We start from the raw sequence: 56392 nt of genomic DNA on the forward strand, positions 1-56392 counted from the left end.
TTGGACAGTCTTTATTAAAAATGATGCTAAAAGATGAAAACGACGTTACGGTACTTGTTAGAGACCGCAATAAGCTAAAGATTAGTCATCCAAACCTACATATCTTACAAGGCGATGTCCTTGATCAAGAAAATATCAGCTTTGCCCTCAAGCACCAAGATATCGTAGTCAGCGCGTTAAATACAGATGGTGCAGAGACCATTTCAAAAAGTATTCCGCTTATTATAAACAGCATGAAGCATTACGGCGTTCATCGTATTCTTACTATCGGAACTGCAGGTATTTTACAGTCACGAACGGAACCGGAAAAGTATCGTTTTCAATCAAATGAATCAAAGCGTAAAACGACCAGAGCAGCAGAAGATCATTTAAAAGGATACTTATACTTGAAGGAAAGTGACCTAAACTGGACCGTTATATGCCCAACCTACTTGCCTGATGGTGAAGTAACAGGCACATACCGAGTGGAAAAAGATATTTTGCCAGCAGATGCCGTTAAAATTTCAACGAGAGATACCGCTCATTTTACCTACCATGAAATATGGGCTCAAAAATTCCCAAAATGCCGCGTTGGAATTGCTTATTGAAAAATCAGGAGAACTTTTCGTTTTCAAAACGAAAAGTTCTACATCCAAAAAATACCAATTATAGCTAATCCACCTAGAACAAAACCTCCTATTTGACCAACGAGAGCCGGTGTCAAAACAGGCTTTCCTTTTTCTTTCTCTAATGTGCTAATATCAAGCTTCATCTGATACATTTCTTCTTTTAAATCTTCAATCTGGCCGTGCAGCGCTTGAATCTGACGTTCTTGGTCACTCATCCACTATCTTCCCTTCCCTTTTTTATTTTTATCATATGCGTAAAAAAGTTAAAGCTTTACTTTTCAGCATCACTTTTTCTAAATGTTAAAAACTCCTTTCCCCGGCTTTAGGATAAAAAACACTTTCCTTCTCATAATAAAAAAGAATAGAGTCCTTAGTCATTGTTGAAAGGAGAACATGATGATAAAACTTGTGTTGATTAGGCATGGACAAAGCGTATGGAACCTTGAAAATAAATTTACAGGCTGGACGGATGTAGACCTTTCTAAAAATGGATTGCAAGAAGCGCGAGAAGCCGGAAAAGTGCTAAAGAAAAACGAATATGCTTTTGATATCGCCTATACTTCTGTTTTAAAACGATCCATTCGTACTCTATGGATTGTCTTACATCAAATGGACTTCGTGTGGATTCCTGTATATAAATCTTGGAGACTGAATGAACGACACTACGGGGCTCTTCAAGGTTTGAACAAAGAAGAAACCGCAAAAAAATTTGGAGAAGAGCAGGTGCATTTGTGGAGAAGGTCGATGGACGAACGCCCTCCTGCTTTAGAGACAACAGATATTCGCTATGAAGCTTCCAACCCTAAGTATAAGGAATTAGCCAAGGGACAATTTCCTGTAACGGAAAACTTAGCCGATACAGAAAAGCGGGTTCTAGAATATTGGAACAAAACTATTGCTCCTTCTATTAAAGCTGGCAAAAAGGTTATTATTTCCGCTCACGGTAATACGATTAGAGCTCTGATGCAGTATTTGGATAACATTTCACCTGATGGCATTGCGAACTTGAATATTCCCACAAGCGTACCGCTTGTGTATGAGCTTGATGATAATTTAAAGCCCATTAGACATTATTATTTAGGCATCGATGGAGAAATTCCGACACATATTCCTTCTTCATAAAAAACGTGCCTAGATTGTAGGCACGTTTTTTTATATATTTGAACGAAAGTATTTTCTATACGCCCAATGATTAGTAGGACCGTGTCCCGAACCAAGTTCAAGCGTATGCTTAATCGCATAGTGAACAAAATCCGAAGCGGTTTGAACTGCTTCAACTACGCTTTTGCCTTTCGCTAGTTCAGCCGTGACGCAAGCAGCAAACGTGCATCCCGTCCCGTGTGTATGCTTTGTATTCATCTTTTCATGCTTGATTTCAACATACGTATGACCATCATACACTAGATCAATCATATCTTGATGAGATTGGTCATGTCCGCCTTTAATTACAACGTGCTTTACACCTAGCTCATGCATCTGTTTTGCCGCTTCTTTTCTGTCTTCAATCGTGTAAATTTCTTTCCCCGTGATGACTTCCGCCTCCGGTATGTTCGGCGTAATGACTTCACAAAGGGGCAATAATTCTTTTAGAGCCTGTATAGCTTCTCTTTGAAGAAGAGATTGACCGCCTTTTGCAATCATAACGGGATCAACTACAACATTTTGCAGTCCGTGCTGTTTGATTTTACGAGCCACTGCGTAAATAATATCAGCACTGAACAACATACCTGTCTTCACTGCATTAGGAAATAAGTCAGTCGCAATTGAATCTAACTGCGTTTCAACTGCTTCTACTTCTAAAGGATAAACTCCTTGAACGCCAACTGTATTTTGTGCAGTCACAGCTGTAATAACAGACATGCCAAAAACATCACGCTCTTGAAATGTTTTTAAATCTGCTTGAATGCCTGCTCCTCCACCGCTGTCTGATCCAGCAATGGTTAATGCTTTTGGTACTGTCATGCTTGAAACCTCCATCTCTTTCTTACCCAATATACCGATGATAAAGTGACTTTGCTTCTACTATATCGTTTGTTCCATGGACAAAGACGCGCCCGTCTTGAAACATCACTAAACGGTAATCATCTACATAAAAAGAAAGCAGATACGGATTTTGTTCAATTTTATATCCTTTTTCTTTTAATCGTTCACCTAAAGACTGCAGCGGCTGCTTGGCTGATTTGCCCGGACGGATTTGTACCGTGTTTCTTCCGCATAGCACAGCTGTTTTCGTTTGATTTTCATATTGTAAAAAGGGATACGTTTGTTCACTGCCGCATGAGCGGCAAGCAGATTTGCGAAATACGTTCACATTGATGCTCGTATACTCATTTTTCCATACGTCAAACGAAACAAGTTCCCTCCTGAGCGCATTCCAGTCTCCAACTAATATTTTTAACACCTCTGTTACTTGATGAGCGACTACCATTTGTACAGCAGGACTAATAATCCCCACTGTATCACATGTTAACCCTCCAAGCGGTACAGATTCAAGCAAACAGGATAAACACGGTGTTTCACTTGGTATGATAGTATAACTAATTCCGTAACTTCCTACACATGCTCCGTAAATCCAAGGAATATCATATTTTTGTGATAAATCATTCATTACAAGGCGTGTGTCAAAATTATCGGTTGCATCAATCATAACATCTACCCCCTCAACAAGCTGTTCTAAAACTTGAGGGGTACCGTCCGCTACGTGGGCTTCTACTTTTACATCATGATTAATATCGTGAAGCCTTTTTTTAGCGGCAACTGCTTTTGGGATTCTTTTATCAGCATCTTTTTCACTATACAATTGCTGACGCTGAAGGTTGCTCCACTCTACATAATCGCGGTCAATGAGCGTTATTTTCTTTACTCCCGCTCGTGCAAGGGCCTCGGCGTTCCCTGTTCCAAGAGCACCTGCTCCTACAATCAGAACATGCTTTTCTTGAATTTGCTGCTGTCCGCCTTTTCCAATAGGTTGAAACAATTCTTGGCGGGAATAACGATTAATCAACCGATACTCATCCCTTCTGTTGGACTGCTTGCCGTTGCATATTGTTTCTTTTCAATACGTCCTGCTTCAAATGCTGCTCTTCCTGCCTCAATCGCTAGCTTCATAGCACGAGCCATTTTCACAGGATCTTTTGCTCCTGAAACAGCTGTATTTAATAACACACCATCTGCTCCTAGCTCCATAGCTTGAGCTGCGTCTGAAGCCGTTCCAATACCTGCATCTACAATTACTGGAACGGTTGATTGTTCAATGATAAAACGCATGTTCAACGGATTAATAATACCTTGACCTGAACCGATAGGCGACGCTCCTGGCATAATGGCATGTACGCCTAACTCCTCTAAACGACGCGCAAGTAAAACATCATCTGATGTGTAAGGTAAAACGGTAAAGCCCTCTTTTAACAGTTCTTCACTAGCTTTTAATGTTTCAACTGGATCAGGAAGCAGCGTCTTATCACATCCAATTACTTCTACTTTCACCATGTCACAAAGTCCAGAAGCCTTTGCTAATTTAGCAATACGTACGGCCTCTTCTGCATTTTTTGCTCCAGCAGTGTTAGGCAAAAGAGTGAAACGCTTCACATCAAGTGCTTCTAATAAATTAGGCTGATTTTGATCAAAAATATCCATTCGTCTAACAGCAAATGTTAAAATTTCTGTTTCCGACTCTTCTACCGCTTGACGCTGAGTCGTAAAGTCCGGAAATTTCCCTGTTCCTAATAATAAACGTGAATTAAATGTATATTGTCCAATTTTTAACATACTCTTCATCCTCCTCCAACAAATGAAACAACTTCTAATGTATCTCCATCTTTTAAGCATGCATCGCTATGTTCTTCTTTTTGCAAAATATTCTTGTTTAATTCAACAATTACAACTCGCTCATGCAGACTCTGAGCCTGCAGCAAGTGCTCGACCGTTTCAATTTCATCTCCGACAGTGACGGTCTTACCGTTAATAATTAGATTCAATGAACTCCCTCCATTGCTCTCGTTAGCTGAAATGATGTAAAGAATGAATGATTTGGCTTTTTCCCTAACAAAGCATCAGCCATAATTTTTCCAGTTGCAGCGCTTAATAAAATACCGTTTCGGTAGTGGCCAAAAGCCATGTGCAGATTCGCTATTTCAGGGTGCTCTCCTAAATAAGGCCAGCCATCATTCGTTTGTGGACGAAGACCAGCCCATGCTTTTTCAAATGTGGCTTCTTTAATGGCCGGCAGAAGCGCAGAAGCTTTATTCAGCAAAAATTGAATACCTTGTGCAGAAACGGTCTTAGTAAAATCATGCTGCAGCTTAGTTGCCCCGATTACGATTCTTCCACCAGTCTTAGGGACTAAGTAAAAACCTTCATCTAAAAAAATCGTTTTAGAAAGCAGGGGCTTATGACTTTGCAGAGCAATACACTCTCCTTTTACAGGAAACACCTCGCCTAAATGTTCAGAAGAAATAAAGCGTTTAGCCCATGAGCCTGCTGCAATCACTACTTTTTCTCCATAAAAAGAGCCTTTGGACGTCTGTACCCCTTTTACTGTTTCATTTTCCATAATAAGAGAGTGAACGTCACAGTATTCGAATACATCTGCTCCGTGATACAAGGCTCCATGAGCAAGAGCTTGTGTTAACTTAGCCGGAGCTAGCTGGCCGTCTCCCGGTATTGTAATGGCTCCGTATATGTCTGGAGAGAGCCCGGGTTCTAACAAACGCGCTTCTTTTACATCGATCCATCTTACATCTTTGTCCCACCGGTGGTGCTGAGCGGCTTTTTTCTTTAATACGTGTGCATCTTCTTCTGTTCCAGCGACTTTTAATAAGCCTTTTTGAATGAGCTCTACGTCGATAGCCGTTTTTTCTTTTAGTTCCTTCACCAGTTCAGGAAACATGCTTCTGCTCTTAATAGCAAGGTCTAAAAGAGGACCTTCTTCATCAATTTCAGCTTGAGCACCTAAAATACCAGCGGCTGCACTTGAAGCTTCACAACCAACTTGATTGCGTTCAAGAATAGCTACTGACGCTCCTTGTTTTGACAAATGATAAGCGATAGAAGAGCTGATTATACCTCCTCCGATTAACAGTACATCATAATGCTGCTTCATTTTCTCCACCTCCAGATGTCCATATATGAGAATATTGTTTAATCGCTTTGAGGGGATCTTGCGCAAGCATGACACCAGACATCACAGCTATACCATGTGCTCCTGTTTGAAGTACCTCTTTGGCATTTACAGGAGTAATTCCTCCAATGGCAATAACCGGTATCTGCACAGCGTCTACTACTTCTTTTAGTGCCGCTATCCCTCGACTTTTTAATCCTTTTTTTGAATGTGTTGAATAAATATGTCCGTATAGAATGTAGTGAGCACCATCTTTTTCAGCTTCTAAAGCCTCTTCCACAGAGTGAACTGACTTTCCGACAATAAGAGAAGGAAATGCGTCTATAACAAACGAAACGTCTAAACTATGATAGGCAAGCTGTACGCCCTTTGCTTTTAAAGCATGCGCTACATCAACTCGGTCATTCACAATAATTTTAGAGCGACAAAATGGCAGGCTTTCTAGTAAACATTGAATCTGCTTTGCCGTTTTCTCTTTTTCTCTAATATGAATGGCACCTGCAAAAGGCGCGATAGCCGTTAAAATTTTTTGAAGCTCTTCGATTGGCTGCTTATCTGTTGTAATGACATGAAATTTAGGAATATCCACATGATCGAAACCTTTCCATTCAGAATAAAGAGAAATTTCAATCACTTCATCTTGTGCAGAGGGCTTTATTACATACAAAAAACCACTCTACAACGTAGAGTGGTTAGCATGCATCGTTATGTAAACATGATCGCCACTTCCCTACGCTGGTCCAAACCAGATCAGGTTCAAAGGGTCCGAAATACATTCGTCTCAGCTTCAGAAAGCTCCCCTAGTGATTGCTATTTATTGATTTTGTTTTTGCACTTAAAATTATAACACAACTAGATGTAAATACAATATCTCTTTATGCTCTTACGGCTCTCTTCCTTTTATAGATGTATCTTTTAAGCTTCTTTACTAAGAGGCCCGGCGCACCGAATCATTCTGCTTTTTATATAGTTAGTAATCGGTATAGTCGTCAAATTCTTCTTTGTCTTTTTCCTTTTTCCGATCCCATATAAACAGCAGGAGTAACATAATAAAAGTTAGAATATAAAAACCGTAAAAAATAAATGCCGCCACAACATTTATAAATAAAAATAAAAAACCAATGATCTGACCTGCAACAGCTACAATCAACAAAATGTATTTCCAAACTTCTGCTTTTCTATCCATTCTCTACTTCTCCGTCTTTTTGTTTTTCCCTACTAGAAACGTTCTCTTTACTTATAATAAAAACGTTCCTGCCAGTAAACCGACTGTAAATAAACCAACTGTTCCAAATGCTGAAATCCCCACGTACGCCAACATTTTCCGATAAGATTTTTCCCGAATTAACTGTACGGTTTCCACACTAAACGTTGAAAAAGTGGTAAAGGCACCAAAAAACCCAATGCCAATCATTAAAAATATTGAATCATCATAAGCATGACTCGGAACCTTTCCATAATAACTACCGTAAAAAAGACCAAGCCCAAACGCACCGAGCAAGTTTACAAACAGCATTGAGACTGGAAAAGGAGGGTTTGAAACTGTTTTTGTAACTTTTAAACCCAAAAGATAACGGCATATTCCTCCAGCTGCCCCGCCAAGTGCCAAGCTCACTATGCTCATTTACTTCACCTCATGTACTTTCACTAAATTTTTCCCTGCCGCTTCACCGCATAGATAGCCTGCTAAAGCAAGAAGGATTCCACCTACTAAAGAGACAATGACATAAATGGCTCCCCAAAATAAATGGTGCTGAGTGAGAGAAATGACGTCTCCTGCAAAGGTTGAATACGTTGTAAAACCGCCGCACACGCCAACTCCTAGTCCAAGCTTTATCCATTCTTTTGGCTTTTTCCACGCAAAAAATCCTGTTAATAGGCCTAGTATGAAGCTTCCTAATAGGTTTTCAATTACCGTTCCTATTGGATAGCCCGTATATAATAAGGAAAGATTTAGCAAATAACGCGCATATGTACCAGCGATAGCACCAAAGGCAATTGAGATTAAGTTTATGGCTTTCATCATATCGCTCCGTTTCATAAATTCTTCTTTAAGTGTACCATAAGGAATTTATTTCTACCTTAACATTTAACTATATGTTTATTGCACCAAAAGTCATGAAAAAATGAAAGAGAAAATCGTCGCATGAAACTTCCTTTTTACTCCTCAAATATCCCTTAAAAATCCACTTAATCCAAATTTTAAAATCTTTCTGTATCCTTATGACAAACCGTGTATAGAAGGTATATTTCCCTTATTTTAAGTCACATTAATCGTATAAGTTTTTTTTGTTGACTTTTGCTGTGTTCTTGTTTAGTATCACAGAGTATCATTTCCTATCAGAATACTAGGGGGTTTAGAAAATGAAGAAATTTGCTGCACTTTTGTCGCTACTATTAGCTTTCACAGTTGTGCTTGCCGCATGCGGTTCTAGCTCAAAAAATGAAGCAAACAATGGAGACAATAAATCTTCACAAGAGGATTTATATAATAAAGTGAAAAAAGATGGCGTATTAACAATTGGAACTGAAGGTACATACCCTCCGTTCACTTTTCATGATGACAAACAAAAGCTAACTGGGTTTGATGTAGAATTGGCTCAAGAAGTAGCTAAACGTCTTGGCGTAAAAGCTGAGTTCAAAGAAACACAGTGGGATGGCATGTTTGCCGGATTAGATGCTAAACGCTTTGACATGATTGCTAATGAAGTGGGTATTCGTGAAGATCGTCAAAAGAAATACGATTTCTCTGACCCATACATCCAGTCAGGCGCCGTATTAATTGTTCGTAAAGACGAAAAAGATATCAAATCATTTAAAGATTTAAAAGGAAAAAAATCAGCACAGTCATTAACAAGTAACTACAAAGACATGGCTCAATCTTATGGTGCAAACATTACGAGTGCTGAAGGTTTTGCTCAAGCAGTAGAACTAATGAGCGCAAACCGTGTTGATGCTACAATCAACGATAAATTATCGTTCCTTGACTATAAGAAAAAGCACCCTAACGCACCTATCAAAATCGCGGATGAAAAATCCGATGGTGCTGCAAGCGGCTTTATGTTTAGAAAAGACAGCGGTAAGTTAGTGGATGAAGTAAACAAAGCATTGAAAGATATGAAAAAAGACGGAACATACGCAAAAATTTCTAAGAAATGGTTTGGCGAAGATGTTTCTCCTAAATAATATTTTTCCTGATGGAGAGCGATTGAATCAATTGATTTCAATCGCTCAATCATCTCTCTTACCAATGCTAAAGGGAGCTATTCAATATTCTATTCCACTAACATTAATCACGTTTGTACTCGGTATCATTTTAGCTGTCTTAACAGCCTTGGCTCGTTTATCATCTATAAAAGTTTTAAATATAATTGCGCGCATCTATGTATCGATTATTCGAGGTACACCGCTGCTTGTGCAATTATTTATTATTTTCTACGGCTTACCCAATTTAGATATAACAATTGACCCATTTATCTCTGCTATTATTGGATTTTCATTAAGTGTAGGTGCGTATGCATCTGAAATTATCCGAGCAGCGATTCAATCTATTCCTAAAGGACAGTGGGAAGCTGGCTACTCACTTGGTATGACCTATTCCCAAGCGTTAAGACGGATTATTTTACCGCAAGCAGCACGTGTATCGATTCCGCCATTATCTAACTCTTTTATTAGCCTTATTAAAGATACGTCACTTGCATCGCTTATTCTTGTTTCTGAGATGTTCCGTAAAGCTCAAGAAATTGCTTCGACTAACTATGAATTTTTACTTCTTTATAGTGAAGCAGCGCTCTTGTACTGGATTATGTGTACAATATTATCCATTATCCAAGGACGCATTGAAATAAGACTAGATCGTTACGTATCTAAATAACCGTTTCGAGTAGCTAAAGGAGTTTTTCATATGATTAATATCAAAAATTTGCATAAATCATTCGGTGATTTGCAAGTATTAAAAGGGATTGATTTAGAAGTTGAACAGGGCAAGGTAATTGTATTAATTGGTCCTTCTGGATCGGGTAAAACTACTTTTTTACGTTGCTTAAATCTTTTAGAAATCCCAACAGACGGCACGATTGAACTTGATAAAAAAAGCATAAATTTCACCAAACCTGTTCGTAAAAAAGACATTACTTCATTTCGAAGCCTAACAGGTATGGTCTTTCAAAACTATAACTTATTTCCTCATAAAAGTGCGCTTGAAAATGTTATGGAAGGTCCTGTAATTGTAAAAGGCGTTTCTACTCAAGAGGCAGAAAAAAGAGGTAAAGAATTGTTAACACGCGTTGGCTTAGGCGATAAGCTCGACTTTTACCCTTTCCAGCTGTCTGGCGGACAACAACAGCGTGTTGGCATCGCCAGAGCAATGGCGATGGACCCAAAAGTTATGCTATTTGATGAGCCTACTTCAGCTCTTGACCCTGAGCTTGTAGGAGACGTTCTTCAAGCGATGAAAGACCTGGCAAAAGAAGGAATGACGATGGTGGTGGTAACTCATGAAATGCGCTTTGCCCGTGAAGTAGCAGATGAAGTTATTTTTATGGATCAAGGTGTCATTATGGAAAGAGGTACACCGGATCAAATATTTTCAAATCCTCAACAAGAGCGGACACGTCAATTCTTGAATATGATTCATTAAAAAGGTTGCACATTTTCACGTGCAACCTTTTTCTTTATTTGGCTACTGCTTTTTTCATTAAATCTGTAATGTACGTAAAGAATGCTTCAGCTGTGACGTCATACACGACGTCTACAGGTCGTCCCTCTTCAGAAATTTCTGTTCTTCCTTGTCTTGGTGTTTCTGTATACACAATACTCGAAACGGTTTTTACCTTCACAAGTGTTGAATTCCCTGTAAATGCTGTTGTGAGTACGTCCCACAAATAATAAGTCGAATTGGTTTCAACATGCACAAGCGGCGGGCAAGCCGCGTAACACTGCCCTACAAAGTCTACTCCTTCATACCTGCGAAGTGAAGCCCACATTTGGCGAATAGCCGGCGTTAATGGAACTTGATTCGTGCTTTCTAAAGCAACCATCTCAATTTTAATGCTGCTTTCCCATACTCTTGCTACTGCTTCTGGATCCCAAAAAGCATTCCATTCCGCCGTTCCATCATGTTCAGGCTCCTGCACATTTCCTACTTCTTGAAATGTACCGCCCATCCACACTAACTTATCAATTTTCTCTTCTATTTCAGGCGCTTTTTCAAGTGCTCTTGCCAAATCAGTTAGCGGTCCTGTAAATAATAAAGTCGTTTTTCCGTCTGTGTGCTGCAATGTTTCAATTAAATGATCATGAGCAGGCAGCTGACTTATTTTTGTTTGCACTTTCCCTTTTTCATTTAAAATTGGCAGTGCATCTACATAAAACGTATGCATGCGCCATTCTTTTGGAAATGGGTTCATACCACGTGAAGTAGATTTGGCTACCTCGATATCATAACTTCCAAAACGATCAATAATTTTTTGGCTTGCGCTGATACCTGGCTCTAAGTATCCGTCAGCAGGAATGACAGATACCCCCGTTACCTTTACATCATCCATTTGCAGCAGTAAAAAAAGGGATACTAAATCATCAATCCCTGCATCATGGTTAAAATATATGTTTGTGCTCATGTCTCTTCTCCTCTTTTCTATGTATCGCTACGTAATAGCTGTACCGCTATTTTATAATGAAATGGCCTCTTTGGTAATCAAAGTATTATGAACTTCTTTTACTATTTTCTATAATGGGTATAGAAATAAGGTAATCTATGTATAGGCATATACATCTCAGTATAGAAAGGAGAAATAAAATGAAGCAATCATTTTCAGCATTAGTAGTAGATAAAACAGGTGAAGAACAAGTGGAGGCGTCTGTCCAAGAACTGACGCTAAACGATTTGCCAGAAGGCGATGTACTTATTCGCGTTCATTATTCAGGGGTGAATTATAAAGATAGCTTAGCCAGCATCGCAAACGGCAATATTGTGACAAGCTATCCGTTTGTTCCAGGTATTGACCTAGCAGGAATCGTTGTATCTTCTGACAGCCCTGATTTTAAAGAAGGTGATCGTGTCATCGCAACAAGCTATGACATTGGCGTATCACACTTTGGAGGCTACAGTGAGTATGCGCGCTTACGCAGCGAATGGATTGTCCCTCTTCCTGAAAATTTGACGTTAAAAGAAGCAATGATTATCGGAACAGCTGGCTTTACAGCTGCTTTATCTGTGCATCGCTTAGAGGAAAACCATACTAGTCCATCTAACGGCTCTGTGCTTGTAACAGGGGCTACGGGAGGTGTAGGAAGCTTTGCGGTTGCCATTCTTTCAAAATTAGGCTACACAGTGGAAGCAAGTACAGGAAAAAGCTCGGAAGCAGCTTATTTGAAAGAGCTTGGCGCTTCCTCTATTGTAGCGCGTGAAGACGTTTATAACGGCAAATTAAAAGCATTAGGCAAGCAAAAATGGGCCGCTGCAGTGGATCCTGTGGGTGGAGAGCCCCTAGCTTCTGTCCTCAGTCAAATTCAGTACGGAGGCTCTGTAGCGGTCAGCGGGCTAACAGCTGGAGGCAAAGTGCCAACAACGGTCTTTCCCTTCATTTTGAGAGGGATTAATTTACTCGGCATCGATTCTGTTTACTGTCCAATGCCTACTCGAAAAGAGATTTGGAATAGACTCGCTAATGACTTTAAACCTGAAAGCTTCGAACCTTTCATTCAGCAGGAAGTTTCTTTACAAGATCTCCCTCAGGTTCTTCCTACTTTATTAAAAGGACAAGCTCGAGGACGAACAATTGTGAAGCTATAAAAAAACGGAGAAACCTGGGTTTCTCCGTTTTTTTACGAACAGACGCATGTTATTATGCATCTATTTTTGCTATTAAATCCGTCACTAATTCTTTCATCGTCACATCGGCTAAGACTTGTTCCATGGCATCTTGAGAACGTTTTAAAATCAATTCAAGGACACTTTGAATATTGGCTCCTACAGGACACTCCACATTCGGATTTTCATGCATTTGAAACAATTCTCCTTCTTCCACAGCCGCTACCGCTCGATAAACGTCTAACAACGTTATCTCTTCTAAATCTTTCAATAGATAAGCTCCGCCAGCTCCGGCTTTTACGCCCACAAGTCCAGCTTTCTTTAACATCCCAATTACTCGTCTTATAACAACAGGATTTGTATTTACACTGCTAGCAATCCACTCTGAAGTACTAGGATGACTGCTATCTACTTTAATTAAAGACAGTATGTGAACGGCCACGGTGAATCGACTGCTAATTTTCATTACTCTCACTCCTATTTTGTTGTAATCATTATAGTTACAACATTTATGAAAGTCAAGCGTGCTTTTTTAGGAAAGAATGTCTTCTTCTACCGCCTCATAAAAACGCAGCGTTTTCTTGATTTCCATAGCTTCAGAAAATGCTTTCGTTTTCTTTTTATTCGCTTCTTTATGTTCATTCACATGTTCTTCTCTTGAAATCCAAGCTTGAAAGAACTGTTTTTCTTCCCACTTGGATACAAAGATATATTCGACTTTATCCGCGGAATCTTTTTTCCAGCATTCGAACGATAAATTTCCTTTGGCTTCCTCAATTTCTGTTTTGTTTTTCTTAGCTTTTTGCTTGAGCCGTTCTTCAAATTTCTTTTCCGTTTCAAAACTTGCGTTTACAACAAACATCTTATCTCCCTTTCTAAATGAAAATGATTCTCACCAAATTATTGCATAGTAATTTTATTTTTTCAATTTATATGGATAATAAAATTACAGAAGCACAAAAAGACCGCTATTTAAGCGGTCTCCTTTTTATAAATGTTTTCGATGCACTGTCTTCCCATCATACGTGAAGGCAATTGGCTTGCCTTCCATCATCGTTTCTAAATGAACCGGTCGGCCCCAAAGCTGATGAACGTACGGTACCACTTTTTCTAAGTATTTAACATCTAATTCAATTCCTTCATACCAGTGTTTTAAATAGAGCTCTCCATTTTTTAAATAGTCTCCATTGGTTACTGTGATGTAAGGAAATCCTCCGTTTACGCGCATATTAACAAGCTGATCTCTAACTTCTGTCCACTCTTTATCGACGATTTTATAGTCTTTTCCTTGTTTTTGGAATAAGTACATATCCTCCCGCATAACTAAATCTTTTGTTAAGTAATTGCGGATAAAGGAAATATCTGATTCAACCTCACGTACCTCAAACATCTTCTCTCTTCCTGACCCGGGCTCGACGCCCCGGCGAATCATATCTTCGGTTGGATTGTTGTAGCGTTCTTCAATGTCTTCAAAGATTTTTAATCCCAAATAATATGGATTGATTCCCGTCTTGGACGGCTGCACAACCCCTGCATTTAGCTTCGCGAATTCTATCGCTTCATCACTCGTTAAGTCCATTTCTCGAATAATGCGTTGATGCCAGAAAGAAGCCCATCCTTCATTCATAATTTTTGTTTCAAGCTGCGGCCAGAAATAAAGCATTTCTTCTCGCATCATCGTTAAAATATCCCGCTGCCAATCCTCTAAATAAGGACTGTATTCTTCAATAAATAATAAGATGTCTTTTTCAGGCTGAGGCGGAAATTTTTTAAAAGACTTTGGAGGTTTTGGTTTTTTCTTTTCTTTATAATCCAAATTCCATAAATCATCATAAGGAGAAGTGATTTCTTCTTCCGATGATTCTACATCATCTATGCTCCAAGAAAGCTTGGCACGCATAAGAGACGGATCAATATGTTCCTGAATCGATAAGACAGCATCCAAAAACTTTTCTACTTCACGCTTACCGTGCTTTACTTCGTATTCTTTAATTCGATCAGCGGTCGCTGCCATACTTTCTACCATATCCCGTTTAGTGTTGGCAAAACGGCTGTTATTTTTAAAGAAGTCACAGTGAGCTAACACGTGAGCTACAATTAATTTATTCTGAATAAGCGCATTGGAATCCAATAAAAATGCATAACAAGGATCTGAATTGATAACTAATTCATAAATTTTACTCAATCCAAGATCGTAGTGTAATTTCATTTTGTAAAATTGTTTTCCAAAGCTCCAATGTGAAAAACGAGTTGGCATCCCATATGCACCAAACGTATAAATAATATCTGCCGGGCAAATTTCATAGCGCATCGGATAAAAATCCAAACCGAAACCGCTAGCTATTTCCGTAATTTCATCAATCGCACGGTATAATTGCTTATAATCTGCTTCTTTCACGACAGCTCCCCCTTTCACTCCTTACTTCAATCTATGTACAAACATGTCAATTCATGTGTTTTCATCAAAAAGAAGCTTTATTTTTTCAAGAAAAGGGGATTTTTATTTAGTTGTCTTAAATAATGGATGTAATGTAACTGTTACGCTTCGTTATTCTTTGCCTTTCTTATCATTTATCCGGTGCTGTACGTTTATTCTTCTTACATAATTACTACAACCTCTTTTAATTATGCACTGGTCTTTTGCCCAACATTTACAGCGTAAGAATTCCCGCAAATATCATACACTAATTTCAACTCCTCAAAAGGAGGAACGTTATTAATGGATGTAATTGATTATGATCGAGCTTTATATTACACACACCGTTCACAATGGGATAACTTATTAATTTTAATGGTTCGAACAGACGACGATTTTCTTTCAAAAAAGATTGAACATTTTTTGCACGCCTACAATTTTGAACGAAACTACCGCATCATTCAAGAAGAGCTTTATTCTTTACTACGCTACATTGATCATGCAACGGAATATTCGGAGCACAACCCGGAGCTTCTGGAAGAATCATTGTACTAGTATTTTTGATACACACACTTGGACAAAGAAGGGATGAATTCCCTTCTTTATTTTTTTATGTTGCATTAAAAATATGCATATTTCATTTCAAAAAACATCAAATAATATATGTAAACATATTTATTTTTATCGTTGACATAAAAGTGAATTCGACGTACAATCTTCAGTACATACGCTAAGATATTTCAGTACATACTGGGAGGAACATATATGAATACTAAAAGGTTTCGCACATTAGATTTAACATTAGCCGGTATGTTTGCAGCTCTTATGGCTATTGGTGCAAACATTACTTCTTGGGCACCTTTTTTACAAGTAGGCGGCGTGCCTCTTTCGCTTCAGCCTTTTTTTGTTATATTAGCAGGACTTTTACTTGGGAGCCGAATGGGTTCTATTTCGATGATTGTATATGTATTAATTGGCATTGCCGGCGCTCCGGTATTTGCTCAATTTAAAGCAGGAATTGGTATTTTATTTGGAAGCACCGGCGGCTTTTTGCTTTCTTATATTGTCGCTGCATTTATCACAGGAAAAATTATGGAAATGCGCGGCAAGCCGACTTTTTCTATCTTTTTAATTTCATCGCTGGTTGGTATTGCCGTTATTTATTTAATTGGTACTACGTATATGTATATAGCGGTTAACTACTGGCTTGAAGCTCCTGCAATGACATATGCAGCTGCTTGGAAGATTATGTCGTGGTTTGCTGTAAAGGATCTTATTTTCACTGTTCTTGGGGCTATGCTTGCTCCGAGAATTTATAAAGCTCTACGATCTTCTTCATATTTGTCAAATACGCAATCAAATAAAGTATCATAAAAGAAGCCTGCTCAAGTTTGAGCAGGCTTTATTTTTATACCGTTTTCACTTTATCTAGTACACGCTCCACTTCACCCATTACAGCTGTTTGTACAGCTTCTAAATGGGCAATGCTCGTTGCTTCATCTTCTGACACAACGCCAAAATAGAACTTCACCTTTGGCTCTGTACCAGACGGACGAAGGCAGAACCAAGAACCGTCCTCTAAGATATATTTTAATACATTTGATTTTGGTAATGTAATCTCTTCTACTTTTCCTGCTTTAATATGCTGGCGCTCACTTAATGTATAATCCTCTACAACCGAAACATTTAACCCTGCAATGTCAGTAGGAGGCTCATTTCTAAATGTAGCCAAAATATGCTGAATTTGCTCAGATCCTTCTTTTCCTTTAAGCGTTAAAGATTTCAGACCTTCACGATAGAAACCATATTTGGTAAACACTTGCTGAAGCGCTTCATATAGCGTCATGCCCTGCTTTTTATAATAAGCACAAGCTTCTACCGCTAGAATGGCTGCTTGTACAGCGTCTTTGTCACGAGCAAAGTCACCAATTAAATAGCCGTAGCTTTCTTCATAACCGAATTGGAATGTATACTCGCCCGTTTGCTCATATTGCTTAATTTTTTCACCGATAAATTTAAAACCTGTTAGAGTGTCAACAACTTGCAATCCAAATGAACGAGCAATTTGTGCGCCGATTTCTGACGTTACAATCGTTTTTAACACAACGCCATTAGCAGGCAGCACGCCTTTTTCTTTCTTTTGAGAAAGCAAATAGTGAAGCAATAAAGCACCGGTTTGGTTTCCTGTTAATAACGCATATTCGCCGCTTGGATCTTTGACAGCAATTCCTAAACGGTCTGCATCTGGATCCGTTGCGATTAAGAGATCTGCATCAATTTCTTTTCCTTTACGAACAGCATATTCAAATGCAGCCGGCTCTTCAGGATTCGGAGATTTAACCGTCGAAAAATTCGGATCAGGAAGTTCTTGTTCTTCAATAACCGTAACATTTTCGTAACCGATGGATTGAAGCGCGTTGCGAACTGGCTTATTAGCTGTACCATGTAGAGGTGTAAAAACTACCTTTAAGTTTTTACCTGTTTCAGAAGCTAGCTCTGGGTTAATTAAAATCGTTTTTAGTTTCTCATTGTATGCTTCGTCAATCGCTGAACCAATCATTTCAATAAAACCTTTTTCTTTTAGCTCCGCTTCAGATTGAACAGCTAATGTAAGTTCATTTTCCACAGCATTTACAAAGCCAACTAGTTCATCAGCTTCTTTTGGCGGCAGCTGACCACCGTCTGGACCATATACTTTGTATCCATTATATTCAGGAGGATTGTGGCTCGCTGTAATAACAATACCTCCAAATGCGTTTAACTCACGCACTGCAAATGAAAGTTCAGGTGTTGGTCTTAGCTCTTCAAATACATACGTTTTAATTCCGTGACTTGCTAATGTTTTTGCTGCTTCCATCGCAAATTCAGGCGATTTGTGGCGAGAATCATATGCAATGACTACGCCTTGCTTGATAGCTTCTTCGCCAGCTTGTTTAATGTACTCAGCAAAGCCTTCAGAAGCTTTTCGGATTGTATACGTATTCATACGGTTTGTACCCGCTCCAATTTCTCCACGCATTCCGCCTGTTCCAAATTCCAATGTTTTGTAAAAACTATCTTCTAATTGTTTTTCATCACCTTTGATTGCATCCAAATTTTGACGTAATTCAGGATCTAAATTTGGGTGATTAATCCAAGATGTATACGTTTCTTTCCAACTCATAAAAAAAAAGCCCCCCTATATAAATGTAAATATGTATGAAAAGAGAAAAACGAGTAATCGTCTTTCTCTTTTTTTAACAGTCATATTATATTTCTTCGTCAAAATTTGACTTCCTGCTATTATATTATGGCTGTATTGACAAATTTTGAGGTACTTTTTTATTTTATCATGAAATACCTGTCATACGGTTAACTTTTTCATCTACTGGTACAACTGCGTCATGAAGGTGCTGTTCTAATTCATCGGTATAAGCTTTTGTTTGCTCAGGCGTCCACTTTAACTCTTCGGCCATATGAGCAATCACTTGTTTTTTCCAGCTTCTTACCCAGTTGATATCAAAGAATAAAGCGCCCGTACGTCGAATGAAGAAGTCCACTGGTTTTGAAACCATTTCTTCTTCTATGCCATATTGAATTTGCAAAAATACACTAGCTGGAAGGTCGCTGTTTTTTAGCTGATCCGGACGTTCAATCATGTAGCGGTATACTTTGTCTACGTTTGAGCCATAGCGTTTTACAAGCTTTTCAGCAGCGTCACGTGATAACCCTAGTTTGATGCCTTCTTTGACTTTTTGCTCTACAAACGTTGGGAACCCGCCTGAACCTCCTACATTACCTCCAGAAATCGGTAAATGTTTAGTTTGACAGCTTTCAAATTCGCGTCCTTCTGCTTTAAAATCTTCAGCTACGCGATTTACGACAATTTCAGCCATTTTACGGTACCCAGTTAATTTCCCTCCAGCGATTGTAATTAAACCTGATTCTGATGTCCAGATTTCATCTTTACGCGAAATTTCAGAAGGATCTTTTCCTTGTTCGTGAATAAGTGGACGAACACCCGCCCAGCTTGATTCTACGTCGTCTACTGTAATATCAACCGTTGGGAACATATAGTTAATCGCATCAATAACATATTGACGGTCTTTTACAGTCATACGCGGATGTCTAGCGTCTTCTTTATAGACCGTGTCTGTTGTGCCTACGTATGTTTTTCCATCACGCGGAATTGCAAATACCATACGTCCGTCAGGTGTATCAAAGTAAATGGCTTGTTTTAACGGAAAGCGCTCTTGATCAATAACTAAGTGAATTCCTTTTGTTAATTGAAGCTGCTTGCCTTTTTTTGAATTATCTTTTTCACGCAGCGTGTCCACCCATGGACCTGCAGCATTGACGATTTTTTTTGCATAGATATTATATTCTTTATTCGTAAGCTGATCGCGAACAACAGCCCCTACTACTTTTCCTTTATCGTAGATGAAGTTTTCCACTTTTGTGTAATTGACTAAATCTGCTCCTCTTGCGGCAGCTTCTTTAGCTACTTCAATCGTTAAACGTGCATCATCTGTTTTATATTCAACGTAGTAACCGCCGCCTTTTAACTCTTTAGATTTCACTAGTGGCTCGCGTCTAAGCGTTTCTTCTGCGCTAAACATTTTGCGGCGCTCTGCACGTTTTACTCCTGCTAAGAAATCATATACGCGCAGTCCAATTGAAGTTGAGAATTTCCCAAATGTTCCACCCGTATGGAAAGGTAACAGCATCCACTCCGGAGTCGTTACATGAGGGCCATTTTCATATACAATGGCACGTTCTTTACCAACTTCGGCTACCATTTTAACTTCAAACTGTTTTAAATAGCGTAGACCGCCGTGAACAAGCTTCGTTGAACGACTAGATGTTCCTGCTGCGAAATCCTGCATTTCAACTAATGCCGTTTTCATGCCTCGATGAGTCGCATCAAGTGCAATACCTGACCCAGTAATTCCCCCACCAATTACTAATAAATCATATTGATTTTGTGTCATGTCTACCAATTTATTCGAACGTGTTTGACTTGAAAACATACGTCATTCCCCTTTCATTTTTCAAAGATATCAAAATTTTCCAATATACAAAAAGAGAGACCACAAATCACATATATAGTATGCCTACATATGGATCTGTGGTCTCTCCGATTCTCCAACCAATTTATTAACTTGAATACATTATATCATACATGCGCTTTTAATTAAAGGATTTTCATCAAATAATTACTTAAAAGCCATTGTTGCATGTACGGCTTTTTTCCAGCCGCTATATAATTCTTCACGTTGTTCTTCTTCCATATTTGGTTCGAAAGATTTTTCCATATTCCACTGCTGCGCAATTTCATCACAATCTTTCCAGTAGCCGACCGCAAGACCCGCTAAATATGCTGCCCCAAGAGCGGTTGTTTCATTCACTTGAGGACGCTCAACAGGAACATCTAACACATCACTTTGGAACTGCATTAAGAAATTATTTTTAACTGCTCCTCCGTCTACACGCAATGTTTTTAATGTAATTCCAGAGTCTGCTTCCATCGCGCTTAATACGTCTCTTGTTTGATAAGCTAATGATTCAAGCGTTGCACGGATAAAGTGTTCTTTTTTTGTACCTCGAGTTAATCCAAACATCGCTCCACGTACATCGCTATCCCAATAAGGTGTTCCAAGTCCTACGAAAGCTGGCACAATATATACGCCGTCTGTAGACTCTACTCGTGTTGCATAGTTTTCAGTTTCAGCCGCATTTTTAAACATTCTCAAACCGTCGCGAAGCCACTGAATAGCAGATCCTGCTACAAAAATACTGCCTTCAAGCGCGTATTCTACTTTGCCGTTGATCCCCCATGCTAATGTAGTTAACAAACCGTGATCCGACTTAACTGCTTTTTCACCCGTATTCATTAACATGAAGCAACCTGTTCCATACGTGTTTTTCGCCATTCCTTTTTCATAGCACGCTTGTCCAAATAAAGCGGCTTGCTGATCCCCTGCTGCTCCAGCAATTGGAATGTTTTGACCAAAGAAATGATAATCTACGGTATGAGCGTATACTTCAGAAGAAGGCTTTACTTCCGGAAGCATAGATTTTGGTACTCCTAAAATATCTAGTAGTTCATCATCCCATTTTAAATCGTAGATATTGAACATAAGCGTGCGAGAGGCATTTGAGTAATCCGTTACATGCGCTTTTCCGCCTGATAACTTCCAAATTAACCATGTATCAATTGTTCCAAATAACAATTCACCGTTTTCTGCTTTTTCTCGTGCACCTTCTACGTTATCTAAAATCCACTTTACTTTCGTTCCAGAGAAGTATGCGTCAATTAATAACCCCGTTTTGTCGCGGAACGTATCGTTTAATCCTTTTGCCTTTAATTCTTCACAAATACCAGACGTTTGACGAGACTGCCATACGATAGCATTATACACGGGTTTTCCTGTTGCTTTTTCCCATACTACGGCTGTTTCACGCTGATTCGTAATCCCAATTGCTTCAATTTGGTCCGCGTGAACGCCTGACTCAGATAAACAAGATGCGATAACAGCAAGGATAGAACCCCAAATTTCACTTGCATTATGCTCTACCCAACCTGGTTTTGGAAAGTACTGCGTAAACTCTTTTTGAGCTACATGCACAACTTCACCTTTTTTATTAAATAACATTGCTCGTGAGCTCGTTGTTCCTTGGTCTAAAGATAAAATAAATTTTTCCATATCAATATCCCCTATTCTCTGTATAGTGTCGTTTCTTTATTGTACATAGTTAGATGGTAAAGCGCATTCATTTTTTCGGTACTACTGCTGATTGAATTTGCGCTGCTTTTTGTTTAGAAACCGCGTAGATAACCGCTAAAACAATCACTGCAATACTTAAGACAATCCATAAGCTGTTAGACATTTTATTTAAGAATGCTGCTTGATAAAAGACTGCGCCAATTGATCCCCCTAATAGAGGCCCCACTACTGGCACCCAAGCATATTTCCAGTTCGAGCTGCCTTTACCCGGTATCGGCAAGATAGCATGAGCAATACGAGGTCCTAAATCACGAGCAGGGTTGATAGCATACCCTGTTGTTCCTCCTAATGATAAACCAATACTTACGATTAAAAATCCTACTACTAAAGGATTTAATCCATCTGTAAATTTATTTGCTCCAATTGCTAAAATTCCTACTACTAATACAAATGTTCCAATCGCCTCACTTAAAACGTTTGCAAATGGGTTCGCAATTGCTGGCCCCGTTGCAAATACGCCTAGTTTTGTACCAGCATCTTTTGTTTCTTTCCAGTGTGGAAGATAGTGTAAATAAACAACTGTTGCACCAAGAATCGCTCCAATAAACTGAGCTAAAATGTACATCGGTACTTGCGACCATGGAAAATCACCTGTAATAGCAAGCGCTACTGTTAGCGCTGGGTTTAAGTGTGCTCCACTCATATTACCAACCGCATATGCTGCCATGGCTACTGCCATTCCCCACCCCATTGTGATAACAATCCATCCTGAATTAGCAGCAAACGATTTTTTTAAATTGACGCCCGCACATACACCAGCGCCAAGGATAATTAGTATCATTGTTCCAATTACTTCTCCTAAAAATGCTTGCATATAAATACCTCCCCTTTGTATAAACACGGTTAACATTACAAGAAAATAAGAAAATCCACCATACATCCCCCTAATAAAATCATTAAAAGGCTATACCGTGGATCTCCTATTCTCCCTCACAACTATTAACTTATCTAGAAGTTTACTAGATGATGAAAGCGTTGTCAAACAGTTTTTTTAAGTTGAAATACTCCACAGTTCTCTATTTGATGTTGTAACAGCAGAAGCCCCGGCTCCTAAAGCATTACGAACTTCTTCTTCGGTTCGTATTAAACCTCCGGCTAACACCGGAATGCCTGTTTCAGCTTTGACTTCTTGGATTAAAGTGGGCACAATTCCAGGAAGAAGCTCAATATAATCGGGTTTTACTTTCTTCATTAACTCGTAGCTTTTCTTCAAAGCCGTGCTGTCTAATAAAAAGACCCGTTGAATGGCATAGATTCCTCTTTGTTTAGCTTTTAAAATGACGTTTGTTCTTGTCGAAATAATCCCCGCAGGCTTAAACTCCTGACACAAAAAATCAACCGCATACTCATCGTGCTTTAAGCCATGAATTAAGTCTAAATGAATGATTAGCTTTTTTTCATGCTTATGAACCTCTCTCATAATTCCTTTTAGCATGCCCACTTGATTGTCTAAAAGAACTCCGTACTCGTAATTGCTTACTAAAAAATTTTCCAATTGCTTCATATCTCGAACAGCGGGTAATACCGATTGTCCATGAAAACTCATGTTTTCCCCTCTTTTCCATGGTTAGTCCACAAAATTCATTGTAATAGTTTTTATTATGGCAAAAGTTGAAATAAAAAACACCATGCATTTGCATGATGTTTTTAGAAACTGCGTTATTTTTTATATTTAATATTGTAAACGTCATGGCGTCGATCTTTTAATTGACGAACCGTTCCTGATTGACGCTGGCGACGAAGAATTTCTAAATCTACATCTCCAATAACCACCATTTCAATATTAGGGTTACATTCTCCTACAATACCGTCTCGTGCAAATTCAAAGTCAGACGGTGCAAAAATAGCAGACTGAGCGTACTGAATATCCATATTTTCTGTTTCAGGCAGGTTTCCAACCGTACCTGCGATAACCGTATAAATTTGGTTTTCGATCGCACGAGCCTGAGAGCAGTATCTTACGCGCAGATAGCCTTGACGATCTTCCGTACAGAATGGTGTAAAAATAATATTTGCACCTTTATCTGTAGCAATACGAGCAAGCTCCGGAAATTCAATGTCATAGCAAATTTGGATCGCAATTTTCCCGCAATCTGTATCAAACACTTCAACTTTATCTCCTGGGCTAATTCCCCACCATTTTCTTTCATTAGGTGTAATATGCACTTTGTACTGCTTTTCAATTGTTCCATCTCGGCGGAATAGATAGGCAATATTAAAGATATCTCCATTATCTTCTTCGACGAAGTGGGATCCTCCAATAATATTTACGTTATATTTAACCGCTAAGTTAGTAAACAACTCAATGTACTCTTCCGTATATTCTGCTACGCGCTGAACCGCTTTGCTTGGAATTTTTTCATTCAAGAAAGACATGAGCTGAGTTGTGAAAATTTCCGGGAATACGCAGAAGTCGGCTTTTGCATCATAAGCAACATCTGTATAATATTCTACCTGTGTTGCAAACTCTTCAAATGAATTGATCTGTTTCATCATATACTGAACAACACAAATACGCACTGGGAATGATGTTTTAAAATGGCGTTTTGAACGGCGAACATAATCTACGTTGTTCCATTCCATCAGCGTTGCATACTTATTAGAAGCTAGGTCATCAGGAAGATAACCAGGGTTTATACGCATAAGCGTAAATCCGTTCATTAGCTGAAAAGATAGTACTGGATCATAAATTTTATGATGAATAACTTGCTCTACATACTCTCTAGGCGACATTTCAGCTGAATGCTTATGGTAATTAGGAATTCTTCCTCCGATGATGATACTTTTAAGGTTCAATTCACGTGCTAAATCTTTACGCGCTTCATATAAGCGGCGTCCTATTTTCATGCCGCGATACTTTGGATGAACCATTACTTCAATTCCATACAGATTGTAGCCTTCTGGGTTATGATTTGTAATGTATCCTTCGTCTGTAATATCGTCCCACGTATGCTGATCATCGTACTCATCAAAGTTCACAATCAAGCTGGAACAAGATCCGATAATTTCCCCGTCGTACTCTGCACATATTTGTCCTTCTGGAAAAATGGCCAGATGACTTTCAAGCTGTTCTTTTTTCCACGGATCCATTCCGGGGAATGATAGCTTTTGAAGTGCTAAAATTTCATCTATATCGTCCGGTTTGATGTTACGAATAATCATTTTTTTCTCGAATTTTGATAAGTCTATTGTAGACATACGCTCAAACAACCCTTTCTCTCTCTTCATTAGGCAATTAGTTTCCCTGTTTTTTATTATAATAAACATTATTAAAAATTCAAAAAATGAGGGTGAGACATAACGAAATAAATCCAATCGAAAGACGCACAAATGGATTAGCTCGTATGGATAGCTTGTGACACCGCTGTTGACTTCCGTGCAAGACTTCGCTTTCCGCGGGCGGCCGCAGGAGTCTTCACCCTCCCATCAACTGCTAGAAGGAACGAAACAGATGAAATCTGCGTTCACCATAATAAAAAAAACGAACCAAGAATCAAAATTCTGATCAATGGTTCGTTTTTCACTTAGGCTAAAATACTTTTGTCCCAGCCTCATTTTCTATTTGCAAATATCTAATTTTATGGATGTCTTTTTATTAGGATAATTTTCAATAAATCCTGGTCCTAAAGAAACTTTAATGCCATTTATTTTATATACATTATAGCGTTCACCGCGATTTAACGTGCGAATCTTTACCCATTTTCCTTTTTCTTCTTTTAACAAAACCATCGGTGATTGAATCGTTACAAAACCAATTTGGCCTTTTGAGAGCTTTTTTGTTTTACAAAGATTCTGGGCGACTGAAGCACTGCTTACTTTGTATTTGTTTTTAACAGCGATTGAATCAAAACTTTGAGAATGAAATTGACCAATAACCACTTTTGTACCGGTTTGAACGCGGTCAAACAGCCAGCGTACCTCTTCATCATACATACGAATGCACCCTGAACTTGCGTAGGTCCCGATAGAACTTGGATTATTATTTCCATGAATAGCGTACGTCGTGCCATACGTTCCGCGCGCATTTAATCCTAGCCAGCGATCACCTAGTGGATTTCTAGGATCTCCTCCCCGAATGTTGTCTTTATAATAAGGCCGGTTTTTAATTTTATTCACAATGCTAAAGGTACCTTCTGGTGTATAACTCATCTGCCTCCCTGTCGCAACTTTGAACGTCTTTACCAATTTGCCTCCATCATAAAAAGCAAGTGTGTTAGTAGATTTGTTAATGATAACAAGTTGATTGGACGCCGCAGAAGCGTTGCCTGTCAGACCCATCCCCGCGAGTAAAAAAACAAGCCCAACAAAAAAAACAGCCACCTTTTTCATTTATCGACTCCCCCAATTTCTCTTATATCTATATAAGAAAAGTATAGGATGAAAGGCAAACCATCAGAACACTTTTTACCTTATAAGTCAAAATACATTAAAATCTTTCACGCACCCCTTTTTACTGACAAGAAGCAATAATGTACATAACAAAAAACGGCCCTTTAAAGGGCCGTTTCATTTGTATTTAAAGCTTCACTTCAACTTTTGCATTTTTCTTAAGTTCTTCAACTTTTTTCTCTAATGCTTCTTGTTTCTTTTGTTGTTCAAGCTGCTGCTTAATTTGAGGCTTTACGTCTTCAAGCTTTGGCATTTGAGATTGTTCTTTACCGCCGCTTGCTTGACTTTGGCTTTGTTTTGCAAATTGATCGTAATAATCTTGAATTTCTTTATCTGTTACTTCTGGTGTTTGGATGTCTTTATCTACGTACTGCTGATATTTAATGCTGTCAGCCAGCTCAGACTTTAATTGTGATTGAGTGATTCCTGCATCTTTTAAAGCCGCTTTGAACTGTTTATCTGTTTTGAACTGCTTTTTCGTTTCTTTTAACTTTTTATTTACTTCTTCATCAGTTGCTTTATAGCCTTTGTTTTCAGCTTCTTGCAATAGCAGCGTTTGACCTACTAAATTGTCAATTGTTTGCTGCTTTACTTGTTTAGCTGCTTCTTTAGAAGTTGGGTCTTGTCCCATTTGTTGGTACTGATTTTGTGATGTAGCCAGGGCTGCATTATATTCTTCACCCGAAACTTTTTTACCGTTTACAACTGCTACGGTTTTCTTTTCATCTACTTTTTGTTTATCTAATTTCTTCTGCATTTCTTTTGCTTGCTTTTCCTGCTTTTCCTGAGCCTCTTTTTGCTTCTCAGTTTGTGCAGTTTTTTGATCATCGTTCTTTGATTGCTTTGCATCATCGTTTGAACCACAAGCTGTTAAAGCTGCAGCAATTAACCCAATGAGCAATGTATACATCAGTTTTCTCATGATTAATCTCCTTTCATAATCCCAAACGATTATTAGCTATTCGAAAAAATCATCTAGGGGGCATTGTATATGATATAGGCGTAAAAAGAAACCATTTAGGCTAATTTTAAACATATGTAATAAGATTGAAACGTTTTGTAATCTTATGAAAGGTAAATGCTTTCGTTTATACGACCTGTCTAATCATAACATTATTTAGTATGATTTACATAATTTACAGTAAGCTATTCATCGTACATTCTTTTCTTTAAAGCTTTCTTTACATTAAAGATGACAGTATTTGATCACATAATCTCATCGTTTTTACATTGTCGCTCCCACTAGAAAGAGGTTCTTGGTCATTTGTACAACACTCAATAAAATGAGCCATCTCTCCAACAAAACCACGAAGGTAAAGATCTCGATAAGCTCCCGACATCGGTGAAGCAGAAGGTGTAAACACACGATCGTTTTCTTTTAATGATTTCCACGGTAATTCGTCAAAAGTCTGGGATTCGTGAATAGTTAATGAATTTATTTCGTCAACAAAAGCAAAGCCATCGTCAAATGTCACTAATAAGTTTTCACTTTCTCGAGACCATGCTGTCATGCCAGTAAAATACAGGCTCCCTACAGTGCCATTGTCAAACTTCAGCGAAATACTATCTGAAATATATTCACCATGATTATTTCTGAACCCTGTCACGTGAACGACTTCGCCGAACAAGTGACGGACGAGATCAACAATATGTATGGCAGCAAGCTTCATAAACTGCTCTTCATCTTTACAAAAAGGGGTACTGTCTACAGCAAATCTTGCTTGAAATGAACGGACACTTCCTAGGCTACCTTCTTCAATTAATTCTTTTAACTTCATATAACAAGGCGCATAGCGCTTCATAAAACCTACCATAACTTTTACGCCAGCTTGCTTAGCAGCATCTGAAATCTCTTTTGCTTCTCTTTCATTCATCCCCAAAGGCTTGTCCACATAAACATTTTGTCCTGCTCGAATGCAATCCAGCACCAAAGCAGGATGATCTTCAGGCTGTGCCACAACCACTACTCCATCGCACTTTTCTTGCTTTAGCATTTTCTTATAATCATCGTACGGCGTACCGCTGCTCCCAAATCGTTGAAGAGCAGTTTTTGATCTTTCGATACTGCGTGTGGAAATTGCTTTAATTTCTGCTCCCGCTTCAACAACAGAGGGGTAAATGTTCGTTGATGCGTGAAAGCCTGCACCGATAAAACATAGTTTTGCTTTTGTCATGTTTTCGCTCCTATTTATTTTTTGATGGATTTATACAAGTTTGACCATATCACAAGCTCTTTTTGAATGTCCAATAGAAGTCTGAAATATATGATTAAAAAGAGGCCGGTACAGAACTAAATGAATCCAACCTAAAGACGAACAAATAAGATACATGAACTGAACCGCTTATGACACCGCCGTTGATTTCCATGCAAGGCTTCGCTTTCCGCGGGCGGGCGCTGAGCCTCCTCGTCGCTTGCGCTCCTGCGGGGTCTCATCTGTCCCGCTTTTTCCGCAAGAGTCTTCGCCTTGCCCTTCAATCAACTGCTGGAAGGACGAAACAGATGAAGTTGTATTCACCATAAAAAAAAACGAACCACTCATCAAACTTGCTGATCAATAGTTCGTTTTTCACTTAGGCTAAAATACTTTTCTCCCAGCCTCTTTAATTTATGTATGAATTATAAAACGATTCATACGAATACGTAATCAAATTGTTTTCTTTTGCAAAACACTCAATGGAAACAGGAAATAAAAACCCGTATTTTTTTAAAATTGCAATATTTTTTTCGAATTGCTCGCAGTCGCTTTCTTCAATCGGCCGATGTTGAATCGCTTCAATTACGGCAATTATTGTCTGAAGGCTACTAATGACTTGCAATGCTTCATCGAGTAAGCCATTATATAAATGGTCTGTACAATAATCTGGATTTAATAATTCATCAGGATTAAGCTTATCTACAGATACATACCGAGGTAACAAGTCATAGCGAAGCTGTTCAGTCAACTCTTCTATGTAATTCTCCATTTCTGGCGGAGCTGCTTGGGCAATTTTCATGGTTACCCCCCCTTTTTTCTCTTAACTTATGTCTCTTTATTTAGCATAACATAAACATAAAACGAGAACTTCAGGTAGTTATTTCCTCCTAATTATTTACAAGTTCTTTTTAAAGATTAAAGGATATTTACTAGTATGTAAGGAAGGGATTAAATATGAGTATACACGGCCAATGGCTAGAAGATAAAATCGCAAAAAATGATGCAGGGCAAACAATTGAAGATTATTTAAAAACGAAATGGCGTATTCCTAAAAAAACGCTGCATCAGTTTCGGATGAATAAAAATGTGCTTATAAACGGTGAACCTTTACCATGGAGGAACACTCTTAAGGAAAATGATAGAGTGTCACTCCCTTTTTTTGAAGCAGAACCTGATGAAATAACACCTTACAATGTTAATATAGAGATTTTGTTTGAAGATGAACACGTGCTAATTGTAAACAAACCAATAAACCTAAATACTCATCCTTCATCAGAGCAGGACCAAAAAACTCTTTTAAATGCTGTAGCTGCTTATTTTCAAAAAATAGGCCTCAAAACAAAGCCTAGACACGTTCACCGTTTGGACAGCAATACATCAGGTGCTATCTTATTCACGAAGCATTTTGTAGCAAGCTCTGTGTTTGACCAGCTGCTGGCTGAACGTAAAATTAACCGGACTTATGTTGCTCTTGTCCAAGGACTCATGAAACAAGAGCAAGGAATCGTTAATGAACCTATTGGACGCGATCGCCATCACGCTACGAGAAGAAGAGTATCTAGAACGGGACAAGCTGCCAAAACATCTTATCGCGTGTTAAAGCGCAATATGGCAAAAAATGAAACGCTTATTGAACTTTCGCTCGAGACCGGACGCACTCACCAAATACGTGTTCATATGAGTCACGTCGGCCATCCATTACTTGGTGATACGCTTTATGGCGGAAAGAGATTAAAAGATCAGCAGCAAGCTTTACATGCCATTAAGCTTTCTTTTATACACCCGTTTACACATCAGCGCGTGTCAGCTGTTGCACCTCTAGATCAGCAGGTTTTTTTACCGTACAGCAACTTGTTTTCCTATTAAATAAAAAAGAGCGCCAATATGTTATTGGCGCTCTTTTTTATTTAATTTTAAATTGACGAATCAAGTTCGCCAATTCTTCACTAATCTCTTGCAAATGTTCAGCCGATTGAGAAACAGTAGAAATAGCTCTAATTTGTTCTTCTGTAGAAGCCGTAATTTCTTCCGTTCCTGCTGCTGATTGCTGTGCAATAGCTGCTATACTTTGAATGGCCGCTACCACGTCTTCCTTATGCTCATCAATGCTGTCCATGCTGCTTGTTACATGTTCGACAGCCGCTGCCACCTGCTCAATGGTAGTAGCAATTTCACGAAAAGCTTGTTCTGTGTCTCCTACCACAAAGTCTTGAGATTTTGAAAGTTCTTCTGTCCGGTTGCATTCTTCACGAGCAGCCGCGACTTCCCCTTGAATCGCTGCAATCGTGTGGCGAACTTGTTCAGTAGCCTGAGAGGACTGTTCAGCAAGTTTTCGTACCTCTTCAGCTACTACCGCAAATCCTTTGCCATGTTCTCCTGCACGAGCTGCTTCAATACTAGCATTTAGTGCAAGTAAATTTGTCTGATCTGAAATGCTATTAATTGTAAAAATAATAGATTCAATTTCTTTCATCTTACTTGTTAACTCTTCCATTACCGTTTGAACACCGTGAATCGTCTGAGATGATTCGGTAGTTTGGTTGCGAAGCAGCTGCATTTGTTTTAAGCCTTTTTCATTGATGGTTACAGCTTCAATCGTCATTTTATTAATCTGGGCGTTTTGTTCAATGACTTCTTCAATTTGTGAAGATAAACTCATCGTTTTGTGATTAGTAGAGTCAGCGTCAGAAGCCTGCTGCGTGGCGCCGCTGGCAATCTCATGGATAGCCCGGCCAATTTCTTCACTGGATGCAGTTGCTTCTTCAGATACAGCACTCAAGTCTTCAACAGACGTTTTTACTGTCTCAACAGACGTCTGAACCGTGCCAATCAATGTTTTCATTTTAGCTACCATATCGTTAAATAAATGAGTAAGTTCACCAATTTCATCTTTTGACTTCGTCTGAACCTGAACTGTTAAATCGCCAGCTGTTACTTTGGCTACTTCGTTTTTCAAGCGGCGAATCGGATTCGTAATGATTCTTGAGAAAAAGATGGTTAACACCACTGATAATAAGATGCCAATTAACGCAATCCAGACAATCACATTCAGTAAATGATGAGCGCTTGAGAGCATTTCATTATAAATAAAGGCGTTTCCTATCTTCCAATTTGTTCCTTCGAGAGTATCATATGCCATCACTCTCTCTTCACCTTGAAAGGTATACTTCATGAAATCTTTATTCCGGTCTGCTTCGTACATTTTTTTCATAAATGGCTGATTCATTAAATTTTTTCCAGCTTCTGTTGGATGAACGAGCGCTGTGCCATTTTGATCAAATAAAAATGCATATCCACCGTGATTTACTTCTGCTTTACCTACAATGTTTTTTAATGCATCTAAGTCTAAATCAGTAGCTATAACGCCCAGCACATTTTTAGTATCTGGATCTAAAATAGCCTTTGCAATCGTCACAACCGTCTTTTTCGTTGCTGCATCTTCATATGGATCCGTGTAAACAACCTCTTCAGGTGATTCTACTGCTTGTTTGTACCACACCCTGGAAGTCGGATCATAGTTTGAACCAAACTCTTGCTTGGGAACAGAATACATTCCCTTATTTTTAGTGCCTATGTATTCAAGTGCCAGGTTTGGATATTTTTCTTTAAACTGCGTAAACTCTTTTTGAACCGTATTCCATGTAAAATACGGATTTTTCTCTTGGTTTGTTTGATTTCCTTCCTGCTTAACAAAATTAACGATTACATCATTTTCACTATACGTCAGCAAAGAACGACTATACATGTCTAAGTACGTATGAATCGTTTCTTTTAACTCTTTCACTTGACTTTGAGACTGAATCTCTACATCTTTTTCTATTTGTGTTTTGGTAAATTGATAAACAGCCCCTGAAACAACTAATAATAAAATAGCTATAAAAATACTAAAAAATACTACGAGCTTTGCACTTAACCTCTTCATTCCCTCACCCTTCTACAAAAATCTTTATATTACTAATAACGGCTTTTCATTTTCATTTTTGAAGAAGTTTTTGTGATTTATTTCAAATTTCTCCAAAAATAAAACCAGCCCATCCTTTCATAACGAAAGAACGTGCTGGTTTTATTTTTGCTTTTCGTATGCATCAGGTTCAATATGAACAAGCGTATCTTTAATCTGATGCTCATCGTTCATCATATGTTCAATTTGATCAGCAATTTCATGGCTTTTAATAACATTTAAATGGGGATCTACTTTAACAGTTACATCAATCACGACTTGATTACCAAGCTTGCGCGCTTTCACATCTTCTACTTCTTTTACACCTTCTACAAGCCCAATGCTTTCTTTGTAGTGCCCTAACTTTTCTTCATCAAATCCGTCCGTTAAGGAGTGAGCCGCTTCTTTAAAAATCTCGATGGCTGTTTTACAAATAATAATTCCCACAGCAAAAGCAGCTACCACGTCCAGCCAGGGCAGGCCGAATTGTGAGCCGAAAATTCCCACAACAGCCCCTATACTCACAAGTGCATCAGACAAATTATCTTTAGCAACCGCATATAAAGACTGGCTATCAAGTTTTTTAGCAATCTTAATATTATACCGGTAGACACCCCCCATAACAGCAGCCGCTCCAAGACCTACCCAAGCAGCCAGTAAATTAGGCGCTTCAGATTTGTCCATAAATAATGACTGACCCGCGTCGACCAATACTTCTAGTCCGATGACCATCATGATAAAAGAAGCAATAAGTGAAGAGATATGTTCCGCTCTGGAATGTCCATAGGGATGATCATTATCGCGAGGTTTTTTAGAGATTTTTAAGCCGACTAAGACGGCAATTGATGCAATAATATCTGTAACATTATTAAGACCGTCGGCTTTTAAAGCAGAGGAAGCGGTGACACCCGCAATAATAAGTTTACATGCTGATAAAAAGATATATGATAAGATACTAACCCAAGCGCCTTTTTGGGCTTGCTCATAGTAGTTCTCCATCCCTTCCACTCCTTTATTCAAAATAAGCAAACTTAGTGTAACAAATGGATTTCGTGTGGGTCTATAGAAACATTATTGGCTGTTAACATACAAATAGAGAATGTTAAACTCTTTAGCTTTCTGCAAAACAAGTTGCCTTTACTCAACACTTTAAACGTTTAAGATCTTTCTAAATGTGGCACTTCATGTAGAAGAACCCTTTTTTAAATCGCCCTGTAAAATTGTTTACTATTTTTTTAAGGGTGTGATTTTTATCACAGCCGAGGGTATTTATTCTTGTTACACTAACATTGTGAAAAACATCACAAAATAAAATTCAAAGGATGATACAAATGAAAACACAATTTACACCAAAGACACGAAAAGTTGCCGTTATCGGAACTGGTTTTGTTGGCTCAAGCTACGCTTTTTCAATGGTCAATCAAGGTATTGCCAATGAATTAGTGTTAATCGATATGAACAAAGAAAAAGCAGAAGGCGAAGCACGCGATATCAATCATGGAATGCCATTTGCCACACCGATGAAAATCTGGGCTGGAGATTATAAAGACTGCGCTGATGCTGATTTAGTAGTTATTACAGCGGGCGCTAATCAAGCTCCAGGGGAAACGCGCTTAGATCTAGTTGAAAAAAACGTTAAAATTTTTGAATGCATTGTAAAAGATATTATGAACAGCGGATTTGACGGCATCATTTTAGTGGCAACAAATCCAGTTGATATTCTCGCACACGTTACACAAAAAGTATCAGGATTACCAAACGAACGAGTAATTGGTTCAGGAACGATTCTTGACACAGCTCGCTTCCGCTACTTGTTAAGCGACTATTTCGAAGTAGATTCTCGCAACGTCCACGCTTATATTATGGGGGAACATGGAGATACGGAATTTCCTGTTTGGAGCCACGCGCAAATTGGCGGTGTGAAGCTCGAACATTTTATCAATACTGCTGCTATTGAAAAAGAGCCGGATATGCAGCATCTATTCGAACAAACACGCGATGCGGCTTACCATATTATTAATCGAAAAGGAGCGACTTATTACGGAATTGCGATGGGACTTGTACGCATAACCAAGGCTATTTTAGATGATGAAAATTCTATTTTAACGGTATCTGCTTTATTAGAAGGACAATACGGTATTTCTGATGTGTATATCGGCGTGCCGGCTATCATTAATAAAAACGGCGTGCGCCAAATTATTGAATTGAATTTAACTCCTCACGAACAGCAGCAGCTCGAGCACTCTGCTAGCATTCTTAAGCAAACTCGCGACAGAGCTTTTGTGTAACATCAAAAGATTTTTGCGGGGGACTCCCCCGCTCCCTTGTTTTAAATATGTAGTAGAGGTGTATGAATATGACGTGGACTCAAGTATATAATCCGTTAAATAATATTTGGCTTTCTGCACTAATTGCACTCATCCCCATCATCTTTTTCTTTATTGCTTTAACTCTTTTGAAATTAAAAGGACACATTGCTGCTGGTATTACGGTACTTCTTTCTATGATTATTGCTATTTATTTTTATGATATGCCTGCCTCAATGGTCTTAGGAGCCACAGGCTATGGGTTTTTGTATGCACTTTGGCCCATCAGCTATATTATTATCGGCGCGGTGTTCTTATACAAGCTAACTGTCAAAAGCGGACAGTTTACTACCATTAGGCAATCTATTATTTCAATAACCGATGACCCCCGCTTGCAAATGCTGCTTGTTGCTTTTTCCTTTAATGCTTTTTTAGAAGGAGCAGCAGGATTTGGAGCTCCAATTGCCATTACAGCAGCGCTTCTAGTTGGACTTGGATTCAAACCGTTAAAAGCAGCGGCGCTATGCTTAATTGCTAATACAGCTTCAGGAGCTTTTGGCGCCATGGGGATTCCTGTCATTGTCGCAGGACAAGTATCTGGCATTGATCCAAAAGAAATTGCTCATTTTCTTGGCACGCAGCTTCCGATTATTTCTTTTCTTATCCCTTTTTTACTTGTCTTTATTATGGATGGGATAAAAGGATTAAAAGACGTATGGAAAGCAACGAGCATCACAGCCATTTCCTATGCACTGACGCAGTATTTAACTGTTACATACATCGGCCCTGAACTTCCAAATATCACATCTTCTATTGTGAGTTTGCTTGCTCTTGCTTTTTATATTAAAAGAACAAGCCCGGCAGCAGCTAAAAGCTTCAGCCTGTCACCAAAACAAATTTTAAAGGCTTGGTCTCCTTTTATTCTATTAACGATACTCGTTACGGCTTGGAGCATTTCTTTTGTCAAAACGGCGCTTGAACATCTGAACCTGCTTATTAACGTCCCATTTTTACACAATCACGTAATTAAAGCAGCGCCTTTAGTAAAAGATCCTACGCCTTACGCTGCTGTCTTAAAAATAGACTTATTTGCAGCAACAGGTACGGCAATTCTTATCGCTTGTATCCTTTCAGTTTTCTTGCTTAACGTATCGGCAAAAGTGGCATGGACCACTCTTTTGGAAACCGTAAAAGAACTATCAAGACCTATTATGACGATTATGATGGTCATTGCTTTTGCTTTTATTTCAAATTATTCAGGACAGTCCTCTACACTTGGATTGGCACTCGCTACATCAGCTGCTTATTTTCCATTTTTATCTCCATTTCTTGGCTGGATTGGCGTATTTCTAACGGGGTCTGTCGTATCGAATAATGCGCTGTTCGGCAACTTGCAGCTAACTACTGCTCAGCAAATTAATGTCTTGCCAATTATTCTCGTAGCGGCTAATACTGCCGGCGGCGTGATGGCTAAAATGCTTTCTCCTCAATCAATTGCTGTCGCTGCTGGAGCAGTAGGTTTAGCCGGAAAAGAGGGTGAACTGTTTAAATACACGCTCAAATACAGCATGGGATTTTTGATACTAGGAGGATTTGTTACCTTTTTATTGGCTTGGTGGTTATGATAAAAAACTGCTAAAAATCCTGTTATTACCTTGTTTCTTTCATTTAAACAAACGTTTGATTATATAAAAAAGTCCCCAGTTAGCGCCGGGGATTTTTTTATTCTGAAATAAGTAAACCTATATTGCCAAATTGTTTTCCTTTATCTAATCGTTCGCAAGCTGCAGCTGCCTCTGACAGCGGATAGAATCTATCGACGATTGGTTTAATTTGATGTTTCTCTATAAAATCCATCATGTCCACAAATTCTTCCTGACTTCCCATAGATGTGCCAAGTATATTGAATTGAGGATAAAAAATAGTTCTTAGAGGCAATTCAACTTCATTTCCAGAACTCGCACCAAAATTAACAATTCTTCCATTTGGCTTTAGTATTTCAAAATACGTCGGAAATAAAGCTGCCCCCACACTATCAAGTATGATATCTACTTTTCTATCGTTGATTTCTTCTTTTAGGTTACTTCCACTGTCTAATGCATAATCAGCTCCGTACTCTAGGGCTTGCTTTCTTTTTTCATCACTTCTAGAAGTAACCGTTACGTCAGCTCCGATAGCTTTTGCGAATAACAAGCCATAAGTCGCGACTCCGCTCCCTATACCAGGAATAAGTAGATGTTCTCCTTTTTTTAACTGCCCTTTTGTAAAGAGAGCTCTATACGCAGTTAAAGCTGATAATGAAAGAACTCCCGCTTGTTTCCAAGATAGATAAGGCGGCTTTTGCACAACATTATCCGCTTTTATGATTACATACTCTGCAAACGTTCCATTCGATGGACCACCTAAAATTTTAGGCGTAAACGGAATGTCCTCTATACGATCCCACTCCAGACTTGGATTAATGATCACTTCTATTCCAATTTTTAAACCTTTTACGCCTTCTCCCACTTCTTCTATAATACCTGCACCGTCTGAACCGGGAATAAACGGCTTATCTCCTTTGCCTCGATTATTCATAACAAATAAATCTCTCCGGTTTAAACCTGCTGTTTTTAACCTTACTTTTACTTCTCCTCTTTCAGGGGGCATCTCCTGAAGATCTCTGTAATTCATGCCTGCTATACCGCTTTTCTCACTATGTATAATGACTTTCATGATTTCGCCTCCTCTTAATCTACTCTACTAAAAAGCTCAAAACCGCAAAAGAAATATGCCCAAAAAAAGGAAAAAAACTTTTAAAATCGCTTTTTCACCGTTTTATCTTTATTTTTCTGTATCCTAAAAGTATTCAGCTTCTTTTATTACAGTTTTGTTACAAAAAAGATTATTTGTAACAAAACGAATATAAAATAGAAAAATCGGTTTAAAAATCCTAATAAATCAACATTTATCCGCAATTTATTTACTATATCTACTTCAGAAACTAGTAAAAATCTAAAAAAATTTAAGAAAAAAAGACAAAACACTTTCTTTTATTACAGATTTATTGTAATATAAATGTAACAAAAGAAATATAAAACACATAATCGTTACATAAATAAGGTTAATTAATTAGGAGTGAGTTAGAAATGAAAAAAATTGGACTAGTTTTATCATCAATCGCTATTTTCTTTACACTAAGCACTGGAGTTACAGCACAAACAACATCTTCAACACTAACGGATGCAAATGCTGTCAAAATTGCAGCTAGTGCCAGCAATCATTTCTGGAGTGCTCTGCACGGTTATAAAAACAAACCATGTACAGAACGTACATTTGAATATAAAGGAACTGAGTACGTGTACCTTTGCCCTGAATTTGATACAAAAGCTGAGCTATCAAGCTACTTATCTGAGACATTTACAAATAGTGCAGTAGAAAAAGGATTAACAAATTACGGCTATATCACATATAACGGCAAACTTGCACATCCAATCGGCGACGGATTCAGCATGTTAGAGTGGTCAAAAGCAAAAACAAAGCTTGTGTATCAAACAGCAACAGTTCGCTCTTATGAATTCACAGTTCCAACTGTAGATGGCGGCAGTGTAAAACGAACTGTCACATTCTATAAATCTAATTCTCAGTGGAAAGTAAATAAATTTGACGCTGTTCAATAATAAAAAAAGCAGGCCTGCTTGAGCAGACCTGCTTTTTTCTTTTTGATCGATAACATAAATAAAACTTCTACTTACAGCGCTCTAATAGCTGTAAATAGAAGTTGAGATCACAAGTTTAAGTAAATCAAATTTTGTCGAATCCTGTAGAAACATTGATAAGTTACGTTTTATATTACAGGCTAAATTGCTTGTTGTCAACATGATTTAACAAAAAGATACATCGACATATACTAAACATATCAAAGACTTTTTGATATCGCAGTTGGCAGACATTATTCTATACATATATCAATGCAAGCAAGAAAGAAGCGCTCTTCATTTCCCATTAAAAATAAAAACATTAGCTTGGATTTTGTTCATGTTCCTTTGGGTTATCATGTACAGGGTGCGCCCCTGGGAATAACCTTTGAGCTTTTTCATGAAGGTTTTTGTTTTCATAATTAAATGCGCTATACGTTCGCTGCCCTTCTTCCCATGAAGTAGATTTCCCCAGTTTTTGATTAACCGGAGAGCCGAAGGGACCGTCTGGAAATTCTTCAGCGGTTATATACTCGTGGCTTTTTTCTACTGTAGAGAAATCACGATACGAGGGCTGTTTGTCTTCTTTCAATGATTTCACCCCTTCTTTCTAGAAGATTTTCTACTAGTATGCACACTTCTTTGTAAAAAACCCTCTTAAATTAGTCTAAATCAGGGTATGATAACTATACATTTACTTTTTAAAGGAGTTGAACAGCTTGGAACCTAGACCTCAGAAAGGAACTTTTTTCCGAGAAAAAATCTTAAATAATAAATTTGTTGTATATACAATTATTATTTTTATTCTCAGCATGACTATTTTTTCATTATCAAAAATCGGATTTATTTTAATTCCTATCTCTATTTTTATTAAAACAATCGCACTGCCGATTATCTTAGCAGGAATTTGCTTTTATTTATTTAATCCGCTTGTTGACTTTTTAGAACGAAAAGGTGTAAAACGAATTATTTCCATTCTTGTTTTATACATAGTGATTATCGGCGCATTAGCCATTATTATTTCATCGGTTATCCCGCCTCTAAAAAATCAAGTTGACCGTCTTATTGATAATATCCCAGAGCTGACGCATGACGTTCAGCATGCGGTGACGAATCTTTCGAATAACCGATATGTCGAACAGGGTCTTCAGTCGGCTAACACGGACCTAGATAAGATTTCAAAAGATGCATCAAAACACTTGAGCAAATATGTTTCTGGATTTTCAAGCGGTATTGTGAACTTTGTCGGTACCATTACAGAAATTATATTATCGGTTGCCGTTTTACCCTTTATTCTTTTCTACTTATTAAAAGATGGGAAAAACTTACCTAATTACATTGTAAAACTGCTTCCAAACCGCTCTCGTTCTGAAGCTAAATTCATTTTAGCCGACATGAACCACGCATTAAGCGCATATATTCGCGGGCAAATTTTTGTTGCGATTTGTATAGGTGTACTGCTTTTCATTGGCTATCTGATTATTGGGTTAGATTATGCATTACTTCTAGCGATTATCGCCATGGTAACCAATGTTGTCCCTTACCTTGGTCCTATTATCGCCATTATTCCAGCCATTATTATTGCGTTTATTACGTCTCCTTTCATGCTTGTAAAACTGGCCATTGTCTGGGCAGTTGTTCAATTGCTTGAAGGCAAAGTAATCTCTCCGCAAATTATGGGAAGAAGCCTGGATATTCACCCGATTACGGTCATTTTTGTCATTCTAACCGCCGGAAACTTATTCGGAATCATCGGTATTATTTTAGCCGTTCCTGGATATGCCGTTTTAAAAGTTATTATTACGCATATTTACCAATTCATCCGTTTGAACTCTACTATGTATCCAGATAAAAAAGCATAATAAAAAGCCCATCGATTTTCGATGGGCTTAACTTTTTACTTTTGTTCTTCTTCATCTTCACGATCAAACCAAAGGAGCTCTTGATCATCTTCATCTCCATTATAGTTGATGAGAATTTCTTCTCCTGCTTGGATATCCGTATATGCATAAAAATCAAAGGTATGATTGTCAAAATTAATTTCATACGTAGCATTGGGTGTATACGAGTGATTAAACAGCATACCGTATCCCAAAAGAATAGCCGTATGATTCACTCCATATTCAAAAGCATAATCCGCTAGTGTTGTTTTCTCAATAAAATCATGCTCTTTATTAGGATAAGCGATAACAGGAGCTTCGTGAATAAGCGTTCCTTTTTTAATATCTTGCTTAGCAAATACACCTCTGTTAAATTCTCCGTCGCTTATCGTAGACATTTTTATTTCGATCATATTCGTCACCTATATATTCTTTCCTCTAAGATTTTCTTCTTCCCTAAGCTTGACAGTTTATAATGGGGAAATCAACTGTTTTTCATAACCACTTGAATATAAGCTGAAGGAACGCTTATCATACGCACTTGTGTAAGCACTTACCTTGTTAGAAACACGCAATTTGATTTTATTTTAGACATAGAAAAGCAATGACCTGGCGCATAGCGCTTTTTTGAGCCATTCAACATGTGAAGAATCGTTTTTCTCTGTGATATAATCGTTTATGCTGCTTTTTTATGTTAATCTATGACTTTTATTACTGATTTTATCTTATGTTAGAAAGAAGGTTTCACATGAACTTAAATCACGACAGAGATGGTGTGATATATGCGGTCCTTGCTTATCTTATGTGGGGGCTCACGCCAATTTATTGGAAGCTGGTTCACCACGTAGCACCAGGTGAGATTTTAGCTCAGCGCGTTTTTTGGTCTTTTATTTTTATGCTTATTCTTTTATTAATGACAAAGAAATGGCGTACATACATTACGTTTATAAAAGAAATAGTGAAAAAACCATCCTTATTCTGGTCCCTTTTTACTGCGTCTGTACTTATTAGTGCAAATTGGGGCATTTTTATGTGGGCTGTCATTAATGGAAAAATAGTAGAAGCGAGCCTTGGACAATATATTAATCCCCTAACAAGTGTTTTATTAGGTGTTATTTTCTTAAAAGAGAGATTAAGCGGGGCTCAAATTTTTGCATTTATACTAGCAGGAATCGGCGTCTTAACGCTTAGTCTTCATTATGGTGTGGTTCCTTGGATTTCGCTTAGCTTAGCTGTTACCTTCGGATTATATGGTTTGGCAAAGAAAAAGATTAAAGCTGATTCAACGATTGGATTAACTCTTGAAACGATGGTCATCTCCCCTATTGCATTAGCATACATAGGCTACCTTACATTTCAATCACACTTGCAGTTTTTTGATTCTTTTTCAACAAGTCTTTTATTAATGGGCAGTGGAGTAGTTACAGCTTTACCACTCCTATTATTCACAAAAAGTGCTAAAAAAGTATCATTATCAATGCTTGGTATTCTTCAATATATTTCACCAACCTTGTCTTTGCTAGCAGGAGTCATTCTATACCATGAATCGCTAACAAAAGCTCATGTTATTGCTTTTAGTTTTATTTGGTTAGCTCTTATTGTTTATACGTTCTCATCTATTACTAAATGGGGGAACAGAAAACAAATAAGAAATAAAGTGGAGGCTTAACAGAATCATACACTCTCTTACGTATTATTTTTAAACAAAATAGGCTGGGAGGAGCATTATTTATGAAACGCATTATTGACTCGCATATTCATCTAGATCAATATGAACAGAAAAGCTGGAAAGACATAGTTGAGCAGGATCCTTCGTTACAAGCGCTTATTTCTGTATCTTCTACATTACACTCTTGCCAACTTAATCAAAAAATCAGCAAGTTATATTCCTGCGTGAAACCTGCCTACGGATTTCACCCTGAACAAATGCTGCCTTCTTCAAATGAATTAGCGGAGCTGTTTGCCTGGATTGATCAAAACAATGAAGAAATGATCGCTGTTGGGGAGGTTGGTCTACCTTATTACTTAAGTCAGACCTATACTCTTTCTCTAGAGCCCTATTTGGAGCTGCTTGAAGCTTTTATTATTCATTCAAAAAAATGGGGGAAACCGTTAATTCTTCACGCTGTATATGAAGATGCTGAGATCGTGTGCGACTTACTAGAAAAACATTCTGTGCCTAAAGCTCACTTCCACTGGTTCAAAGGAGCTAAAAAAACCGTTGAACGAATGAAAAACAACGGCTACTATATTTCCGTTACACCTGATATTGTATATAAACCTAAAATCCAAGCGCTTGCCACAGATTACCCTCTTGACTACTTGATGGTCGAAACAGATGGTCCGTGGCCATTTGAAGGACATTTTCAAAACCAGACAACGGTTCCATCAATGATGCATCAGTCCGTTCAGGAAATAGCACGTCTCAAAAGGGTTTCTGTAACGGAGACATATGATTTTTTATATCGAAATACAGCTCATTTTTATAATCTCTCCACATAAAAAGCCTTTCCCTAAGGAAAGGCTTTTTATATCTAAATTCGTTTCACAAGTTTTACGATCAGCACAATCACTGCAATGACAAGAAGAATGTGAATGATGCCGCCGCCAATATGAAAAACTAATCCTAATAACCAAAAAATAAATAAAAGTCCAATAATCGTCCACAACATAATTTTTTCTCCTTTTTTATATGTAGTATTTGTTATAATTTTATATTTCCCTAAATGTGCATAAATAAACGCATTTCATATACATCTTTTCACTAAAGAAGGTTCACATAATGTACAAAAAGCAATCATGTTCTCTGTGGTAAAATAAGTATGTAATCTTATTTAATTTAAGCGGAGATGATTAACTATGACATGGATTGTATTACTTTCCATCATTCTTGTAAGTGCACTCAAAATATTAATAACGTGTCTTCCAACTCCAGTGGTCAAATGGCTTATGACTAAATTTCAATTACACCCAACACTTGATGATCAAAACGCTACTGTCACAGTTGATGGGAAACATTTAGAAGGCAAAGACAAAATGCAAGTGATTGATTATTTTAATAAAGCAACATTTTTAAAACAATATTATGTCCATGAAGGAAATAAGGACTATTATAAACACCTAGAAGACAGTGAAACTCCACTTGTTATCGATACGAAAAAAGGGAAAAACGCTGTTCGACTATGCGTATATAGCTATCATGATCATGTCGACGTCGTGAAACAATATAAAAAGAAGATTATCGCCTACAGCCTTCTGTCTGATCACCTTCAAAAGCAGTCCATAACAGCTGACCTAGCTTAAACCAGTCGCCTACAAGGCGGCTTTTTTAGTTTTTAGGTTTAGTTTGAAGTTACCTTATTTAAAAATACCAAACTTTAACATTAATTCTAATGCTATAACATAAATTAATAGAATTTTCTAAATTTTTAAGAGGTGATGGATAATGCTTTCTTTGTTAGGGTTTGGAATGATTGCTACTTTTCTTTCTTTTCAAGTGGGCCTTTGGGACAACTATTATCATGACAATTACAGCCATTTTAACGAACGCTGTTTCCCTTTAGACTTCTACTATAAAAAAAGGAAGCCGACTACCATAAGGCAATCGGCTCACACATGTAGGATATTGATTTAACACTAACAAAGTACAACACAACACTAGTAATTATATAATATATTTCATTATTTTGAAAGCGATTTCATATATATTTTTAAAAATATTTTGTTACTTGTTTTTTATAGAAAAAAACCACGTTTCAGCCAATTCGAAACGTGGTTCTTTTCTGTAAGGACTTGCCCTACAGGCTATAAATGTAAGTTACGTTCATTATAGCATGAGCCCATATACAGATTCCATGGTAATTACTGTATGATCTCGTTACGTTACGACTCGTTGTATTTTTCTGTCCATGTGCAGCGTATTCCATGGTTCGTCCTGTTCAGCTAGCCTTTTGATAAAGCCTTGTGAAGCCCAAAAAGGAATAGCGCCAGGTAAGAAAGGATGAGTATGCAGATACAGCGTGTCATAAAAATGACTTTGGGCAAATTGTTCAACTGCTTTTAACAGCTGCTGTCCAATGCCTAGACGCCGGTACGCTGGATCGACATAGCATTTTACAACCTCAGCTGCAGTTCTATGTTCATATCGCTCTTTTAATGCATGAAACCGTCCATCGTAAGCGTATAAACCAATGGTTCCAATTACTTGTTGATTTTCCGTAACAGCTGCAAAAAAAGCAGCGTCTTTCGCTTGAACGTAATGTTCATTAAAATGAAGCAAATCCACAGGAAGCTGATTTTTTTCCAGCATAGGAAATAGCTCATTCCGCATATTCATGACAAACTGAATCACTTCAGCATCCTTTTCTTTTACTTCTTTAATTTGATACATTTGTACTTCTTGCACGTTTACTGTCACATCCTTTTAACGATCATTGTATACTTTTTCTTTTCTCTGCTTATGCTGCAATGTTAACTACGGCGTTACGTCTAAATGCTGAGTCAGCATATAATACTCGCTTGGATTTGTTGTCCAGTTTTTCACTTTTTGATTATAAGCAACAACAATGTTTGGATGTACAATCGATGACGTCAGCATTTTTCTATTAATCAAAGCGGTTGCTTGTTTGGCTAACTGATCTCGTTTTGCGTCATCTACTGTTGAATTTAACTGTTCTATCATTTTTGTTAGCGTATCATCATTAATCCGGCTGGCATTTAAACCACCGCCGGGCAAATAGTTCGTACTTAAATAATAGCTGGCATCTCCTCTAGGTGCTGTGATAAGGCTGTACAATGCTAAATCCCAATCATCTTTTGCCATTACATATTCATCGCTATCTTCAACTAGGTGAATCTTAATAGTAATTCCTAACTCTTTGGCATTAGACTGTATAAGCTGAGCAATTAAAGGCAGTTCTGGCAAAGAACTATATGTGACAAGAGAGAGCGATAGTGGCTTTCCATTTTTGATTGCTTTGTCATTTTTGATTTGATAGCCTGCTTTCTCTAAATATTTTTTAGCAGATGTCATACCTCTTTGCTCATTAGCAGTACTATCAGCAAAAGGTAATTGGGGTAAAAATGGACCTCGAGCCGCTGCCGCTTGATTGTTCATGATGCTGCTAACAATTTCTTTTCGGTTCAATAAGGTATCGATAGCTTTTCTTACATTTTCGTCTTTTAATGCGTCATTAGTTTGATTGTAAAGCAATAAATGGGTGCGCACACTAGGTACTCCACTTACTTTAAAAGACGGATCTGTTTGTAAAGTGCCCAAGCTTTCTAAAGGCGGGCGATAAATAATATCGGCTGTTCCAGATTGAAGAGCAGCAACTCGCGCATTAGCATCTTCGTTAAATCCAAAGATCGCACTTTTCAATTTCACTTTTCCACCCCAATAATTTTCATATCTTTCTAATTTTACTTGATTTCCTTGATCAAAAGACAAGACGCGAAATGGACCCGTACCAATGGGCTTCTTAGCTATATTAGAAGCATCAACATCTATAATAGCTGTATTTGGATGCACTAATTCAGAAGGAAATTTAGGCATTGTTTCTTTTAATGTAATTGTCAGCGCATGACTGTTCGCTTTCATTTCTTTAATATTTAAAGCGTTTTTCATCGCATAACTTTGGTCTATCGTTCTTTGAAGAGAAGACTTAACGGCATTTGCATTCAGCGCTTTTCCATTTTGAAACGTGATGTTCTTTCTTATCATAAATGTCCATGTAAGGCCGTTATCTTTCGTTTCCCACTTTTCAGCAAGCCAAGGCTTTATTTTTAAATCGTCGTTGATTTTAACAAGCGTCTCCCCTACTCCCCCACGAACTGCTGTATAATTATCGTCCGTATGAGGATCAAGCGTTGCAGATGTAAAATTAAATAAAAACGTCACACTTTTATCCGTTTTCTTTCTTTCTTTTATACTTACGCTCTCTTCATTAGGAGCGCAAGCAGTGAGGCAAAGTAACACGAGAAATATCATAGATACAAGTTTTTTATTATTTATCATTCATTTTTCCACCTTCTATTTTAATACACAAAAAAAAGCACTTCTAAAAAGAAGTGCTTGCCTTCACAACAAATTCAGATAAACGTATCCCTTGTTTATCGTATTTTTGATTCTGCCAAAACACCTCCCTATCCTCGTAGGTTATTGTGTGCTGCGATTTATGGCAGGTCTCCTGGCTTCAAGTCATTGCCTTATACCGCCTTCCCGTCTCTAAATAGACAGTGGCTTTTTGACATAAGGCTCCTTGTTACAGTGGCGGGACCGCTCCGGATTTTCACCGGATTCCCTTTTAAGGCAATTGAAAAACAATTGCCACCATAAAAGCTGGTTATTTAATTTAGTAGCGTGCTCTTGAAACTCTAGAAGTGGAAGCTGATGGTGAAATATCTTCATCATCAAATCCAGTGGCAATAACGGTTACCATCATTTCGTCCTTTAAATCTTCATTAATCACAGATCCAAAAATCATATTTAAGTCCTGATCAGAAGCGGACGTGACAATATCTGCTGCTTCCTGTACTTCGTAAAGACTCAGGCTGCTGCCGCTCGTAATGTTCAGCAGCACGCCTCTTGCTCCATCAATCGATGCATCTAGCAGCGGACTAGAAATCGCTTTTTTCGCTGCTTCAATTGCTCGATCTGATCCCGAAGCTCGTCCGATACCCATAAGCGCAAATCCTTGATTAGACATAATTGTTTTTACATCAGCAAAGTCAAGGTTAATCAGCCCCGGAACAGCGATTAAATCTGAAATACCTTGAATACCTTGGCGAAGAACATTATCTGCTTCACGGAATGCTTCAAGCATAGGTGTCTTTTTATCAACGATTTCAAGCAAGCGGTCGTTTGGAATGACAATAAGGGTATCTACCGATTCATTCATCGCAGTAATACCGCCTACTGCTTGCTTGGTACGTTTATTTCCTTCAAACTTGAAAGGGCGAGTAACTACTCCAATTGTTAAAGCATTTAGTTCACGGGCAATTTGGGCAATAACCGGAGCTGCTCCAGTACCAGTGCCTCCCCCCATGCCAGCTGTTACGAATACCATATCTGCGCCTTGCAGTACTTCTTGAATTTGCTCTCTGCTTTCTTCTGCAGCTTCTCTTCCTACTTCTGGATTAGCTCCTGCACCTAATCCTCGCGTTAATGCCGCACCAATCTGCATTTTCACATCTGCTTTAGATAAATTAAGCGCCTGAGCATCCGTATTAACGGCGATAAATTCTACCCCTTGTACACCATGTTCAATCATACGGTTAACGGTGTTATTTCCTCCACCGCCGACTCCAATTACTTTAATTCGCACTAATGGCGATACATCTGCATCAAATCCAAACATTCTAAGTTCCTCCTCAATGATCAAAATTACTTTCTCTTATTATCCGAAAAAACACGTGAAGAACCTTTTACTCCTATGTTTAACGCGTAACTGTTCTTTTGTTTTACAGATTTTATACATTTCTCTTTTAACCTTTAAATCTTTACATCTTTATGTAAAATTATTGTTGTTCTGAAGTTAGTACGCCGAACTCTTTTTTGGTTTTCCCACTCAAAACGGCATATAAGCTTATTGTATCATTCATTTGACAGATGTCTGTATTTAATTTTGAGTAAGATGTGACTAAGAGAATAATATTTTTATAGACAAAATGAGAAAAAGCCCTTAGAAATAAGGGCTTCTCTAGATAATAAACCATTTTATAATTTCCCAGTTAAGAATTGAGCTTCTCCCATACCAAAGCTCCAGTCAGCATTACCGTTTTCAACAATTGAAATCATAATGTCGCTTGGCTGAATTCCGCAGCTTTCTCCCAGCTCTTTTACAATTAATTTGTAAAGAGCTTGTTTTTGCTCTTCTGTTCGCTGTTTGCTCGTCACACTTATAATAACCAAATCCTTGCTTCTCTCAAAGCCAAGACCTGTATCTTCAATAATCATTTCATGAGCAGGATGCTGATGTACAATTTGATAACGATCGCGTTCTGGGACGCCAAAGGCTTCTAGCATCGCTCGATGAGTAGCGTCTAGTAATGCTTTTAACTCTTTTTCGTCTCTTCCTTCTATTACATCAAATCTAAGTAATGGCATACTAAGTAACCTCCAGCTTTTTGTCTAATGTATTATTGCTTTATCATATCACAACTATCATTTGTAAAAAAAAGATATGCTATTCACAATGTGCTCTCTAGTGAAAGAGACCTCAAACTCTTCAATAAAAGCTGAACCTAATAAAAAGAAATGAGCAGCATAACGACCGACTCATTTCATTAGTACAAAAATATTTATAATAAGAGCTAAAATACATGCAGATACAATGGCAATGAGTACGTTCATCACAAGGTTTTGCGAGGATGTTTTAGCTTGTTTTTTCATATCAGCCCGACTCATCTGTTGCTTTTCATGATCACTTTTAGACATCACGTAGCCTCTCCTATTCATCAAAATGTCAGCAGTGTATAAATGATTTTTGAGAAACCTTGATCCAGTTCTTTTGTATAAACAGCAGCACATGCAGGTTATCATCAGTTATTTTAGCATGTTTTGTCAAATAAGTGGACTATGTAGCGCTTCAATTTAGTATTCACAGCCAAATATATTTAAATTCGTTGCTTTTCTCTTCTTTTCTCGCTATTGTTTGAGAAGAAGGATAATTAGATACGATAAAGGATGATACGATATTGAATAACCATACGCAGCTGCCTCAGTATATCTACACATACGCATGCAGCGAAGAGGAACTCTCACTATGTCAATTAGAGAGACGCTCTCTTTTTGAAATTGAAACTGAGAAACCTATCATAAGAAGCGCCGTTAAACTTGATCCAAGCAGAAGCCCTTTTATCAAAGAGCGATTAGATATTATGTATGAATCAGATGACCTTGCAGATATTTGCAAACAAGTAGAAGATATTGACCTTGGAGATCAAACATTTAAACTCATTTTTATGAAAATTAATGACTTGGAAAAAGATCAAAAAATAAGCTATAAAGGTCAGCGTGCGATTGAACGTGATGTGGGTTGGCATTTTGTAGCAGAAGCAGACTTGCATAACCCTGACCATTTGTTTGGAATTGTTCCATTTGAAGGACGCTGGTATTTTGGAAAATATCAAAAAAGCGAAGCTGTATGGCTGCATCATTTGAAGAAACCGCGTGAATACTCTACGGCACTCAGTACCCGCCTTGCAAGAGCTGTAGCTAACATTGCCGTTCCAAAGCCTGAAGGAATCAAAGCGATTGATCCATGCTGTGGTATTGGTACAGTCCTCGTAGAAGCTCTTTCAATGGGCATTGATATTGTAGGACGCGATATCAACCCACTTGTGACCGACGGATCTCGTGAAAATATTGCGCATTTCGGCTTAAAGGGTGATGTCAAAACCGGACCGATTTCGGATGTTACCACTCACTATGACGTAGCGATCATCGACATGCCTTACAATCTCTACACCCACGCGACGCCTGAAGATCAGCTTTCTATTTTAAAACACGCTCGCCGCTTTGCGGATAAAGTAGTCGTGATTACAGTAGACACGATTGACCATATGATTCATGAAGCTGGCTTTTCTATTTCAGATCGCTGCGTAGCGCGCAAAAGCGTATTTTCTAGACAAGTAGTTGTATGCGAATAAAAAAAGACACCAGTCTAACAGGCTGGTGTCTTTTGATTTACCACTCTTTAGGTTCATAGTCTAATTCTTTGAATAGCTGCGTACGCTCTTTTTTCGTTAAATCTCTCCATTGCCCAACAGGCAAGTTGTTTAAGTGAATATTCATAATACGCGTACGCTGAAGGCGGTACACTTCATATCCGAGCACTTCACACATACGGCGAATTTGACGATTTAAGCCCTGTGTTAAAATAATTTGAAACTCGTACTTAGACAGCTGTGTCACTTTACAAGGAAGCGTTTTTGTACCTAAAATTTTTACTCCCTCAGACATGTTTTTGATAAACTCGGGTGTAATCGGCTTATCTACTGCAACAATATATTCTTTTTCATGCTTGTTTTCTGCACGTAAAATTTCGTTAATAATATCGCCGTCATTTGTAAGTAAAATTAAGCCGTCTGAATCCTTATCTAGTCGTCCGACATGATGAATACGCAAAGGGTGATTGACTAAGTCAATGATGTTTCCCTTTACTTTTTTCTCACTCGTACTTGTAATGCCGACTGGTTTATTAAGTGCAATATATACATTATTTCGAGCAATCCGAAGCTGTTGGCCACTTACTCGAATATCATCGCCAGGCTTAACTTGATCTCCGATTTTTGCAACCTTTCCATTAACGGTTACTCTTCCTTCACTAATTAACTTATCTGCCCCGCGTCTTGACGCTTTGCCAGATTCGCTAATAAATTTATTCAGTCTCAGGTGAATCACAACCTTACATTTAAAAATTTTAAAATTTGTCTCTTCTATTAGAAACCGATATGTGTCAATTTCTATACCGTCCCTATCGTAACATGCTATACGCTTCTCGTCTTCTTTTAATTTCATTACTTGACTATATTTTTTTAACAGAAATAAAAGGATAGCCTCAAAATACTTTGTAACCTTATTCTTAACATTTCAAGCAATGCTTACACCTGTCAAACCAACGTCAATCTTCACTCCTATACAAGACATAGACGTCTGGATTGACTGATCAGTATAGAGTTGCTACCATCAGGTTTTCTTATGCTTCCAGGAGGAGTAACGCTGGCTCTGACAGCTATGGTCGGAGGACATTTGTTCGATAAAATTGGATTTAAGCCGCTGCTTTTAACAAGTTTAATTCTTTTAACGTTTATTTTAAGTTTGTTCACTACCATTTCAAGCGAAACAACTACGATGACTGCAGCTATTTTATACGCTGCCTTTACAATTGGCGTAGGTTTAAGCATAGGGCCCGTGATGACGCTTGCTTTAAATCAAGTACCTAAACCTCTTCACGCTCACGGTTCAGCCATTTCAAATACGATTAACCAAGTTGCAGGCGCGATTGGACCAGCTTTGTATACAAGTATTATGACTATGGCTTCTCAGCACTTTATTCAACAATCAAATGAAGCGAATAAAACGCTGTTGCAAATAAAAAGTATGACAAGCGGGGTCCATACCGTCTATTATGTAGCCATCGCTTTCGCTATCGTTTCGTTCCTGCTCACTCTTACGTTAAAGAAAAAAGACCAGCAGCTGGAGACGCAATAAATAAGAAACTAACGAGAGCTGCTCAAGTCATGAGCAGCTCTTGTTACATGCCGAATTTATATTACAAATGTAAAAGCAATCATAGATACTATGAAAGCAAGAATAATAATACCTCTCTTTTTTTCTGTTTTCCATGCTTCAATAGCGCCCGCGATACCACCAATGACTAAAATAAAAGTACCTATAATGTGCAGAGGCAGCAGCGATAATACTCTACCTAAACTCGCCATCACTCCTCCAATCAATATAAAGCCTGTTGTTATAATCGATTTTAATGATGTTAAGTCTCGTATAGCTTCTTGTTTTTCAGTCTTACTCAGTTTAAAGTACTCTATTATACTAAAAGCAGCGGGTGTTCCCCATAAAATAAAGAAGCTAACTAATCTATCCGTGTCTACATTCACTGTTTATTCACCACCGCTATTAGTTTCTTATACACTTTTCCTAACCCATTTTTTAGAGATAAAAAAAGCGGCTGTAGCTGCTACAGCGGGAATCATAAAAGCAAAGCTACCAGAATAACTGCCAAACGTTACTTTACTTGATAATCCTTCGATTGAGCTCCACATAGTCGAACTTTCTGGAACATATAAGAGCGTAAGAATCATTCCTGATAGCAGTTGAAAGCTACCCAAGAAAACGATGAAACTAATGATAAATAGTCCATATCTCTTCAATAAAATCTCTCCCTTGATTTATATACGATTTCACGCTTCATAAGTTCCATCATTTAACAAATCCATGTATTATTCTCGCTTCAAAGATCCTCCAAAAGAAAATTGATGGTAGTCATCGATCTTATTCCAATATCCTATGCATTTTACGTCAGGCTCATCAATAGCTAACGCTTCTTTATTAATTCCTTTATAAGGAAGAAATGCAGTCAACTTTACCTTTTGTTTTGGCTTAATATTTAACTTATTGCCTTCTGCTAACACCTTAAATTTATTTTCAGAATAACCGTTTTTTATTTTTAGTGGATACGATAAAAATACGTCGTTTTGTTTGATGGTCAAATCGCTCTTGTTTACGAATTCCAATTCATACGAAATCCCTTGCTTCATCTTTTGTTCTTTGATGACGTTAATATGGATTTTTTCTAGTTCTCTTAAAGGAACGTTGTCTTCTTCTTTTGAACACCCGGCAAATAAGATAGCTAACACTAATAAAACAAGAATTCCTAACTTTCTATTCAAAAAATAATCCCCTCTCTCGTAACAAAGATTATTTTACAATTATAACTCAAAAAAGTTATTTAATGGTAAAAATACACAATTAAAAAAGCAAACCTTGTCGGTCTGCTTTTTTAATTGCTACGCATAGGTAATGTGTTGTTGTGCGAAAAACTTTTCGATAAGGAGTTTGCCAACTATATGTATATCGTAACAAAAGAAAAAAGAACACGCTGTGAGATTTGTCACTTCTTCTTTCAAAATAATCTAATTGAATACTCGCTATTGCGTTACGCAAAAAGAGCAGAACGCAATAGCGACCTGCTCTTTTTACATGCTAGATATGGGTAATTTGTCCATGCGTGAAAAGCTCTTCAATAATAAGGGGTTTATCACTACACTTATAGAATAACAAAGAAAAAAAGATGCGGCTGTGAGATTTATCACAGCCGCATCTTTTTATCCAACTAGCTTATTAAATTGTACACGTTTATTAATTGCCGCCATAATTGGTGCTCCAACAAGCATAACCACAAACTCACCAACAGCTGTTGTTAACCATGTAAAGAAAAATGGTAAATCAAATGCTAGGTGCAGTTCAAACGCAATAATAAACATCGTAAACGTAAACACAAGTGTATTAATAAGCATACGAGCCCACATATTTTTAATGTAGCGCATAGAAAAAATGGTAATGAGTAATGATAGTACAGATTGTCCTACCCCAAACACCAGATCATAAGCGACCATTGGTGAAAAAAACAAATTCGTCAGAAATACCCCTAGTACAATGCCGTACACGTACTTTTTATTAAATACAATCAAATGATTGAACATTTCTGATATACGAAATTGGATATTGGTGAAGCCAAACGGCTGAATTAACATGCTAACAGCAATATACATAGCTGCTAAAAGACCGTTGACGCAAAGTGTTCTTATATTCATCTTACTATTCTCTCCTTAGTTTTTTAACGTGGGATGGTTACGAACCACGTAAACACTCAAAGAATCATACAGCAAGCTTAAGCTTTCGTCAATCTAGCTGTTTGCAAACTACTGCTGCTTTCATGTCTTCCATATTGACTGCTCTTTTTTCTTACTTTTCTTTAGTATAAAATAGAAGACGTATCCGTATACATAGGTGACATAAAGTAGTTAACCCTTTTGATTTGAAATACGAAAGGATTTGTAGCGATGTTAGATAATACAGATAAGCGCATACTAGAAGAGCTATCAAAAAATGGACGTATGAAGATGAAAGAATTAGGAGAAAAAGTGCATTTAACCGGACAAGCCGCTTCTGCTAGAGTATTAAAGTTAGAAGATGAAGGCATTATCAAAGGCTATACAATTAACATTGATGAACGAAAACTTGGCTACACCGTCCATGCATTTTTAAATATCTATACGCAGAGCATTCATCACCACCCCTACCTTACATTTGTAGAAAGTCAGAAGAAGTACGTCATCAACAACTTTAAAATCAGCGGCGATGGCTGCTACTTACTAGAATGTAAATTTCATTCGAATGAAGAATTAAATGATTTTTTGACAGAGCTAAATCAGCATGTGAATTACAAACTTTCAATCGTCATTAACAAATAAATTTTTTTAAAAAATAAAGGTATATTAATTTATGAAAATGGTAATCCTAATAACGTATTCCCCCTATTCCAATAAATTTGAAAATCCTTTGCGCCGTCGCAAAGGATTCTTTTTTCATGTAGGAAACCGCCTTCTATTTTTTGAAAAGTTGAACATCTCTCATAGCGTTGACATAGCGGTCAGAGGTTTATATAATCGGTGACATCGAAGCATAGAAAAGCAGACTCAAGACATTATACACGTATCGTAATTCTTCGTCTTAGAAGTTGATCAGTTTTATAACTAGACAATTTCTAAGACGTTTTTTATTTTATCATTTGTGAAACACTAGTAAAAACAAGATTCCACGCAAAAATATCCTAATGATCAGGGAGGTTTGCATATTGAAAACAATCTATAAAGACATCATTTTAATTATTGCCGGAGCGCTTTTAGTTGCTGCATCCATTGATTTTTTTGTCATTCCAAATAAATTAGGTGACGGAAGTACGGTTGGTATTGCTCTTGTTTTATATTATTTATTTCATATCCCTACAAGTATCAGCACATTTCTTGTGAACCTTGTATTCATTGCCTTAGCTTATAAATTTCTAACTAAAAAAACGATTCTCTATACGATTCTAGGAGCTGTCATGACGTCCGTTTTCTTAGGTCTGGTCAGCTATATTCCTTTTCACGTTCACGACATGATTTTAGGAATTGTATTCGGGGCTTTACTAATGGGAACAGGACTGGCACTCATTTTTATCGCGGATGGATCTACCGGCGGCACAACTCTTTTAGCTTATTTATTAAACTACACAAAAGGCTACAATATCTCGAAAAGCATGTTCTACATGGACAGCGTCATTATTTTAGCATCGGTTTTTGCTATTGGCGTCAACAATACCCTCTATACTTTTATATTCGTCTATCTTTGTGCTAAAATCGTCGATGTTGTTATCGAAGGTTTCCACAACAAAAAAGCAATGACGATTATGTCTGATCAGTACAAAGACATTGCGCAAGTTATCACCAGTGAATTTGGAAATGCAGCTACCATCTTTTATGGATATGGCTACTACGCCAACAAAGATAAACGCATTATCTACGTTGTTATTAAAAAGAACGAGTTATTAAAAATTAAAAAGAAAATCCAGCAAATTGACCCGAATTCTTTTATTGTCATCCACGAAGTAAAAGAAGTTGTCGGCGGAAAATTTGGATTTATCGGCAATTCGCCTCATGAAACAAAAGCCGCTGCTAAATAAAAAAATCCACCTCTTGGTGGATTTTTTTATGAAAAAACCGTTAAGAAAAACGAAAAGATCCCTGCTAAAAAGTAAACTGACCCTAACGCAATTGCTCCTGTAACGACCGTAAATACACTTAATCCGATAGCCACCTTCATTTTCATCCACATCCCTTTTTAGATTAGTAGTATAAGTATGTCCAAGAATAGAAGATTTATAACTATGCCACCCTATTTATTTCATATATCGATGCAACAATTGTCTATTCAATGTGTTCTAAAACCACCCCTGGCGGCATAATGTATAGGAAGGATTTCATATACACATCTTTGTATCACACATATCATATGAAATTAGGTGAGATAAAATGGTGGCTGTCCACTTTTTTGAAAACAGAAAGCTTCTATTAAGCCAGCTGAGGGAAAACATTCCTTCTACGGGTGATGATTTAAAGATTAAGGGACGAAAAGGAACCGTCGTGCTTGTGAATGACATCGATGAAAAAAATGTTCACGTGGAAGTTGCTTTAGAAAAAGTAGTGAAAAAGAACTTAGCGTTAGATAATGCTAAAAAGAAAAGGAGATAAGCGGCTACGCTTATCTCCTTTTTTTGATTGACATACGATCTCTTGCTTCTGTTTAGAAAAAAAAGAGACTCCTAAAAAAGGAATCTGCCAAAAAGAGCGATATCATCGCCTGAATATTAATACAAGCTATACTTTAACATATAAAAACATATTTTACAAAAATAAACTATTATTTTACGCATAATTATTTTTTTATTCGAGGCTTTTCAACATTTGAAACCCATTTCGTATAAAGAGTTTTATTTATTTTTCAGGCCAAATTTTTGCATCCGGCTCTAATAACCACTTATGCTCTTCTTCCATAATACGGTCTGTCCATGGATTATTGTCAAGATGGCGAATCATCCAGCAGAAGTACATCGCATAGCCGGGAGCCGTTGCTTGAGGATGATCTAATTCACCTGGAATTGTAATAAAACTATTATCAACTACACGGTATGCATCTTCTCCAACCATTGCACAGCCAAATCC

At 37.8% G+C, this 56392-nt stretch carries 63 protein-coding genes and 3 riboswitches (2 of these 66 running past the window's edge); of the genes, 21 read left to right on the forward strand and 42 right to left on the reverse strand.

Going from position 1 to position 56392, the window contains the following annotated elements; all coding sequences use genetic code 11:
• Window positions 1-587 carry the 3' portion of an NAD(P)-dependent oxidoreductase gene (locus ACWATA_RS21580; RefSeq protein ID WP_473050169.1) on the forward strand. 34 nt of this gene lie to the left of the window's left edge, so only the last 587 of its 621 coding nucleotides appear in the window; its start codon lies off the left edge, out of view; it ends in the stop codon at window positions 585-587.
• Window positions 588-625: 38 nt separating this feature from the next.
• Here the strand turns inward: ACWATA_RS21580 and ACWATA_RS21585 are convergent, their stop codons facing one another.
• The gene (locus ACWATA_RS21585; RefSeq protein WP_016762958.1) at window positions 626-823 is read right to left on the reverse strand and encodes a hypothetical protein; all 198 of its coding nucleotides are present in this window, start codon (window positions 821-823) and stop codon (window positions 626-628) included.
• A gap of 181 nt (window positions 824-1004) precedes the next feature.
• On the opposite strand from ACWATA_RS21585, the gene gpmA reads away from it, so the two are divergent.
• Entirely contained in the window at window positions 1005-1730 is a 726-nt protein-coding gene (gene gpmA, locus ACWATA_RS21590; RefSeq protein WP_098112843.1) for a 2,3-diphosphoglycerate-dependent phosphoglycerate mutase, read from the forward strand.
• 30 nt (window positions 1731-1760) lie between these two features.
• Here the strand turns inward: gpmA and thiD are convergent, their stop codons facing one another.
• The 9 genes from thiD to ACWATA_RS21635 all read right to left on the reverse strand — a co-directional run bounded on the left by thiD (window position 1761) and on the right by ACWATA_RS21635 (window position 7750).
• The gene (gene thiD, locus ACWATA_RS21595; RefSeq protein ID WP_473050170.1) at window positions 1761-2570 is read right to left on the reverse strand and encodes a bifunctional hydroxymethylpyrimidine kinase/phosphomethylpyrimidine kinase; all 810 of its coding nucleotides are present in this window, start codon (window positions 2568-2570) and stop codon (window positions 1761-1763) included.
• Window positions 2571-2592: 22 nt separating this feature from the next.
• Complete coding sequence (locus tag ACWATA_RS21600; RefSeq protein ID WP_028412576.1) at window positions 2593-3612, reverse strand: thiazole biosynthesis adenylyltransferase ThiF; 1020 nt, start codon at window positions 3610-3612, stop codon at window positions 2593-2595.
• Entirely contained in the window at window positions 3609-4376 is a 768-nt protein-coding gene (locus ACWATA_RS21605; protein ID WP_013055283.1) for a thiazole synthase, read from the reverse strand. Before ACWATA_RS21605 ends, ACWATA_RS21600 begins: the two co-directional genes overlap by 4 nt.
• A 5-nt stretch (window positions 4377-4381) precedes the next feature.
• Window positions 4382-4585 carry a sulfur carrier protein ThiS gene (thiS, locus tag ACWATA_RS21610; RefSeq protein ID WP_028412577.1) on the reverse strand — a complete coding sequence of 68 codons (204 nt, stop codon included), beginning with the start codon at window positions 4583-4585 and terminating at the stop codon, window positions 4382-4384.
• Window positions 4582-5709: a glycine oxidase ThiO gene (gene thiO, locus ACWATA_RS21615; RefSeq protein ID WP_049162837.1), complete on the reverse strand. Its 1128-nt coding sequence runs from the start codon at window positions 5707-5709 to the stop codon at window positions 4582-4584. Before thiO ends, thiS begins: the two co-directional genes overlap by 4 nt.
• Entirely contained in the window at window positions 5693-6316 is a 624-nt protein-coding gene (locus ACWATA_RS21620; RefSeq protein WP_071277755.1) for a thiamine phosphate synthase, read from the reverse strand. Before ACWATA_RS21620 ends, thiO begins: the two co-directional genes overlap by 17 nt.
• Before the next feature lie 121 nt (window positions 6317-6437).
• Window positions 6438-6539: riboswitch (TPP riboswitch) on the reverse strand.
• A 158-nt stretch (window positions 6540-6697) separates the two neighbouring features.
• Window positions 6698-6913: a hypothetical protein gene (locus ACWATA_RS21625; RefSeq protein ID WP_013055279.1), complete on the reverse strand. Its 216-nt coding sequence runs from the start codon at window positions 6911-6913 to the stop codon at window positions 6698-6700.
• 51 nt (window positions 6914-6964) lie between these two features.
• A complete protein-coding gene (gene crcB / locus ACWATA_RS21630) occupies window positions 6965-7351 on the reverse strand; it encodes a fluoride efflux transporter CrcB (RefSeq protein WP_028412580.1) in 387 nt (128 codons plus the stop codon).
• Entirely contained in the window at window positions 7352-7750 is a 399-nt protein-coding gene (locus ACWATA_RS21635) for a fluoride efflux transporter FluC (RefSeq protein ID WP_028412581.1), read from the reverse strand.
• A 341-nt stretch (window positions 7751-8091) separates the two neighbouring features.
• Between ACWATA_RS21635 and ACWATA_RS21640 the strand changes: the two genes are divergently transcribed.
• From ACWATA_RS21640 to ACWATA_RS21650, 3 genes are read left to right on the forward strand one after another with little or no spacing between them, the layout of a single operon-like run.
• Entirely contained in the window at window positions 8092-8913 is an 822-nt protein-coding gene (locus ACWATA_RS21640; RefSeq protein WP_013081647.1) for an amino acid ABC transporter substrate-binding protein, read from the forward strand.
• The gene (locus ACWATA_RS21645) at window positions 8897-9601 is read left to right on the forward strand and encodes an amino acid ABC transporter permease (RefSeq protein WP_013055275.1); all 705 of its coding nucleotides are present in this window, start codon (window positions 8897-8899) and stop codon (window positions 9599-9601) included. The genes ACWATA_RS21640 and ACWATA_RS21645 overlap by 17 nt, the downstream gene beginning before the upstream one ends.
• Window positions 9602-9631: 30 nt before the next feature.
• Window positions 9632-10366, forward strand: a complete 735-nt coding sequence (locus tag ACWATA_RS21650) for an amino acid ABC transporter ATP-binding protein (protein WP_473050171.1) — start codon at window positions 9632-9634, stop codon at window positions 10364-10366.
• A gap of 34 nt (window positions 10367-10400) precedes the next feature.
• On the opposite strand, the gene ACWATA_RS21655 is transcribed toward ACWATA_RS21650, so the two are convergent.
• On the reverse strand, window positions 10401-11345 hold the full coding sequence (locus ACWATA_RS21655) for a nucleoside hydrolase (RefSeq protein ID WP_028412584.1): 945 nt from the start codon (window positions 11343-11345) through the stop codon (window positions 10401-10403).
• A gap of 179 nt (window positions 11346-11524) precedes the next feature.
• Here ACWATA_RS21655 and ACWATA_RS21660 point away from each other — a divergent pair, with 179 nt between their 5' ends.
• Window positions 11525-12520 (forward strand): NADPH:quinone oxidoreductase family protein, encoded by a 996-nt coding sequence (locus tag ACWATA_RS21660; protein WP_028412585.1) that lies wholly within the window; start codon window positions 11525-11527, stop codon window positions 12518-12520.
• A gap of 52 nt (window positions 12521-12572) precedes the next feature.
• Here the strand turns inward: ACWATA_RS21660 and ACWATA_RS21665 are convergent, their stop codons facing one another.
• The 3 genes from ACWATA_RS21665 to ACWATA_RS21675 all read right to left on the reverse strand — a co-directional run bounded on the left by ACWATA_RS21665 (window position 12573) and on the right by ACWATA_RS21675 (window position 14936).
• On the reverse strand, window positions 12573-13004 hold the full coding sequence (locus ACWATA_RS21665; RefSeq protein WP_013081642.1) for an Rrf2 family transcriptional regulator: 432 nt from the start codon (window positions 13002-13004) through the stop codon (window positions 12573-12575).
• Between the two features lie 66 nt (window positions 13005-13070).
• The gene (locus ACWATA_RS21670) at window positions 13071-13400 is read right to left on the reverse strand and encodes an antibiotic biosynthesis monooxygenase family protein (protein WP_033580661.1); all 330 of its coding nucleotides are present in this window, start codon (window positions 13398-13400) and stop codon (window positions 13071-13073) included.
• Window positions 13401-13526: 126 nt separating this feature from the next.
• Window positions 13527-14936 (reverse strand): SpoVR family protein, encoded by a 1410-nt coding sequence (locus tag ACWATA_RS21675; RefSeq protein ID WP_033580662.1) that lies wholly within the window; start codon window positions 14934-14936, stop codon window positions 13527-13529.
• A 321-nt stretch (window positions 14937-15257) separates the two neighbouring features.
• Between ACWATA_RS21675 and ACWATA_RS21680 the strand changes: the two genes are divergently transcribed.
• Entirely contained in the window at window positions 15258-15509 is a 252-nt protein-coding gene (locus ACWATA_RS21680; protein ID WP_013055267.1) for a YhdB family protein, read from the forward strand.
• 210 nt (window positions 15510-15719) lie between these two features.
• Window positions 15720-16328 carry a biotin transporter BioY gene (locus tag ACWATA_RS21685; protein ID WP_014461709.1) on the forward strand — a complete coding sequence of 203 codons (609 nt, stop codon included), beginning with the start codon at window positions 15720-15722 and terminating at the stop codon, window positions 16326-16328.
• A gap of 34 nt (window positions 16329-16362) precedes the next feature.
• On the opposite strand, the gene ACWATA_RS21690 is transcribed toward ACWATA_RS21685, so the two are convergent.
• From ACWATA_RS21690 to ACWATA_RS21740, 11 genes are all read right to left on the reverse strand, one after another.
• Complete coding sequence (locus tag ACWATA_RS21690) at window positions 16363-18117, reverse strand: phospho-sugar mutase (protein ID WP_034268064.1); 1755 nt, start codon at window positions 18115-18117, stop codon at window positions 16363-16365.
• 166 nt (window positions 18118-18283) lie between these two features.
• The gene (locus tag ACWATA_RS21695; RefSeq protein WP_034268068.1) at window positions 18284-19963 is read right to left on the reverse strand and encodes a glycerol-3-phosphate dehydrogenase/oxidase; all 1680 of its coding nucleotides are present in this window, start codon (window positions 19961-19963) and stop codon (window positions 18284-18286) included.
• Between the two features lie 186 nt (window positions 19964-20149).
• Window positions 20150-21640 carry a glycerol kinase GlpK gene (gene glpK, locus ACWATA_RS21700; RefSeq protein WP_033580665.1) on the reverse strand — a complete coding sequence of 497 codons (1491 nt, stop codon included), beginning with the start codon at window positions 21638-21640 and terminating at the stop codon, window positions 20150-20152.
• A 67-nt stretch (window positions 21641-21707) separates the two neighbouring features.
• Window positions 21708-22535 (reverse strand): MIP/aquaporin family protein, encoded by an 828-nt coding sequence (locus tag ACWATA_RS21705; RefSeq protein ID WP_033580666.1) that lies wholly within the window; start codon window positions 22533-22535, stop codon window positions 21708-21710.
• Between the two features lie 177 nt (window positions 22536-22712).
• A complete protein-coding gene (locus tag ACWATA_RS21710) occupies window positions 22713-23267 on the reverse strand; it encodes a glycerol-3-phosphate responsive antiterminator (RefSeq protein ID WP_033580667.1) in 555 nt (184 codons plus the stop codon).
• Between the two features lie 113 nt (window positions 23268-23380).
• Window positions 23381-24919 carry a carbon-nitrogen hydrolase family protein gene (locus ACWATA_RS21715; RefSeq protein WP_013055260.1) on the reverse strand — a complete coding sequence of 513 codons (1539 nt, stop codon included), beginning with the start codon at window positions 24917-24919 and terminating at the stop codon, window positions 23381-23383.
• Window positions 24920-25279: 360 nt separating this feature from the next.
• Window positions 25280-26050 (reverse strand): L,D-transpeptidase, encoded by a 771-nt coding sequence (locus ACWATA_RS21720; RefSeq protein WP_014461717.1) that lies wholly within the window; start codon window positions 26048-26050, stop codon window positions 25280-25282.
• A gap of 187 nt (window positions 26051-26237) precedes the next feature.
• Entirely contained in the window at window positions 26238-27032 is a 795-nt protein-coding gene (locus tag ACWATA_RS21725) for a SurA N-terminal domain-containing protein (RefSeq protein WP_165635919.1), read from the reverse strand.
• A gap of 259 nt (window positions 27033-27291) precedes the next feature.
• Window positions 27292-28284 (reverse strand): Gfo/Idh/MocA family protein, encoded by a 993-nt coding sequence (locus ACWATA_RS21730; RefSeq protein ID WP_165635920.1) that lies wholly within the window; start codon window positions 28282-28284, stop codon window positions 27292-27294.
• A gap of 168 nt (window positions 28285-28452) precedes the next feature.
• Window positions 28453-28650 (reverse strand): hypothetical protein, encoded by a 198-nt coding sequence (locus ACWATA_RS21735; protein ID WP_165635921.1) that lies wholly within the window; start codon window positions 28648-28650, stop codon window positions 28453-28455.
• 61 nt (window positions 28651-28711) lie between these two features.
• On the reverse strand, window positions 28712-29104 hold the full coding sequence (locus ACWATA_RS21740; protein WP_013081630.1) for a YhcU family protein: 393 nt from the start codon (window positions 29102-29104) through the stop codon (window positions 28712-28714).
• Between the two features lie 155 nt (window positions 29105-29259).
• On the opposite strand from ACWATA_RS21740, the gene ACWATA_RS21745 reads away from it, so the two are divergent.
• On the forward strand, window positions 29260-30171 hold the full coding sequence (locus tag ACWATA_RS21745; protein ID WP_165635922.1) for an RluA family pseudouridine synthase: 912 nt from the start codon (window positions 29260-29262) through the stop codon (window positions 30169-30171).
• Between the two features lie 37 nt (window positions 30172-30208).
• Here ACWATA_RS21745 and ACWATA_RS21750 read toward each other — a convergent pair whose 3' ends face one another.
• Entirely contained in the window at window positions 30209-32227 is a 2019-nt protein-coding gene (locus ACWATA_RS21750; protein ID WP_165635923.1) for a methyl-accepting chemotaxis protein, read from the reverse strand.
• 141 nt (window positions 32228-32368) lie between these two features.
• Complete coding sequence (locus ACWATA_RS21755; protein ID WP_165635924.1) at window positions 32369-33244, reverse strand: cation diffusion facilitator family transporter; 876 nt, start codon at window positions 33242-33244, stop codon at window positions 32369-32371.
• A gap of 332 nt (window positions 33245-33576) precedes the next feature.
• Here ACWATA_RS21755 and ACWATA_RS21760 point away from each other — a divergent pair, with 332 nt between their 5' ends.
• Window positions 33577-34533 (forward strand): L-lactate dehydrogenase, encoded by a 957-nt coding sequence (locus ACWATA_RS21760; RefSeq protein WP_013081626.1) that lies wholly within the window; start codon window positions 33577-33579, stop codon window positions 34531-34533.
• A gap of 62 nt (window positions 34534-34595) precedes the next feature.
• On the forward strand, window positions 34596-36176 hold the full coding sequence (locus ACWATA_RS21765; RefSeq protein WP_033580673.1) for a lactate permease LctP family transporter: 1581 nt from the start codon (window positions 34596-34598) through the stop codon (window positions 36174-36176).
• A gap of 97 nt (window positions 36177-36273) precedes the next feature.
• Here ACWATA_RS21765 and ACWATA_RS21770 read toward each other — a convergent pair whose 3' ends face one another.
• On the reverse strand, window positions 36274-37266 hold the full coding sequence (locus ACWATA_RS21770) for a zinc-binding dehydrogenase (RefSeq protein ID WP_154974264.1): 993 nt from the start codon (window positions 37264-37266) through the stop codon (window positions 36274-36276).
• Window positions 37267-37679: 413 nt separating this feature from the next.
• Here ACWATA_RS21770 and ACWATA_RS21775 point away from each other — a divergent pair, with 413 nt between their 5' ends.
• Window positions 37680-38210, forward strand: coding sequence for a DL-endopeptidase inhibitor IseA (locus ACWATA_RS21775; protein ID WP_033580675.1), 531 nt, complete (start codon window positions 37680-37682; stop codon window positions 38208-38210).
• A 340-nt stretch (window positions 38211-38550) separates the two neighbouring features.
• Here the strand turns inward: ACWATA_RS21775 and ACWATA_RS21780 are convergent, their stop codons facing one another.
• Window positions 38551-38820 (reverse strand): hypothetical protein, encoded by a 270-nt coding sequence (locus tag ACWATA_RS21780; protein WP_028414328.1) that lies wholly within the window; start codon window positions 38818-38820, stop codon window positions 38551-38553.
• Window positions 38821-38947: 127 nt separating this feature from the next.
• Between ACWATA_RS21780 and ACWATA_RS21785 the strand changes: the two genes are divergently transcribed.
• Window positions 38948-40090: an AI-2E family transporter gene (locus ACWATA_RS21785; RefSeq protein ID WP_013081622.1), complete on the forward strand. Its 1143-nt coding sequence runs from the start codon at window positions 38948-38950 to the stop codon at window positions 40088-40090.
• Between the two features lie 35 nt (window positions 40091-40125).
• Here ACWATA_RS21785 and ACWATA_RS21790 read toward each other — a convergent pair whose 3' ends face one another.
• The gene (locus tag ACWATA_RS21790; RefSeq protein WP_028414329.1) at window positions 40126-40521 is read right to left on the reverse strand and encodes an SET domain-containing protein; all 396 of its coding nucleotides are present in this window, start codon (window positions 40519-40521) and stop codon (window positions 40126-40128) included.
• 335 nt (window positions 40522-40856) lie between these two features.
• Between ACWATA_RS21790 and rarD the strand changes: the two genes are divergently transcribed.
• Window positions 40857-41777, forward strand: a complete 921-nt coding sequence (rarD, locus tag ACWATA_RS21795; RefSeq protein ID WP_328141198.1) for an EamA family transporter RarD — start codon at window positions 40857-40859, stop codon at window positions 41775-41777.
• A 62-nt stretch (window positions 41778-41839) separates the two neighbouring features.
• On the forward strand, window positions 41840-42610 hold the full coding sequence (locus ACWATA_RS21800; protein WP_328141199.1) for a TatD family hydrolase: 771 nt from the start codon (window positions 41840-41842) through the stop codon (window positions 42608-42610).
• Window positions 42611-42642: 32 nt separating this feature from the next.
• Here the strand turns inward: ACWATA_RS21800 and ACWATA_RS21805 are convergent, their stop codons facing one another.
• A complete protein-coding gene (locus ACWATA_RS21805) occupies window positions 42643-42780 on the reverse strand; it encodes a lmo0937 family membrane protein (RefSeq protein ID WP_013055244.1) in 138 nt (45 codons plus the stop codon).
• Window positions 42781-42967: 187 nt separating this feature from the next.
• Between ACWATA_RS21805 and ACWATA_RS21810 the strand changes: the two genes are divergently transcribed.
• On the forward strand, window positions 42968-43411 hold the full coding sequence (locus ACWATA_RS21810; protein WP_328141200.1) for a YfmQ family protein: 444 nt from the start codon (window positions 42968-42970) through the stop codon (window positions 43409-43411).
• 574 nt (window positions 43412-43985) lie between these two features.
• On the opposite strand, the gene ACWATA_RS21815 is transcribed toward ACWATA_RS21810, so the two are convergent.
• The 5 genes from ACWATA_RS21815 to ACWATA_RS21835 form a co-directional block, all read right to left on the reverse strand.
• Complete coding sequence (locus ACWATA_RS21815) at window positions 43986-44513, reverse strand: GNAT family N-acetyltransferase (RefSeq protein ID WP_049162817.1); 528 nt, start codon at window positions 44511-44513, stop codon at window positions 43986-43988.
• A 69-nt stretch (window positions 44514-44582) separates the two neighbouring features.
• On the reverse strand, window positions 44583-46124 hold the full coding sequence (gene nikA / locus ACWATA_RS21820; protein ID WP_328141201.1) for a nickel ABC transporter substrate-binding protein: 1542 nt from the start codon (window positions 46122-46124) through the stop codon (window positions 44583-44585).
• 144 nt (window positions 46125-46268) lie between these two features.
• Window positions 46269-46459: riboswitch (cobalamin riboswitch) on the reverse strand.
• A gap of 2 nt (window positions 46460-46461) precedes the next feature.
• The gene (ftsZ, locus tag ACWATA_RS21825) at window positions 46462-47466 is read right to left on the reverse strand and encodes a cell division protein FtsZ (protein ID WP_014461739.1); all 1005 of its coding nucleotides are present in this window, start codon (window positions 47464-47466) and stop codon (window positions 46462-46464) included.
• Between the two features lie 359 nt (window positions 47467-47825).
• Window positions 47826-48215: a tautomerase family protein gene (locus ACWATA_RS21830; RefSeq protein ID WP_033580680.1), complete on the reverse strand. Its 390-nt coding sequence runs from the start codon at window positions 48213-48215 to the stop codon at window positions 47826-47828.
• A 171-nt stretch (window positions 48216-48386) separates the two neighbouring features.
• Window positions 48387-48545 carry a hypothetical protein gene (locus tag ACWATA_RS21835; protein ID WP_165635927.1) on the reverse strand — a complete coding sequence of 53 codons (159 nt, stop codon included), beginning with the start codon at window positions 48543-48545 and terminating at the stop codon, window positions 48387-48389.
• Between the two features lie 260 nt (window positions 48546-48805).
• On the opposite strand from ACWATA_RS21835, the gene ACWATA_RS21840 reads away from it, so the two are divergent.
• On the forward strand, window positions 48806-49759 hold the full coding sequence (locus ACWATA_RS21840) for a TRM11 family SAM-dependent methyltransferase (protein WP_033580681.1): 954 nt from the start codon (window positions 48806-48808) through the stop codon (window positions 49757-49759).
• 37 nt (window positions 49760-49796) lie between these two features.
• Here ACWATA_RS21840 and rluF read toward each other — a convergent pair whose 3' ends face one another.
• A complete protein-coding gene (rluF, locus tag ACWATA_RS21845; protein ID WP_014461744.1) occupies window positions 49797-50513 on the reverse strand; it encodes a 23S rRNA pseudouridine(2604) synthase RluF in 717 nt (238 codons plus the stop codon).
• A 276-nt stretch (window positions 50514-50789) separates the two neighbouring features.
• On the opposite strand from rluF, the gene ACWATA_RS21850 reads away from it, so the two are divergent.
• Window positions 50790-51323: an MFS transporter gene (locus ACWATA_RS21850; RefSeq protein ID WP_268834003.1), complete on the forward strand. Its 534-nt coding sequence runs from the start codon at window positions 50790-50792 to the stop codon at window positions 51321-51323.
• A 56-nt stretch (window positions 51324-51379) separates the two neighbouring features.
• Here ACWATA_RS21850 and ACWATA_RS21855 read toward each other — a convergent pair whose 3' ends face one another.
• The 4 genes from ACWATA_RS21855 to ACWATA_RS21870 all read right to left on the reverse strand — a co-directional run bounded on the left by ACWATA_RS21855 (window position 51380) and on the right by ACWATA_RS21870 (window position 53443).
• Window positions 51380-51727 carry a hypothetical protein gene (locus ACWATA_RS21855; protein WP_028414339.1) on the reverse strand — a complete coding sequence of 116 codons (348 nt, stop codon included), beginning with the start codon at window positions 51725-51727 and terminating at the stop codon, window positions 51380-51382.
• Between the two features lie 27 nt (window positions 51728-51754).
• Entirely contained in the window at window positions 51755-52000 is a 246-nt protein-coding gene (locus ACWATA_RS21860; protein ID WP_028414340.1) for a hypothetical protein, read from the reverse strand.
• Between the two features lie 69 nt (window positions 52001-52069).
• Window positions 52070-52519 (reverse strand): hypothetical protein, encoded by a 450-nt coding sequence (locus ACWATA_RS21865; RefSeq protein ID WP_028414341.1) that lies wholly within the window; start codon window positions 52517-52519, stop codon window positions 52070-52072.
• Between the two features lie 435 nt (window positions 52520-52954).
• Window positions 52955-53443: a QueT transporter family protein gene (locus ACWATA_RS21870; RefSeq protein WP_028414342.1), complete on the reverse strand. Its 489-nt coding sequence runs from the start codon at window positions 53441-53443 to the stop codon at window positions 52955-52957.
• A 9-nt stretch (window positions 53444-53452) separates the two neighbouring features.
• Window positions 53453-53497, reverse strand: a riboswitch (PreQ1 riboswitch).
• A gap of 195 nt (window positions 53498-53692) precedes the next feature.
• Here ACWATA_RS21870 and ACWATA_RS21875 point away from each other — a divergent pair.
• The 3 genes from ACWATA_RS21875 to ACWATA_RS21885 all read left to right on the forward strand — a co-directional run bounded on the left by ACWATA_RS21875 (window position 53693) and on the right by ACWATA_RS21885 (window position 55921).
• Complete coding sequence (locus ACWATA_RS21875; protein ID WP_028414343.1) at window positions 53693-54103, forward strand: Lrp/AsnC family transcriptional regulator; 411 nt, start codon at window positions 53693-53695, stop codon at window positions 54101-54103.
• A 383-nt stretch (window positions 54104-54486) separates the two neighbouring features.
• The gene (locus ACWATA_RS21880) at window positions 54487-55353 is read left to right on the forward strand and encodes a YitT family protein (RefSeq protein WP_028414344.1); all 867 of its coding nucleotides are present in this window, start codon (window positions 54487-54489) and stop codon (window positions 55351-55353) included.
• 349 nt (window positions 55354-55702) lie between these two features.
• On the forward strand, window positions 55703-55921 hold the full coding sequence (locus ACWATA_RS21885; protein WP_013055227.1) for a hypothetical protein: 219 nt from the start codon (window positions 55703-55705) through the stop codon (window positions 55919-55921).
• 243 nt (window positions 55922-56164) lie between these two features.
• Here ACWATA_RS21885 and ACWATA_RS21890 read toward each other — a convergent pair whose 3' ends face one another.
• On the reverse strand, window positions 56165-56392 hold the final stretch of the coding sequence (locus tag ACWATA_RS21890) for a 5-deoxy-glucuronate isomerase (protein ID WP_028414345.1). Its footprint extends 561 nt past the window's final position; the window shows 228 of its 789 coding nt (coding positions 562-789); the start codon falls outside the window, past its right edge; the stop codon is at window positions 56165-56167.

This window comes from Priestia sp. USM5 (assembly GCF_058323215.1).

Excerpts from the sequence above, each read along its gene's own strand:
- ACWATA_RS21585 (WP_016762958.1), bottom strand. The coding sequence starts at position 823 with ATGAGTGACCAAGAACGTCAGATTCAAGCGCTGCACGGCCAGATTGAA.
- gpmA (WP_098112843.1), top strand. The coding sequence starts at position 1,005 with ATGATAAAACTTGTGTTGATTAGGCATGGACAAAGCGTATGGAACCTT.
- thiD (WP_473050170.1), bottom strand. The coding sequence starts at position 2,570 with ATGACAGTACCAAAAGCATTAACCATTGCTGGATCAGACAGCGGTGGA.
- ACWATA_RS21605 (WP_013055283.1), bottom strand. The coding sequence starts at position 4,376 with ATGTTAAAAATTGGACAATATACATTTAATTCACGTTTATTATTAGGA.
- thiO (WP_049162837.1), bottom strand. The coding sequence starts at position 5,709 with ATGAAGCAGCATTATGATGTACTGTTAATCGGAGGAGGTATAATCAGC.
- ACWATA_RS21625 (WP_013055279.1), bottom strand. The coding sequence starts at position 6,913 with ATGGATAGAAAAGCAGAAGTTTGGAAATACATTTTGTTGATTGTAGCT.
- crcB (WP_028412580.1), bottom strand. The coding sequence starts at position 7,351 with ATGAGCATAGTGAGCTTGGCACTTGGCGGGGCAGCTGGAGGAATATGC.
- ACWATA_RS21635 (WP_028412581.1), bottom strand. The coding sequence starts at position 7,750 with ATGAAAGCCATAAACTTAATCTCAATTGCCTTTGGTGCTATCGCTGGT.
- ACWATA_RS21640 (WP_013081647.1), top strand. The coding sequence starts at position 8,092 with ATGAAGAAATTTGCTGCACTTTTGTCGCTACTATTAGCTTTCACAGTT.
- ACWATA_RS21645 (WP_013055275.1), top strand. The coding sequence starts at position 8,897 with ATGTTTCTCCTAAATAATATTTTTCCTGATGGAGAGCGATTGAATCAA.
- ACWATA_RS21650 (WP_473050171.1), top strand. The coding sequence starts at position 9,632 with ATGATTAATATCAAAAATTTGCATAAATCATTCGGTGATTTGCAAGTA.
- ACWATA_RS21655 (WP_028412584.1), bottom strand. The coding sequence starts at position 11,345 with ATGAGCACAAACATATATTTTAACCATGATGCAGGGATTGATGATTTA.
- ACWATA_RS21660 (WP_028412585.1), top strand. The coding sequence starts at position 11,525 with ATGAAGCAATCATTTTCAGCATTAGTAGTAGATAAAACAGGTGAAGAA.
- ACWATA_RS21665 (WP_013081642.1), bottom strand. The coding sequence starts at position 13,004 with ATGAAAATTAGCAGTCGATTCACCGTGGCCGTTCACATACTGTCTTTA.
- ACWATA_RS21670 (WP_033580661.1), bottom strand. The coding sequence starts at position 13,400 with ATGTTTGTTGTAAACGCAAGTTTTGAAACGGAAAAGAAATTTGAAGAA.
- ACWATA_RS21680 (WP_013055267.1), top strand. The coding sequence starts at position 15,258 with ATGGATGTAATTGATTATGATCGAGCTTTATATTACACACACCGTTCA.
- ACWATA_RS21685 (WP_014461709.1), top strand. The coding sequence starts at position 15,720 with ATGAATACTAAAAGGTTTCGCACATTAGATTTAACATTAGCCGGTATG.
- ACWATA_RS21690 (WP_034268064.1), bottom strand. The coding sequence starts at position 18,117 with ATGAGTTGGAAAGAAACGTATACATCTTGGATTAATCACCCAAATTTA.
- ACWATA_RS21695 (WP_034268068.1), bottom strand. The coding sequence starts at position 19,963 with ATGTTTTCAAGTCAAACACGTTCGAATAAATTGGTAGACATGACACAA.
- glpK (WP_033580665.1), bottom strand. The coding sequence starts at position 21,640 with ATGGAAAAATTTATTTTATCTTTAGACCAAGGAACAACGAGCTCACGA.
- ACWATA_RS21705 (WP_033580666.1), bottom strand. The coding sequence starts at position 22,535 with ATGCAAGCATTTTTAGGAGAAGTAATTGGAACAATGATACTAATTATC.
- ACWATA_RS21710 (WP_033580667.1), bottom strand. The coding sequence starts at position 23,267 with ATGAGTTTTCATGGACAATCGGTATTACCCGCTGTTCGAGATATGAAG.
- ACWATA_RS21715 (WP_013055260.1), bottom strand. The coding sequence starts at position 24,919 with ATGTCTACAATAGACTTATCAAAATTCGAGAAAAAAATGATTATTCGT.
- ACWATA_RS21720 (WP_014461717.1), bottom strand. The coding sequence starts at position 26,050 with ATGAAAAAGGTGGCTGTTTTTTTTGTTGGGCTTGTTTTTTTACTCGCG.
- ACWATA_RS21725 (WP_165635919.1), bottom strand. The coding sequence starts at position 27,032 with ATGAGAAAACTGATGTATACATTGCTCATTGGGTTAATTGCTGCAGCT.
- ACWATA_RS21730 (WP_165635920.1), bottom strand. The coding sequence starts at position 28,284 with ATGACAAAAGCAAAACTATGTTTTATCGGTGCAGGCTTTCACGCATCA.
- ACWATA_RS21735 (WP_165635921.1), bottom strand. The coding sequence starts at position 28,650 with ATGAGTGGTTCGTTTTTTTTTATGGTGAATACAACTTCATCTGTTTCG.
- ACWATA_RS21740 (WP_013081630.1), bottom strand. The coding sequence starts at position 29,104 with ATGAAAATTGCCCAAGCAGCTCCGCCAGAAATGGAGAATTACATAGAA.
- ACWATA_RS21745 (WP_165635922.1), top strand. The coding sequence starts at position 29,260 with ATGAGTATACACGGCCAATGGCTAGAAGATAAAATCGCAAAAAATGAT.
- ACWATA_RS21750 (WP_165635923.1), bottom strand. The coding sequence starts at position 32,227 with ATGAAGAGGTTAAGTGCAAAGCTCGTAGTATTTTTTAGTATTTTTATA.
- ACWATA_RS21755 (WP_165635924.1), bottom strand. The coding sequence starts at position 33,244 with ATGGAGAACTACTATGAGCAAGCCCAAAAAGGCGCTTGGGTTAGTATC.
- ACWATA_RS21760 (WP_013081626.1), top strand. The coding sequence starts at position 33,577 with ATGAAAACACAATTTACACCAAAGACACGAAAAGTTGCCGTTATCGGA.
- ACWATA_RS21765 (WP_033580673.1), top strand. The coding sequence starts at position 34,596 with ATGAATATGACGTGGACTCAAGTATATAATCCGTTAAATAATATTTGG.
- ACWATA_RS21770 (WP_154974264.1), bottom strand. The coding sequence starts at position 37,266 with ATGAAAGTCATTATACATAGTGAGAAAAGCGGTATAGCAGGCATGAAT.
- ACWATA_RS21775 (WP_033580675.1), top strand. The coding sequence starts at position 37,680 with ATGAAAAAAATTGGACTAGTTTTATCATCAATCGCTATTTTCTTTACA.
- ACWATA_RS21790 (WP_028414329.1), bottom strand. The coding sequence starts at position 40,521 with ATGATCGAAATAAAAATGTCTACGATAAGCGACGGAGAATTTAACAGA.
- rarD (WP_328141198.1), top strand. The coding sequence starts at position 40,857 with ATGAACTTAAATCACGACAGAGATGGTGTGATATATGCGGTCCTTGCT.
- ACWATA_RS21800 (WP_328141199.1), top strand. The coding sequence starts at position 41,840 with ATGAAACGCATTATTGACTCGCATATTCATCTAGATCAATATGAACAG.
- ACWATA_RS21805 (WP_013055244.1), bottom strand. The coding sequence starts at position 42,780 with ATGTTGTGGACGATTATTGGACTTTTATTTATTTTTTGGTTATTAGGA.
- ACWATA_RS21810 (WP_328141200.1), top strand. The coding sequence starts at position 42,968 with ATGACATGGATTGTATTACTTTCCATCATTCTTGTAAGTGCACTCAAA.
- nikA (WP_328141201.1), bottom strand. The coding sequence starts at position 46,124 with ATGATAAATAATAAAAAACTTGTATCTATGATATTTCTCGTGTTACTT.
- ftsZ (WP_014461739.1), bottom strand. The coding sequence starts at position 47,466 with ATGTTTGGATTTGATGCAGATGTATCGCCATTAGTGCGAATTAAAGTA.
- ACWATA_RS21830 (WP_033580680.1), bottom strand. The coding sequence starts at position 48,215 with ATGCCATTACTTAGATTTGATGTAATAGAAGGAAGAGACGAAAAAGAG.
- ACWATA_RS21835 (WP_165635927.1), bottom strand. The coding sequence starts at position 48,545 with ATGTCTAAAAGTGATCATGAAAAGCAACAGATGAGTCGGGCTGATATG.
- ACWATA_RS21870 (WP_028414342.1), bottom strand. The coding sequence starts at position 53,443 with ATGAATATAAGAACACTTTGCGTCAACGGTCTTTTAGCAGCTATGTAT.
- ACWATA_RS21875 (WP_028414343.1), top strand. The coding sequence starts at position 53,693 with ATGTTAGATAATACAGATAAGCGCATACTAGAAGAGCTATCAAAAAAT.
- ACWATA_RS21885 (WP_013055227.1), top strand. The coding sequence starts at position 55,703 with ATGGTGGCTGTCCACTTTTTTGAAAACAGAAAGCTTCTATTAAGCCAG.